The 57,671-nt window shown below is 68.9% G+C and carries 45 protein-coding genes (1 of these 45 only partly in view); 26 read left to right on the plus strand and 19 right to left on the minus strand.

What is annotated here, in order from left to right:
* The 4 genes in view from nadC to HBK84_RS00260 are tightly spaced (at most 3 nt apart) and all read right to left on the minus strand, a layout consistent with a single transcriptional unit that may run on beyond the window.
* Positions 1-774 carry the 5' portion of a carboxylating nicotinate-nucleotide diphosphorylase gene (gene nadC / locus HBK84_RS00245; RefSeq protein ID WP_167317881.1) on the minus strand. Its footprint begins 126 nt before the window's first position, so 774 of the gene's 900 nt are visible here — the first part of the coding sequence; the start codon lies at positions 772-774; its stop codon lies off the left edge, out of view.
* Positions 752-2,530: an L-aspartate oxidase gene (locus tag HBK84_RS00250; protein ID WP_167317882.1), complete on the minus strand. Its 1,779-nt coding sequence runs from the start codon at positions 2,528-2,530 to the stop codon at positions 752-754. The genes nadC and HBK84_RS00250 overlap by 23 nt, the downstream gene beginning before the upstream one ends.
* 3 nt (positions 2,531-2,533) lie before the next feature.
* Positions 2,534-3,865: a quinolinate synthase NadA gene (nadA, locus tag HBK84_RS00255; protein ID WP_167317883.1), complete on the minus strand. Its 1,332-nt coding sequence runs from the start codon at positions 3,863-3,865 to the stop codon at positions 2,534-2,536.
* Positions 3,862-4,569 (minus strand): NUDIX domain-containing protein, encoded by a 708-nt coding sequence (locus HBK84_RS00260; RefSeq protein ID WP_144997529.1) that lies wholly within the window; start codon positions 4,567-4,569, stop codon positions 3,862-3,864. Before HBK84_RS00260 ends, nadA begins: the two co-directional genes overlap by 4 nt.
* A gap of 673 nt (positions 4,570-5,242) precedes the next feature.
* Between HBK84_RS00260 and HBK84_RS00265 the strand changes: the two genes are divergently transcribed.
* Positions 5,243-7,600, plus strand: a complete 2,358-nt coding sequence (locus HBK84_RS00265) for an AAA family ATPase (RefSeq protein ID WP_206069168.1) — start codon at positions 5,243-5,245, stop codon at positions 7,598-7,600.
* A 6-nt stretch (positions 7,601-7,606) separates the two neighbouring features.
* Here HBK84_RS00265 and HBK84_RS00270 read toward each other — a convergent pair whose 3' ends face one another.
* On the minus strand, positions 7,607-9,037 hold the full coding sequence (locus tag HBK84_RS00270) for an amino acid permease (protein WP_167317884.1): 1,431 nt from the start codon (positions 9,035-9,037) through the stop codon (positions 7,607-7,609).
* Between the two features lie 288 nt (positions 9,038-9,325).
* Between HBK84_RS00270 and HBK84_RS00275 the strand changes: the two genes are divergently transcribed.
* Positions 9,326-10,885: an AbgT family transporter gene (locus HBK84_RS00275; protein ID WP_167317885.1), complete on the plus strand. Its 1,560-nt coding sequence runs from the start codon at positions 9,326-9,328 to the stop codon at positions 10,883-10,885.
* A gap of 92 nt (positions 10,886-10,977) precedes the next feature.
* Here HBK84_RS00275 and HBK84_RS00280 read toward each other — a convergent pair whose 3' ends face one another.
* Positions 10,978-13,773: a hypothetical protein gene (locus HBK84_RS00280; RefSeq protein ID WP_167317886.1), complete on the minus strand. Its 2,796-nt coding sequence runs from the start codon at positions 13,771-13,773 to the stop codon at positions 10,978-10,980.
* Positions 13,774-14,033: 260 nt separating this feature from the next.
* On the opposite strand from HBK84_RS00280, the gene HBK84_RS00285 reads away from it, so the two are divergent.
* Positions 14,034-16,109, plus strand: coding sequence for a glycoside hydrolase family 15 protein (locus tag HBK84_RS00285; protein WP_167317887.1), 2,076 nt, complete (start codon positions 14,034-14,036; stop codon positions 16,107-16,109).
* Positions 16,110-16,230: 121 nt separating this feature from the next.
* Here the strand turns inward: HBK84_RS00285 and HBK84_RS00290 are convergent, their stop codons facing one another.
* Positions 16,231-17,496: a S8 family peptidase gene (locus HBK84_RS00290; protein WP_167317888.1), complete on the minus strand. Its 1,266-nt coding sequence runs from the start codon at positions 17,494-17,496 to the stop codon at positions 16,231-16,233.
* A gap of 442 nt (positions 17,497-17,938) precedes the next feature.
* Here HBK84_RS00290 and HBK84_RS00295 point away from each other — a divergent pair, with 442 nt between their 5' ends.
* Genes HBK84_RS00295 through HBK84_RS00325 form a run of 7 tightly spaced genes read left to right on the plus strand, consistent with a single transcriptional unit; the run spans position 17,939 to position 24,650 of the window.
* A complete protein-coding gene (locus HBK84_RS00295; protein ID WP_167317889.1) occupies positions 17,939-19,315 on the plus strand; it encodes an L-serine ammonia-lyase in 1,377 nt (458 codons plus the stop codon).
* 16 nt (positions 19,316-19,331) lie between these two features.
* The gene (locus HBK84_RS00300; protein ID WP_144931892.1) at positions 19,332-19,844 is read left to right on the plus strand and encodes a metallophosphoesterase; all 513 of its coding nucleotides are present in this window, start codon (positions 19,332-19,334) and stop codon (positions 19,842-19,844) included.
* A 9-nt stretch (positions 19,845-19,853) separates the two neighbouring features.
* Entirely contained in the window at positions 19,854-20,495 is a 642-nt protein-coding gene (thpR, locus tag HBK84_RS00305) for an RNA 2',3'-cyclic phosphodiesterase (RefSeq protein ID WP_167317890.1), read from the plus strand.
* Complete coding sequence (locus HBK84_RS00310; protein ID WP_144997506.1) at positions 20,492-21,739, plus strand: MFS transporter; 1,248 nt, start codon at positions 20,492-20,494, stop codon at positions 21,737-21,739. The genes thpR and HBK84_RS00310 overlap by 4 nt, the downstream gene beginning before the upstream one ends.
* A 50-nt stretch (positions 21,740-21,789) precedes the next feature.
* Positions 21,790-22,269, plus strand: a complete 480-nt coding sequence (locus HBK84_RS00315) for a hypothetical protein (RefSeq protein WP_240919031.1) — start codon at positions 21,790-21,792, stop codon at positions 22,267-22,269.
* Between the two features lie 33 nt (positions 22,270-22,302).
* Entirely contained in the window at positions 22,303-23,478 is a 1,176-nt protein-coding gene (locus tag HBK84_RS00320) for a CaiB/BaiF CoA-transferase family protein (protein WP_167317891.1), read from the plus strand.
* Positions 23,475-24,650, plus strand: coding sequence for an acyl-CoA dehydrogenase family protein (locus HBK84_RS00325; protein ID WP_167317892.1), 1,176 nt, complete (start codon positions 23,475-23,477; stop codon positions 24,648-24,650). Before HBK84_RS00320 ends, HBK84_RS00325 begins: the two co-directional genes overlap by 4 nt.
* Positions 24,651-24,662: 12 nt before the next feature.
* Here HBK84_RS00325 and HBK84_RS00330 read toward each other — a convergent pair whose 3' ends face one another.
* Entirely contained in the window at positions 24,663-25,664 is a 1,002-nt protein-coding gene (locus HBK84_RS00330) for an N-acetylglucosamine kinase (RefSeq protein WP_231885441.1), read from the minus strand.
* A 30-nt stretch (positions 25,665-25,694) separates the two neighbouring features.
* The gene (locus HBK84_RS00335) at positions 25,695-26,018 is read right to left on the minus strand and encodes a putative quinol monooxygenase (protein ID WP_064845396.1); all 324 of its coding nucleotides are present in this window, start codon (positions 26,016-26,018) and stop codon (positions 25,695-25,697) included.
* Between the two features lie 134 nt (positions 26,019-26,152).
* Between HBK84_RS00335 and HBK84_RS00340 the strand changes: the two genes are divergently transcribed.
* Complete coding sequence (locus HBK84_RS00340) at positions 26,153-27,511, plus strand: MFS transporter (RefSeq protein WP_085106734.1); 1,359 nt, start codon at positions 26,153-26,155, stop codon at positions 27,509-27,511.
* An 87-nt stretch (positions 27,512-27,598) separates the two neighbouring features.
* Here HBK84_RS00340 and HBK84_RS00345 read toward each other — a convergent pair whose 3' ends face one another.
* The 3 genes from HBK84_RS00345 to HBK84_RS00355 form a co-directional block, all read right to left on the minus strand.
* Positions 27,599-27,790, minus strand: coding sequence for a CsbD family protein (locus HBK84_RS00345; RefSeq protein ID WP_035965533.1), 192 nt, complete (start codon positions 27,788-27,790; stop codon positions 27,599-27,601).
* A gap of 193 nt (positions 27,791-27,983) precedes the next feature.
* Positions 27,984-28,946, minus strand: a complete 963-nt coding sequence (locus tag HBK84_RS00350; RefSeq protein WP_167317893.1) for a hypothetical protein — start codon at positions 28,944-28,946, stop codon at positions 27,984-27,986.
* 121 nt (positions 28,947-29,067) lie between these two features.
* The gene (locus HBK84_RS00355; protein WP_144931903.1) at positions 29,068-29,535 is read right to left on the minus strand and encodes a MarR family winged helix-turn-helix transcriptional regulator; all 468 of its coding nucleotides are present in this window, start codon (positions 29,533-29,535) and stop codon (positions 29,068-29,070) included.
* 183 nt (positions 29,536-29,718) lie between these two features.
* On the opposite strand from HBK84_RS00355, the gene HBK84_RS00360 reads away from it, so the two are divergent.
* Positions 29,719-30,180 carry a MaoC family dehydratase gene (locus HBK84_RS00360; protein ID WP_167317894.1) on the plus strand — a complete coding sequence of 154 codons (462 nt, stop codon included), beginning with the start codon at positions 29,719-29,721 and terminating at the stop codon, positions 30,178-30,180.
* Positions 30,181-30,283: 103 nt separating this feature from the next.
* On the opposite strand, the gene HBK84_RS00365 is transcribed toward HBK84_RS00360, so the two are convergent.
* On the minus strand, positions 30,284-31,156 hold the full coding sequence (locus tag HBK84_RS00365; protein WP_167317895.1) for an NAD(P)-dependent oxidoreductase: 873 nt from the start codon (positions 31,154-31,156) through the stop codon (positions 30,284-30,286).
* 792 nt (positions 31,157-31,948) lie between these two features.
* Here HBK84_RS00365 and HBK84_RS00370 point away from each other — a divergent pair.
* Both HBK84_RS00370 and HBK84_RS00375 read left to right on the plus strand, forming a co-directional pair.
* A complete protein-coding gene (locus HBK84_RS00370; RefSeq protein ID WP_240919032.1) occupies positions 31,949-33,418 on the plus strand; it encodes a hypothetical protein in 1,470 nt (489 codons plus the stop codon).
* A gap of 198 nt (positions 33,419-33,616) precedes the next feature.
* Positions 33,617-35,050 (plus strand): gamma-aminobutyraldehyde dehydrogenase, encoded by a 1,434-nt coding sequence (locus tag HBK84_RS00375; protein ID WP_144931905.1) that lies wholly within the window; start codon positions 33,617-33,619, stop codon positions 35,048-35,050.
* Here HBK84_RS00375 and HBK84_RS00380 read toward each other — a convergent pair.
* Positions 35,036-35,785, minus strand: coding sequence for a TetR/AcrR family transcriptional regulator (locus HBK84_RS00380; protein ID WP_240919033.1), 750 nt, complete (start codon positions 35,783-35,785; stop codon positions 35,036-35,038). The two genes, HBK84_RS00375 and HBK84_RS00380, sit on opposite strands and share 15 nt — an antisense overlap.
* Before the next feature lie 137 nt (positions 35,786-35,922).
* Here HBK84_RS00380 and HBK84_RS00385 point away from each other — a divergent pair, with 137 nt between their 5' ends.
* The 6 genes from HBK84_RS00385 to HBK84_RS00410 all read left to right on the plus strand — a co-directional run bounded on the left by HBK84_RS00385 (position 35,923) and on the right by HBK84_RS00410 (position 43,246).
* On the plus strand, positions 35,923-37,383 hold the full coding sequence (locus tag HBK84_RS00385; RefSeq protein WP_167317897.1) for an NAD(P)/FAD-dependent oxidoreductase: 1,461 nt from the start codon (positions 35,923-35,925) through the stop codon (positions 37,381-37,383).
* Positions 37,380-38,324 (plus strand): universal stress protein, encoded by a 945-nt coding sequence (locus HBK84_RS00390; RefSeq protein WP_167317898.1) that lies wholly within the window; start codon positions 37,380-37,382, stop codon positions 38,322-38,324. The genes HBK84_RS00385 and HBK84_RS00390 overlap by 4 nt, the downstream gene beginning before the upstream one ends.
* Positions 38,321-39,886, plus strand: coding sequence for an APC family permease (locus HBK84_RS00395; protein ID WP_144931911.1), 1,566 nt, complete (start codon positions 38,321-38,323; stop codon positions 39,884-39,886). The genes HBK84_RS00390 and HBK84_RS00395 overlap by 4 nt, the downstream gene beginning before the upstream one ends.
* Positions 39,887-39,990: 104 nt before the next feature.
* The gene (locus HBK84_RS00400) at positions 39,991-41,034 is read left to right on the plus strand and encodes an agmatine/peptidylarginine deiminase (protein ID WP_167319071.1); all 1,044 of its coding nucleotides are present in this window, start codon (positions 39,991-39,993) and stop codon (positions 41,032-41,034) included.
* Positions 41,031-42,758 carry an amidase gene (locus HBK84_RS00405; protein WP_167317899.1) on the plus strand — a complete coding sequence of 576 codons (1,728 nt, stop codon included), beginning with the start codon at positions 41,031-41,033 and terminating at the stop codon, positions 42,756-42,758. Before HBK84_RS00400 ends, HBK84_RS00405 begins: the two co-directional genes overlap by 4 nt.
* A gap of 104 nt (positions 42,759-42,862) precedes the next feature.
* On the plus strand, positions 42,863-43,246 hold the full coding sequence (locus tag HBK84_RS00410) for an RNA-binding S4 domain-containing protein (protein WP_035960951.1): 384 nt from the start codon (positions 42,863-42,865) through the stop codon (positions 43,244-43,246).
* On the opposite strand, the gene mptB is transcribed toward HBK84_RS00410, so the two are convergent.
* Positions 43,243-44,805: a polyprenol phosphomannose-dependent alpha 1,6 mannosyltransferase MptB gene (mptB, locus tag HBK84_RS00415; RefSeq protein WP_167317900.1), complete on the minus strand. Its 1,563-nt coding sequence runs from the start codon at positions 44,803-44,805 to the stop codon at positions 43,243-43,245. The two genes, HBK84_RS00410 and mptB, sit on opposite strands and share 4 nt — an antisense overlap.
* A gap of 294 nt (positions 44,806-45,099) precedes the next feature.
* On the opposite strand from mptB, the gene HBK84_RS00420 reads away from it, so the two are divergent.
* Positions 45,100-46,425 (plus strand): glycosyltransferase family 87 protein, encoded by a 1,326-nt coding sequence (locus HBK84_RS00420; protein ID WP_240505632.1) that lies wholly within the window; start codon positions 45,100-45,102, stop codon positions 46,423-46,425.
* A 130-nt stretch (positions 46,426-46,555) separates the two neighbouring features.
* The gene (locus tag HBK84_RS00425; protein ID WP_167319072.1) at positions 46,556-47,866 is read left to right on the plus strand and encodes a glycosyltransferase 87 family protein; all 1,311 of its coding nucleotides are present in this window, start codon (positions 46,556-46,558) and stop codon (positions 47,864-47,866) included.
* A gap of 39 nt (positions 47,867-47,905) precedes the next feature.
* Here HBK84_RS00425 and HBK84_RS00430 read toward each other — a convergent pair whose 3' ends face one another.
* Entirely contained in the window at positions 47,906-49,144 is a 1,239-nt protein-coding gene (locus tag HBK84_RS00430) for a hypothetical protein (protein WP_167317901.1), read from the minus strand.
* Positions 49,145-49,291: 147 nt separating this feature from the next.
* Here HBK84_RS00430 and HBK84_RS00435 point away from each other — a divergent pair, with 147 nt between their 5' ends.
* Complete coding sequence (locus HBK84_RS00435; RefSeq protein WP_167317902.1) at positions 49,292-50,575, plus strand: MFS transporter; 1,284 nt, start codon at positions 49,292-49,294, stop codon at positions 50,573-50,575.
* 184 nt (positions 50,576-50,759) lie between these two features.
* The gene (locus HBK84_RS00440; RefSeq protein WP_167317903.1) at positions 50,760-52,217 is read left to right on the plus strand and encodes a benzaldehyde dehydrogenase; all 1,458 of its coding nucleotides are present in this window, start codon (positions 50,760-50,762) and stop codon (positions 52,215-52,217) included.
* Positions 52,218-52,377: 160 nt separating this feature from the next.
* On the opposite strand, the gene HBK84_RS00445 is transcribed toward HBK84_RS00440, so the two are convergent.
* The 3 genes from HBK84_RS00445 to HBK84_RS00455 are packed head-to-tail and all read right to left on the minus strand — an operon-like array spanning position 52,378 to position 55,532.
* On the minus strand, positions 52,378-53,883 hold the full coding sequence (locus HBK84_RS00445; protein WP_064846417.1) for a tripartite tricarboxylate transporter permease: 1,506 nt from the start codon (positions 53,881-53,883) through the stop codon (positions 52,378-52,380).
* On the minus strand, positions 53,884-54,534 hold the full coding sequence (locus tag HBK84_RS00450; protein WP_240919034.1) for a tripartite tricarboxylate transporter TctB family protein: 651 nt from the start codon (positions 54,532-54,534) through the stop codon (positions 53,884-53,886).
* Entirely contained in the window at positions 54,531-55,532 is a 1,002-nt protein-coding gene (locus tag HBK84_RS00455; RefSeq protein WP_085106747.1) for a tripartite tricarboxylate transporter substrate binding protein, read from the minus strand. The genes HBK84_RS00450 and HBK84_RS00455 overlap by 4 nt, the downstream gene beginning before the upstream one ends.
* A gap of 210 nt (positions 55,533-55,742) precedes the next feature.
* Here HBK84_RS00455 and HBK84_RS00460 point away from each other — a divergent pair, with 210 nt between their 5' ends.
* Both HBK84_RS00460 and HBK84_RS00465 read left to right on the plus strand, forming a co-directional pair.
* Complete coding sequence (locus HBK84_RS00460; protein ID WP_167317904.1) at positions 55,743-56,099, plus strand: universal stress protein; 357 nt, start codon at positions 55,743-55,745, stop codon at positions 56,097-56,099.
* Between the two features lie 155 nt (positions 56,100-56,254).
* Positions 56,255-57,646, plus strand: coding sequence for an MATE family efflux transporter (locus HBK84_RS00465; protein WP_370520554.1), 1,392 nt, complete (start codon positions 56,255-56,257; stop codon positions 57,644-57,646).
* The last annotated feature ends 25 nt before the right edge of the window (positions 57,647-57,671 follow it).

Consider the following 57,671-nt stretch of genomic DNA (forward strand, 5'->3'; position numbering starts at 1 on the left):
CGCCTCCACGATGGCGCGACCGTCCACCACGGCCACGCCGCTGATCAGGTCCGAGTGGGCGAAGTTGTCCAGCATGATGGTGTCCACCCCGCCGGCCAGGACGTCCTCGATCTGATCGAGCCGGTCCACCTCCACCTCAATGTGCGTGGTGTGCGGCAGCTTCTTGCGCAGTTCGCGCAGCGCGTGGGTCACGGAGGTACCGTCCGCGGTGAGCACGGCCAGGTGGTTGTCCTTGAGCATCACGGCGTCCGAGAGGCCGAATCGATGATTGTGGCCGCCGCCGCACGTCACCGCGTGCTTCTCCAGCGCTCGTAGTCCGGGGGTGGTCTTGCGGGTGTCGGTCACGCGGGTGCGCGTGATGGTCCCGGCGGGCAGGTTGTTGGCGCGTTCGACCTCCGCCACGGCCTTCTCGACCTCGGCCACATACCGGGCGGTGAGCGTCGCGATCCCGGACATCCGCTGCACGAGGTTCAGCACGCTGCGTTCGGCGCTCAGCAGTGGTCGCGCCGGGCCGGTGATGGTCGCGATGGCGGTTCCGGGGGTCAGCGGGTCACCATCGCATACGTGGAGCGTGACCTCCAGGCCCGGGTCCGCCGTGGCGAAGCCGGTCCGGATGATCTCTTCTCCCGCGAAAATTCCTGCTTCCCGCGAGGTGATCGTGGTGGTGGCGGTCGCCGCGGCAGGGATCACGAGCTCGGAGGTGATGTCACCCCACGGCGCATCCTCGGCCAGGCTCGCACGCATCACGACTTCAACGGCTGAGCGAGTCAGCATGGTCTGTCCTTTCGGGGGTGGGTGCTGCGGATCCGGAGGCGATCCATGCGGTGCTCGTGGCCAGGCGGGGGTCGGTGGCCGGATGGTCCACGCGCTGATGGGCCCCGCGGGATTCGGTGCGAGCCAACGAGGCGCATACGAGCGCGTGCCCCACGGTCAGGAGGTTCCGGTCCTCCGCTTCAGCCAGGGTTCCAGGGGCCGCCGCCGTATCCTCCTCGTCCGACGACGACGCCGCGAGCCAGCCTTCCAGCCGCGCCTTCGCCCGTTCAAGGCCCTCGGCGGCGCGGAACACCCCGGCGCCCTGCCACATGGCTTGCTGCAGGCCAGCGCGGGAGAACGGTTCGGCGCCGGCCGAGTCCGTCGAGGACGGTTCCCTTCCCGTGGAATACGGCCTGGTGCTGAGCAGCGGGTCGTTTCGGTCTGCCAGGCGGGGCCGGACGTGGGCCGTTGCCTCATCGAGCACGCACGGCTCCGGTTCGCTGCAGAGGGCCACGGGCGACGCGTCCGCGGGTTCCCCCGGACCGGCGAGCAGTTCGCCGATCCTGCGGCCGAGGACCGTAGCTTCCAGCAGGGAATTCGAGGCCAGGCGGTTGGCCCCGTGCATGCCGGTGCGGGCACATTCCCCGGCGGCCCACAGTCCGGGAACAGTGGTGCGGCCCAGCGCATCGGTGGCGATGCCACCCATGAGGTAGTGCGCGGCGGGGCTCACGGGGACCCACTCGGTGGACCAGTCGATGCCTCGCCTCGTGAGTTCGGCGTGGATGGAGGGGAACCGGCGGGCCAGGAACTCGGCGCGGGTCAGCCCGGGCGGGACGGGGATCGTGGAGCAGTCCAGGTATGCGGCGCCGTCGTCGGATGCCGTGCGCGCCGCGAAGACCGCGCGCGCCACCACGTCCCGGGGAGCGAGTTCCGCGCGGGGGTCCACATCGGTCATGAAGCGGTGGCCGTGCTGATCGCGCAGTACCGCTCCCTCACCGCGGACCGCCTCGGAGATCAGGAACGAACCCGGAGCGGCCATTGCGGTGGGGTGGAATTGGAAGAACTCCAGGTCACGCACCTGGGCACCAGCGCGCAGGGCCAGTGCGATGCCGTCCCCGGTGGCCACCTGGGGATTGGTCGTCCACGGATACAGCTGACCCGCGCCGCCCGTGGCGAGCACCACGTGGTCCGCGGGGAGGAACTCCTCGTCGCCCAGCTCTCCGCCGCGGAGAACCGGGCGGACGGTGCAGCCCACGACCCGGTCACCGACCACGATGACGTCCGTGACCAGGGTGTATTCGCGCAGACGGATATGTCCCCCGTGGGCCATCTCGCGTGACCGAGCGGACAGGGCATCCTGGATCGCGTGCCCCGTGGCGTCGCCCCCGGCATGCAGGATGCGCGAGATGCTGTGCGCAGCCTCCAGGCCCTGCACCCACGGGGAGTCGGGGCCGGCCACGTGGTCGAAGGCGACGCCGTGGTCTGTGAGGTCGCGAACAGCCGCGGCGGAGTCCCGGACGACCCCGTGCACCACCAGCGGATCACACAAGCCCGCACCGGCCACCAGGGTGTCCTGGACGTGCAGCCGTACCGAATCCGCGGGGTTTCCGCCGGGGAGGGAGCCGGTCATCGCGGCCATCCCACCTTGGGCGCGATCGGTCGCGGTGTGGGTGAGGGCGGCCTTGGTGACCACGGTGACGCGGGCACCGGCCTCCGCCGCGGACAAGGCCGCGCTGAGACCGGCGACCCCGGTGCCGATGACCAGGACGTCAGTCATGACTCACGCCCTCGGGACGGCGGCGAGCATGCGTTCGAGAGCCACGGACGCCTCCCGTGCGACGTCCTCGGCCACGGACACCTGATTGATCACGCGACCGGCCACGAGTTCCTCCAGGACCCACGCGAGGTAGCCCGGGTGGATGCGGTACATCGTGGAGCACGGGCAGATCACGGGATCCAGGCAGAAGATCGTGTGCTCGGGATGCTCCGCGGCCAAACGGTTGACCATGTTGATCTCGGTACCGATCGCGAACGTCTGCCCCGGCTCCGCGGCCTCCACGGCCTTGCGGATGTGGTCGGTGGAGCCCGAGGAATCGGCGGCGTCCACGACCTCCATGGGGGACTCGGGGTGCACGATCACGGTGCAGCCGGGGTATTCCGCGCGGGCCTTCTCGATCTGGCCCACCGTGAAGCGCTTGTGGACGGAGCAGAAGCCGTGCCACAGGATCACGCGGGAATCCTGGAGGACCTGCGCGGTGTTGCCGCCCAGCTCCCTGCGGGGATCCCACAGGGGCATGTGCTCCAGCGGCACACCCATGGCCTTGGCGGTGTTGCGACCCAGGTGCTGGTCCGGGAAGAACAGCACGCGCTGGCCGCGGCCGAAGGCCCAGTCCAGCACGGTCCGCGCGTTCGAGGACGTGCACACGATTCCGCCGTTGCGACCGCAGAACGCCTTGAGCGCGGCGGACGAGTTCATGTAGGTCACGGGGATCACGGAGGCGAGCGGCTCGCCGTCCTCGCCCATGATCGTCCGGCCGTGGGCGTCCGTGGCGTGGGGGCCGAACACGTCCATGAGATCCGCCCAGCACTCCTCCACGGAATCCGCGTCCGCCATGTCCGCCATGGAGCACCCCGCAGCGGGATTGGGAAGGATCACGGACTGGCCGCCCCGGGAGAGGATGTCCGCCGTCTCGGCCATGAAGTGCACACCGCAGAACACGATGGCTTCCGCCTCCGGGTGCGCCTTGGCCTGCTGCGCGAGCTGGAACGAATCACCGATGAAGTCCGCGTGCTTGACCACTTCGTCCCGCTGGTAGAAGTGCCCCATGACGACGGCGCGCTCACCCAGAGTCTTCTTGGCCGCCGTGATCATGGCGTCCAGTTCCTCGGGGGAGGCATCCCGGTAGCGCTGCGGAATAGTGGGCTGCGCGGGGGAGCCGGCCGGAGCGGCGTCGTCCTGGGAAGCACCCGGGCCGTAACCCGCCGAGAGCGGGGCGGGGAACTCCCACGGGTCCTGGGTGAGAGCGGCGTTGCACGAACCGCCCTCAAGGGTCGCCGCGGTGCCGGATGGGCGGGTGGGTAGCAGCGTGAGTCGGGTGGCCACGGAGGTCATGGGGTCTCCTCGGTACGGTCTGACGGGGATGGGCGGAAGAGTCCGGGCGGTTCGGCCGCCGCGAAGCGGTACAGCGTGGGAGGGCGGTGCCGGGCGCCGGCGAGGCGCTCGCCGGTGTCTCGGAGCTGGCCGGAGGACAGGACGTGGCGCCGGAAATTGGAGGGATCCAGGGCTTTGCTGATGATGGCTTCGTGCACCTCGCGCAGGGCCGCGATCGTGAACGTCTCCGGCAGGAACGCCCGGGCCACGGTTGGCTCGGCGATGCGACCGCGCAGGTGTTCCAGGGCGTGGGCCACGATGAGTGAGTGGTCGAACGCGAGGTCCGGCAGGTCGGTGACGCGCAGCCACGTGACGTTGAGGTCGTTCTCGCCCATCGCGGCCTCGTGCGGCGGGAGGGAGGCCCAGTAGACCACGGTGACCTGGCGTTCTTCGGCCCCGGCGGAGCGGGTCAGCCCGCCGAACGTGGCCAGTTGTTCCAGGTGGGTGGGGGCCAACCCGGTGGTCAGGGTGAGGCTGCGCAGGGCGGAGTCCTCGAGATCTTCAGTGGATCGCAATGGACCGCCCGGCAAAGCCCACATGCCGCGGTAGGGATCGCGAATCCGGCGGACCAGGGGTAACCACAGCTCGTGGGCACTGTTCTCGCCCGTGGGGCGGACCGTGAAGATCACCGTGGACACGGCCAGCAGCACGCGCTGATCGGTCATGGCGGCTCCCCGGTCTTCGACGCCCCGCGGGGCCGGATCGTTAGTGTCAAGATGACTCTAACTTGCTAAAGTCGTTATGACCATAAGTACGACGGGATACTTCACCCAGCAGGGAGCAGGTCGGTCCACCGAGCGGGGGTCCCGTTCCCCGGGGATGCCAGGAGACCATCGGGGTGCGGGAGCGTGTCGGCGGGCCCGGCTTGCCGCGCGCCGTCGCCGACGCCGTCGGGGCGAGGGGTCGAACGCTCGGGATGCCTGCTACCGTGTGCCGTCGCGGTTGCCGTCGTCCCCCACGGCCGTCGAGTCCGTCGCATTGGAGGTGGCCCCGCCGCGGCGTAGCTAACGTCCAGGTCCGAGTGTTCGACGCCGGCCCGGGAGAGGATCTCGCGACCGCAGCGGACTGCTTCGGCAACCGTTCCGCCGTTGGCCACCACGGCGGCGGTGATCCGTGCCGCGAAATCCACGGCGAGCACGTCCGTCCCGGGGCCGTGGGACTGGGATGTGTGCTGGGTGCTCACGGGTGGACCGTCGTCGGGCTCGCGGGTGGTGGATGTGGTGGGTGTTGCTGATGGTGGGGGCCGCTGGTCAGCCTCATTCAGGGCGGGGAGGCCGGACCCCGCGGTGGGCGCGGTAGGGTCACACGTGCACCGCCGCATGGAAAGGATATGCCCGGGTGAACGCGACCAATCCCTCCGAGCTGGTTCTCACCGGCGAGTTCCGGGAGGCCCTGCAGCGGCTGCACCACGGGGAGAGCGTGTTCCTCACGGGCAAGGCCGGGACCGGTAAGTCCACCCTGATCCGGGAGTTCATGGCCCACACCCGGCGCAACGTGGTGGTCGTGGCACCCACGGGTATCGCGGCGTTGAACGTGGGCGGGTACACGATCCACCGGTTGCTCTCGTTGGCCCCGGGGATGTCCCCGGAGGAGGTGCGGCGCGGGCGGTACTACCCCGGCCGGTTCGCGGCCACCCTGCGCGAGTTGCACACGCTGATCGTGGACGAGGCGTCCATGGTCCGGGCGGATCTTTTCGACTGCCTCGTGGCCGCCTTGGAACATTTCGGCCCCAAACCCGGGCGCAAGTACGGCGGTGTGCAGCTGGTGTTGGTGGGGGACCTCTACCAGTTGCCGCCCGTGGTCACCGATCACGAACGCGAGTACTTCGCGACCCGCTACTCCACCCCGTACTTCTTCTCCGCGGACACCTACCACCGGGACGACTTCGCCACGGTGGAACTGACCACAGTGTTCCGTCAGCTCGGGGACGACCGTCTCATGGACATCCTCAATGCCGTGCGGGAGGGTGCGCTGCTCGAGGAGGCCCGCCGGGAGCTCAACGCCCGCACCGACCCGGACTTCACCCCGCCCATCGACGAGTTCTGGCTGACCCTGACCACGACCAACCGGATGGCCACGTCCCGCAACCGCGGGATGCTCGAGCAGATCCCCGAGCCGGCTGTGCACCACTCCGCGATCCTCACGGGGCAGCTGGACGGGTTCGAGATCCCCGTGGACCGGGAGCTCGTGTTCAAACGCGGCGCGCAGGTCATGATGCTCACTAACGATCCCTCCGACCGGTGGGTCAACGGCACGATCGCCAAGGTGGCCGACCACTTCTGGGAGGACGGCGAACTCATCGTGTACATCGAGCTCCCCGACGGTCACCTGGCCAAGGTCGAACCCAACCTGTGGGAGGTGACGCGGCCCGCCGTCGAACACGGAACGCTGCGCCACGACGTGATCGGGACGTACACGCAGCTGCCGTTCCGCCTTGCGTGGGCGGTGACCATCCACAAGAGCCAGGGGCAGACGCTCGACAATGTGGTGGTGGACCTGACCGGGGGCACGTTCGCCGACGGCCAGTTGTACGTGGCGCTGAGTCGCTGCACGTCCTTCGAGGGGCTCGTGCTGCGGCGCAACGTGTTGCCGCGCGATCTCAAGGTCGATCAGCGCATTCGCCGCTTCCTGCGCTCGGGGTCCCGGGACGCGGACACGAGCAAGGGCAACGTGTACCTGGGCATCTGCAGCGTGGGGGACGTGGGCGAGCGCTGGAGGCCCCGGCCCGTGGAGCTCGCCCTGGTCACGGACGACGGCCTGGAGCTGAGCACCCTGGTCAACCCCACGCGGGACATGGGGGACGCGCGCAGCGCATACGGGATCACCGCGGGCCAGGTCCAGCTCGCGCCCCTGCTCACGGACGCGTGGGCCGCGCTCGCCCCGCACCTCGCGGGTCGCGTCCCCGTGGGCGCGGACATCGACCGCCAGCTCGGGTACCTCGATCACGAGCTCAAACGCACGGGGTACGTCACGCACATGCCCCTGGGGTACGACGTCGCCGCGGGGCGGGTCTCCGCCCAGCAGCGCCGCGGTCTCGAGGCGGCGACGGCGCTCGAACGGGCCCGCGCGGTGCGTGAGATCGCGGCTTCGTCGGGCGTCACGGAGGGGCTGGCCGATCCGTTCCCCGAAGCTCAGGACCGGTCGGGCTATCTCATGCCCCGGCCGGACGGCGTCACCGGGTTCACGGTGCGGTGCAGTGCGGACACCGCGGGGCACCCGGGTGCGGTACTCGCCGAGAAGTTGCGGGAGGCCGGGGAGCGTGGGCGGCTCTCTGCGCAGAGCCTCGCGGTGGTGCGCGCCGTGGAGGAGCACACGGGTGAGTACATCCTGGGCGGGTCGGCCGATGCGGCTCAGGGGATCGAGGCCGTCCTGGTGCCGGGTGCGCGGATCTGTTTCACCGGAACGGTGATCGGCCCCGACGGGCGGGAGGTCTACCGGGAGGACCTCGAGGACATGGCCGTGGAGCGCGGGCTGCAGCCGGTGGCCAACGTGACCAAGACCCGCTGCGACGTCCTGGTCACCGCGGAGGACGGCTCGCAGTCGAACAAGGCCAAGAACGCCGCGAAGTGGGGCAAGCCGGTGTTCACCGCCCGGGAGTTCACGGCGTGGTGGCGGGGTGAGCCCGCCTCCGCCGGACCGGAGTCGGCCGCGGAAGCGGACGTGGTGATCCGCCCACTGATCGACCCGGCCGGCTGAACCGGGTTACCTGGAACCGGTGGCCACGGCATCCGTGGTGACCGCAGCGGCGTCGTCGGGCAGGACCGTGCGCTCGCGGCCCTTGCCGCGCACGAACGCGAAGAACACCGCCGTCATGATGACGAGCCACGCGAAGCCTGCGATCAGGGCGATGCGGGTGTCCGGGGTGAAGGCGAGCAGCACGATCACGAACGCCATGAACGCGAGGGCCGCGTACGTGCTCACGCGACCGCCGGGCAGGGGGTAGGAACTGCGCGGGGCGCCGGCGCGGGCGCGCTCGCGGGACATGCCCAGGTGGGAGACCAGGATCATGATCCACACCCACACGGTCGCGAACGTGGCCAGGGACGCGATGATCAGGAACACGTTCTCCGGGATCACCGCGTTGAGCACCACACCGATCAACAGCACCACGGCCATGAGCGCCACGGTGAGGGTGGGCACGCCGCTGCGGCCCACGTGGGTGAACGCGCGCGGCGCGTGACCCTGCTGCGCGAGCCCGTAGACCATGCGCCCGGAACCGAAGATGTCCGAGTTGATCGCGGAGATCGCCGCGGTGATGATCACCGCGTTGAGGATGTGGGGTGCGAACGGGATGCCCAGGGAGTCGAAGATCTGCACGAAGGGGCTGACCTCGCCGGTGACCTCGTTCCACGGGAAGAGGCTCATGAGCACGAACAGGGTCAGCACGTAGAACAGCAGGATCCGCACGGGCACCGTGTTGATCGCGGCGGGGATGGTCTTGGCGGGGATCCGGGCCTCACCGGCGGTGATGCCGATGGTCTCGATCCCGCCGAACGCGAACATCACCACGGAGAAGGACAGCAGCAGACTGGTGAACCCGTTGGGGAAGAGACCGCCGTGATCCACCAGGTTGTGCAGCCCGGGCGGGGTGTCGGAGGGGACGGCGAAGCCGAAGAGCAGGATCGCGAAACCGCCCACGATCATGAGGATGATGGCCGTGACCTTCACGACCGAGAGCCAGAACTCCAGCTCACCGAAGACCTTGACGTTGAGAAGGTTCAGCCCGGTGATCAGCAGCACGATGGCCAGCACCCAGATCCACTGGGGTGTGTCCGGGAACCAGAACTGCATGTAGATGCCGAACGCCGTGACGTCCGCGAGGGCCACGATCGCCATCTCGAACACGAACGTCCACCCTGTGATGAAACCGGCCAGGGGACCCAGGTAGCGGCCGGCGTACTGACCGAAGGACCCCGAGACGGGGTGGAGCACGGCCATCTCACCGAGCGCACGCATCACCAGGAACACCACGGCCCCGCCCACGATGTACGCGAACAGCACCGCGGGGCCCGCGGTCTGGATGGCCGAGGCCGAGCCGTAGAACAGCCCCGTCCCGATCGCCGAGCCGAGGGCCATGAAGCGGACGTGGCGCACGGTCAGTCCGCGTTTGAGGGCGGCGGGGAATTCGCTCACGGGCGGTCCTTCTCGAGGGTTACCAGGTGGTGGCCGGGGCACCGCGCACCAGGGGCGGCCGGATCCGGGCCTCTAGGAGATTACACCGGGCGCGTACCCGCCCCGGCTCGTGGGGCGGGGATGAACGGGGTGCGCGCCAGGATGCAGGTGCGCCGGCGGAACAGGACGCCGGTGTATCGGTGACAAAGGTGCGCCACGTCACCACCACTGCGCCGTAATCACGTGTCATGGCCCCGCGGTTGCGTACGTTGGGCACAGCACGACTCCGCCGGCAGAACGGAACCAGAGATGTCCTCGTCCACGCCCCGTGCCCGCTCGCACGGCACACAGAAGGGGACCGGTGGCCTGCTCCGGGCCCTGAACTGGATCGAGTGGGTGGGCAACAAGCTTCCCGACCCGTTCTGGCTGTTCCTCCTGCTCGCGGGGGTCGTGATCCTGCTCAGCTGGATCCTCTCCGCCGTGGGACTCAGCGCGGTCAACCCCGCCACGGGCGAGACGGTGGCGGTCACCAACCTGTTGGCCCCGGACGGGCTGCGCAAGATGGTCGCGGAAGCGGTCACGAACTTCGTGGAGTTCCCGCCCCTGGGGCTCGTGGTCGTGATCCTGTTGGGCGTGGCCGTGGCCGAACAGTCCGGAATGCTCTCCGCGGCGCTGCGCGGCTCGGTGTCCCGCGTGGGTCCCAAGTGGCTGACCTTCGTCCTGGCACTCACGGGCATCACGGGGTCCATCGCCTCGGACGCGATGTACGTGGTGCTGATCCCCCTGGGTGCGCTCGCGTTCAAGGCCGCCGGCCGGTCCCCGGTCGTGGGGCTCGTGGTGGCGTTCTGCTCGGTCGCGGCGGGCTTCAACGCGTCCCTGTTGCCGACGGCGTCGGACGCCCTCCTGGGTGGCATCACCACGGCCGCCGCGGGGCTGATCGACGACAGCGTGATCGTCACCCCGGTCTCCAATTACTTCTTCACCTTCGTGTCGTCGCTCGTGCTCGCGGCGATCATCACCCTGGTCACGGAGACCGTGCTCGCCAAACGCGGTGCGGCGCTCGAGGAGGACACGGATACCAAGCAGCAGAACATGGGGGACTTCGAGGACATGCGCCTGAAGCCCCGCGAGAAACGGGGTTTGCGCAACGCCGGCATCGCGTTCGCGATCATGCTCGTGATCTATCTCGCGGTCCTGCTGATCCCCGGCTCACCCCTGCGCGCGGAGGACGGTTCCGTGCTGATGTCCCCGCTGCTGCTCAACGTGGGCATCGTGATCGCGGTGATGTTCGCCGTCGTCGGCTGGATCTACGGACGGGCCGCCGGGACCATGACCGAGGCGCGACAGATCCCCGAGGCCATGGCCACGGGACTGACCACCGTGACCCCCGTGCTGGTGCTGTTCTTCGCCGCGGCCCAGTTCACCGCGTACTTCCAGTGGTCCGGGATCGGTCCCGTCCTGGCGATCTACGGCGCCGACTTCATCGGCTCGCTGGGACTGCACCCCATCCTCACGTTCACCGGGATCGTGGCGATCGTGGCCGTGATGAACCTGCTCATCACCTCGGGCTCGGCACAGTGGACCCTGCTGGCCCCGGTGATGGTGCCCATGCTCATGCTGCTCGACGTCTCACCGGAGATGACCCAGGCGTTGTTCCGGATCGGGGATTCCCCCACCAATGTGATCAGCCCCGTGAGCCCGTACTTCGCCCTGGTCCTCGGGTACCTGCGCCGTTACCAGAAGGAAGCGGGCGTGGGCACGCTCATCTCCCTGGTACTGCCGGTCTCGATCGCCATGCTCATCGGCTGGTTCCTGCTGTTCATCGGCTGGTACCTGCTGGGTCTGCCGCTGGGCCCGCAGGACCTGTGAGGCCCGGCATATCGGCCCGTACGTGAACGGCGCCCCTTCCCAACGTGTGGAAACACGTGGGAAGGGGGCACCGTTCCAGTGGAGGTCACTGCTCAGTCGTTGGCGTTGATCGTGAGCTCGTTCCCGGACACGCTCACGGTCCCGTAACCGGAGACGCTCGAGGTGGTGTCCCGGTCAGTCCAGTCGGCGGGCTCGTCGTCGTACTCCTCGTTGTACTGGTAGTCCAGCCGCACCTCGCCGGAGCGGTCGGTCGTGAAGGTCGCCTGGTTCCCGTACGAGGACACCGAGTAGGTGGGGTAGCGCTGGATGCTCCACCGGGGATTGCGGTAGTCCTCGTCGTCACCGTAGATCGAGTACCCGAACGGGCAGCCCTCGGGCTCGAACTCCGTGCTCTGGGCGCACCTGTCCAGGGTCGCGTTGAGCTGCTTGGTCAGGTCCTCCTCCAGGGCGGGCGTGAAGGACGGCTGGAAGGACATCACGGGCGCGGAGGACGGCGAACCGGCGCGGATCTCCGCCACCTGGTTCCCGCCGTACGTCACGTACTTGCTCGAGGAGCTCACACCCACGGCGTAGTCACCGGGCAGCACCGTGTACTCCACGGTGTGGGGCTGGCCCTGCGTGTCCACGGACACCTTCTTCCCGTTGACGTCGAGCTCACCGACTCCCGCGGGCACCTCCACGGTGAGCGCCTGGTAGAGAGGCACCCCCGCGCTCTCGTCCACGCGCCACGACTTGAACAGGCCGTCCCGGGAGTCACTGACCATGGGCAGAGCCACGGGCGTGGTGACGCCGTCCTGGGTCACGGTCGCGTTGACCGTGGCGCGGTCCCCGTCGATGGTCGTGTCCTTGATCTCGTACGAGGAGATCCGGTTCTGCGTCGCGCCGTAGACGTCGTCGGTGAGCAGGGCGCGCTGGCCGCTGCTGACGTTGGGATTCGCGATCTCCGCGGCGTGGGTGGCGTTGCCATCCGTAACGGAGCGCAGCAGGTCCTCGGCTTGGTTGTCCGGGCCGAACACGGTGCGGCTCAGCACGGAGAACACCACGGTCGCGAGCACGGCCAGCAGGATCAGGGTGCCCACGATGATCGCGATCAACCGGATCCGCTTCTTGGTCGCGGGGTCCATGGGGGCGCGCTGCGCTGGCATGCGCGTGGTCGCCCCGGGATCGTCGTAGCTCGGCAGCACCCGGGTCTCGTCGCCGCTCCCGGCGTGCGGTCCGGAGTAGGCCGCAGTCGCGTCCTGCGGGGCCGTCGTCGCCGTCGGTTCGGCGCTCGGGTGCTGCGCTGACGACGTCGCTACGGGGGCTTCCGGAGCGGGCGTCGCCCGGGTGCCGACCCCGGCGAGTCCCGCACCCGCGAGTCCCGCGCCACCCATGGCGGCCGCGGAGGCCACCACGGCCGCCCGGCCCCGGGAGCGCTCCGAACCGCGCAGTCCGCGGGTCACCCGGCGCGGCAGGGTGTGCATGAACGCGGGCACCACCAAGCGGGCGAGCAGTTCGATAATCACGCCCCACACCAAGAACACGAGACACGTCCAGCCGGCCGGCCGCAGGCTGAACACCGCGTTGCTCGAGCCGACCATGCCCCCGGAGGCATATCCGCCCACGCGCAGCAACCACAGGGCCAGCAGGCCCAGCAGAAAGTAGGTGACGGGCAGCACCGTCCATGCCAGCGGGGTGCGCGCCACACGCGCGTCCAGGGGACGCACGTGCGCCCACGTGATGGCCGCACACACCGCGGACACGAGGGCCAGCAGGATGCACAGCACCACGGCCCACACGGGGACGGTACCTTCCGACCACAGGTAGAACGCGTCGGAGCGCCCGGTCAGTCCGGTGAGCGACGTCGCCGCCCCGCCCGCCTTGAGCGCGGACAGCAGCGAGAGGACGAACAGCCAGCCCACCGCGATCGGCAACCAGAACAGGGCGGAGAAGCCGGCGGGGGCGCCACCCTCGACGAACGCGTAGATCAGCAGCCCGAGTCCGGCCACGGTGCCGAACACCGAGAACTGGACGGCGATGGGCCGCAGCACCTGCAGCACGCCGGGGGTCGAACGTTCGGCGCCGACCACGATGCGCCCCGGGGAGACTTGGGTGGAGCGCACGTTCAGGGCGGCCGCCACGCTCAGCAGGCCCACGAGGAACAGGACCGGGAAGAGGCCCCCGCCCAGGGCCGTGAGGCGCACGCGGATGTCCGAGGCGAAGAACGGTACGTCCAGGCGCAGCACCGTGAGGGCGGTGACGACCAGCGCCAGCGCGGCCCACGTCAGTCCGCTCACGGCGGCCATGAGCCACTGCACCCCGCGGGTCTCCACGCGCATCCGGGTGGAGAGCTTGCGTGCGATGAGCCACGCGGTGAGGATCCCGCACGCCAGGGCGAAGTACTGGGGGACGGTGATCCCTGCGGAGGCTCCCTCGCCCCCGAAGCTGAGGATGAGCCGCAGCGGGACCAGGGCCGCCATGGCCGCGAGCTGGAACGGGACGGACAGGATCCAGCGCAGCCCGGAGGTGTCGGTGTCCAGGCCCGTGGCGTTGCTGATCTCGCCGTTAAGGCGGTCGGTCGTGGATCCCTCGTCCGAGTCCCCCTGGAGGGCGAGCCCCAGGATGCTCAACACCAGGGCGATCACGACGCCCACCACGGTTCCCACGTAGCCGCCCACGCCCGCGAGCACGGGAACCCACCAGTGTCGCGCGGTCATCGTGGGCAGCGCCGCCGGGGGCCGGTGGCCCGCACCCCGGGCAGCAGCGGCGTCGTGCTGTGCGTCGAGGTCATGCTGGACTCCGGGGTCATGCCGCGCGGTTCCCGGTGATGTGGTTGCGGACAATTCTTCGGTGTCGTCGGGACCCGGTTCGCGGGCCTTGCCCGCCGGGTCGTGCGCCGATGAAGGCATTCGTTTCTCCCCAGAATCACGCGATGAAAGCCCAAGAACCCACCTGGGCAATTCCTGAATACCAGAAGAATGCGTACGGAAAGCGCCAGGCTATTCGATCGGGGGACAGGTTCGTGAATAAGTCAGTATTTGACGTGTGCGCACGGGGTTCCGGCGAGGAGTACCGGGACGGCGGCGGGGCGTGTCCGGTGCGCCGTCATCATCCGGCCCCGCACGTCACCGAAGGACGGGGCCCGTGACCGTAATGATGGAATGGGCCCATGAGTACCCCTCTGGAGGACTACGCACTGCTCGCGGACCTGCAGACCGGGCCGTTGGTGTCCCGGGACGGCAGCGTGGACTGGTTGTGCTTCCCGCGCTTTGATTCACCCGCCGTGTTCTGCGCCCTGCTGGGGGACGAGAGCAACGGGCGCTGGAAACTCAGCGCCGTGGACGGACACGTGGTCTCCCGCCGCTACGTCCCGGACACCTTCGTGCTGGAGACCGAGTGGCGGACGCCCACCGGACGGGTGCGCGTGACCGACTTCCTGCCGCCCAGTGACGATCACGCGGATCTGGTGCGGCGCGTGAAGTGCCTCGAGGGAACCGCGGGGGTGGAGCACGATCTGCGGTTCCGCTTCGACTACGGCAAGGTCATCCCGTGGGTGCGCCGTGTGCAGCTGGGCAACCAACGCCCCCAGCACCCGGACGAGGCGCGGTTGGGGGATTCCGCCACCGAACCCCACCCGGTGGGCACGTCCGAGGAACCCGGCCGTGCGGCGTCCAACCCGGAAACGGTGACAGCCGGCGAGCGGCACGGCCGGCACCCGGACTTCAAAAAGCTGCTACGGGAGATCTCCGCGCGCATCGCGCTCAGTACGTCTCGCGCGGACCACGGGCTGCTGGCCGTGGCCGGCCCGGACGCCCTGCTGCTCACGGGCCCGGACCTGGAGCCGTACGAGGAAGACGCGGAGGGCAATCCCGTGGAGGTGCTGCACCGTGAGCACGATCCCGGCAGCGACATCCGGGTGATGGAGGGGATCCGCCGGGGACACCGTGGCCGGTTCACGCTGCACGAGGACGAGGGCATGGACTGGGTGCTCACGTGGAGCCACTCGTACGAAGAGCTGCCCGTCCCCGCGGACCCGGACAGCGCCCAGCGGGCCACGGAGGACTTCTGGCGCGGCTGGGCCTCGGACGTGGAGTCCCGCGGCGAGTTCGACGGCGCGGTCTCTCGTTCCCTGCTCGTGTTGCGCGGACTCACCCACGCCCGCACCGGCGGGATCGTGGCGGCGGCGACCGCGGCGTTGCCCGAGGACTTCGGGGGCGAGCGCAACTGGGACTACCGCTTCACGTGGTTGCGGGACGCCGCCCTGACCATTGAGGTCCTTGTGGAACACCGGCACACGCACGGTGCGCTGCTGTGGCGTGACTGGTTGCTGCGCGCCGTGGCCGGGGACCCGCAACAACTGCAGATCATGTACGGCGTGGACGGGCGCCGGGACCTCGCTGAACGGGAGCTGGATCACCTCAGCGGCTACGAGAATTCGCGGCCCGTGCGGATCGGTAACGGCGCGGTGGAGCAGTACCAGGCGGATGTTGCGGGCGAGGTCATGATGGCCCTGGCCACCCTGCGGGACAACGGGGTGGAGGAGAACGACTACTCGTGGGGTCTGCAGTGCAACCTGTTGGGCTTCTGTGAGCTGCGCATGGACGAGCCGGACAACGGGATCTGGGAGATGCGCGGGGACACGCATTTCTTCACGCACGGCCGCGTGATGATGTGGGCCGCGTTCAACGAGGGCATCCGGGCCGTGACCGAACACGGGCTCACGGGGGACGTGGCGCACTGGAAAGAGATGCGCGATCGTCTGCACCGCGAGATCTGGGATAAGGGGTACAACCGGGACCTCGGGTACTTCACCCAGACCTACGACAACACGGAGGTGGACGCCTCCCTCCTGCAACTTCCGCAGACCGGGTTCATCGCGCCCGACCACCCCGCGATGCTGCGCACCGTGGGGCGGATCGAGCACGAGTTGCAGGGCGAGGAGGGGCAGGTGTGGCGCTACCGCACCACCGACGCGGGTACGTCCATGGACGGGCTGTCCGGGCGGGAGTACCCGTTCCTGATCTGCACGTTCTGGCTCGTGGAGCAGTACGCGCGCTCCGGGCGCATTGAGGACGCCCAGCGGTTGATGCGCACCACCGTGGGTTTCGCCTCGGACCTGGGTCTGCTCTCCGAGGAGTACGACGTCGCTCAGCACCGTCTGGCGGGCAACTTCCCCCAGGCGTTCAGTCACCTGGGACTGATCCGCGCCGCGGACGCGCTGGAGGCCGCTCAGCGCGACTCCTGAGGGGAGTCGGGCCGAGCGGCCTCGGGCGGAGCTGCCTACCAGGGGTGGCTCAGGGTCGAGCGGCCCGGAACGATCGGCTCAGGTTCGGAGCCGGCTCACGCCGAGCGGCTCGGGCTGAGGGTCAGCGAGCCCCGGTGAGCAGCGAGGTGTTCAGCATGAGGTTCGCCGAACCCCGCACGTAGTCGATTGTGCCGGGGGTCGCGCTGGACTTGAGCGCGCGCTCCACCTCCGCCACGCCGGCGTTCGGATGCTGCTCGAGGTACAGCGCCGCCGTGCCCGCCACGTGCGGGGTGGCCATAGAGGTCCCGGAGATCGTATTGGTCGCGGAGTCACTGGACGGCCAGGCCGAGGTGATGTCCGTGCCCGGGGCCAGGATGTCCACACAGGAGCCCCAGTTCGAGAAGCTCGAGAGCTGGTCGCGGCGATCCGTGGAGCCCACCGTGATGGCGGCGCTCGCGCGGGCCGGGGAGTAGTTGCACGCGTTGTTCGCGTCATTGCCCGCGGCCACGACGGGCACCACGCCGGCGTTGATCATCCGGTTGATCGCGCTGTCCATGGCGGTGGAGACCCCACCGCCCAGGCTCATGTTGGCCACGGCCGGACCGTTGACGTTGGAGGAGACCCAGTCCATGCCCGCCACGATGCCGGCGGTGGAGCCGATGCCGTCACAGCCCAGCACGCGCACGGGCATGATGTTCGTGGACTTGGCCACGCCGTAGGTGGACCCACCCACGGTGCCGGCCACGTGGGTGCCGTGACCGTTGCAGTCGCCGCTGCCGTAACCGTCGTCGATCGCGGTCACACCGGGGGAGACCCGGCCGCGGAACTGGGAGTGGGTGGCGCGCACGCCCGTGTCGATCACGTAGGTCGTGACACCTGCGCCTGTGGCCGAGTAGTTGTAGGTCCCGTTGAGCGGCAGGTCCTTCTGGTCGGAACGGTCCAGGCCCCACGTGGCGTTGGACTGGGACGCGGTGGCCTTGACGGTCTTGTTCTTCTCCACGACCGCCACGCCCGGGTCCGCGTTGAGGTTCTTGACCTGGGCGGGGCTCAGGTCAGCGGTGAAACCACCGATGGTGTTGAACTGCTGCTTGACCTTGACGCCCTTGGACTGCCACTTGTCCACCTGCTTCTGGGTGGCCTCGGCCACGGCCGTGCGGGCCGCCCTGCTCGCCGGACCGGCGGGCGCCTTGCTGGCGGCCGGCAGTTCCAACATGACCACGTACTCACCGCCGGACACGTCCAGGACCTTGGCCCCCTGGTTGATGGAGTTCTGCGCGGACGCGTTTTCCGCCGGGGTGTTGGCGGGTGTCGCGATGCCCGGGGAGACCGTGCCCAGGACGACAGCGGCCGCGGCGGCCGTGGCGAGGAATGCGTTTTTCTTGCTCATGGAGGGAATCCTTCATTCGGTGGTCAACCGAGATCCGAGGAAACGAGCCCGTGGATTTCGTGAACGACCAGAGTGACGAGAAAGTGCCGTTTCCCGTGCACAAGAAACGGGGGCGGCGGGTCAGAGGGCGCATTCCAGTACCGCATGAACGACCGTTTCCGCACGTCCAGGCCAGGTTCTCGAATGCGATTTCACCGTAATCGGATCGTTATCAAGTGAACAATGGCCAAACGGCCAGACTCTCAAAAACATGTGTCACCTATTTATTCGGCGGCTCGGCCGCGCTCCTCATGGCCTCCTCACGCCTTCGACAGTTGCCCACTATGTGAGACCCACGTACCTTGGGTGTGTTCCGCGCGACCCATCCGCGTCGCGCGGCCGCCCGGCTCCGCACGGCCCCACCAGGCCGCTTCCCGGAGCCCGACAGTGGGGAGACCGCGACGTGGCACTCAGTGCTCTGGATTTGTTCTCGGTGGGTATCGGACCGTCGTCCTCCCACACGGTGGGGCCCATGCGGGCCGCACGGCTCTTCGTGGCCGGGCTCGCCGCCGACGCCCTGCTGGAGTCCGTGACCCGGGTCCACTCCCAGCTCTTCGGCTCCTTGGGGGCCACCGGGTGGGGCCACGGATCGGACAAGGCCGTGGTGCTGGGGCTCATGGGCGAGGACCCCGAGACCGTGGACACGGACCTCGCGGACCAGAAGGTCGCGCTCGCGGGGGAGAAAGGGCAACTGCTGCTCGGGGGCACACACCCCGTGGCCTTCGACCGTTCCCGTGACGTGATCATGCACCGCAGGAAGTCCCTGCCCACCCACCCCAACGGGATGAGCTTCACCGCCTACGACGCCGCCGGCGAGGTCATCCGCGAACGGATCTACTACTCCGTGGGCGGTGGCTTCGTGGTGGACGAGTCCGCGAGCGGTGCGGACAAGGTGGTCGCGGACAGCACCCCCGTGGCCTACCCGTTCAGCACGGGTGATGAATTGCTGGCCATCTGCGAGACCGAGGGTCTGAACATCGCCCAGATCATGGCCGCGAACGAGCTGTCGTGGCGGCCCGCGGAACAGACCCGGGAGCAGCTGCTGCACATCTGGTCCGTGATGCAGGAATGTGTGGAGAATGGGTGCACGCGCGAGGAGAAGACCCTGCCCGGGGGGCTGAAGGTGCGCCGTCGTGCGCCGGAGATGCGCAAGCGGCTGCTCGCCAAGGAACCCGGCAACGATCCCTTCTACGGCATGGACTGGGTCAACCTGTACGCGCTCGCGGTCAACGAGGAGAATGCGTCCGGCGGGCGGATCGTCACGGCCCCCACGAACGGTGCGGCGGGGATCATCCCGGCGGTGCTGCACTTCTACACGCGGTTCATGGCGGACGCGTGCGATGACAAGATCGTGGACTTCCTGCTCACCGCCGCGGCGATCGGGATCGTGATCAAGGAGAACGCCTCGATCTCCGGCGCCGAGGTGGGTTGCCAGGGCGAGGTGGGATCGGCGTGTTCCATGGCGGCCGCCGGCCTGTGTGCGGTGCTGGGCGGGAGCCCGCGGCAGGTGGAGTGTGCGGCGGAAATGGGGATCGAGCACAACCTGGGGCTCACGTGCGACCCTGTGGGCGGGCTCGTGCAGATTCCGTGCATCGAGCGCAATGCGATCGCGAGCGTCAAGGCCATCAACTCCGCCCGGCTGTCCATGCAGGGGGACGGGACCCACAAGGTCTCCCTGGATCAAGTGGTCAAGACCATGCGGGAGACCGGCGCGGACATGAAGATCAAGTACAAGGAGACCTCGCGCGGCGGCCTCGCGGTCAATGTGATCGAATGCTGACGGGCACAATGGGGGCGTGAGCACCTCGATCCTCCTCCTCGCGGACACCCACCTGCCCAAGCGGGCCAAGGCCCTCCCGGACCAGGTGTGGCGCGAGGTCGACGCCGCGGACGTGGTGCTCCACGCCGGTGACTGGGTGGACCTGGCCACGTTCGAGGCCCTCGAGCAGCGCTCCCGGAAGCTGATCGCGGTGTGGGGCAACAACGACGGCCCCGAGTTACGCGAACGCATGCCTGAAACCGCATACTGGGAGCTCGAGGGGGTGCGGTTCGCCATGACGCACGAGACCGGCGCCTCAAGCGGGCGGGAGCGGCGTATGGACCGGGCGTTCCCGGACATCGACGTCCTGGTCTTCGGCCATAGCCACATCCCGTGGGACACCGTGGCGCCCTCCGGGATGCGCCTGCTCAACCCCGGCAGCCCCACCGACCGGCGGCGCCAACCACACTGCACGTACATGCGCGCGGTCGCTGACGCGGGTGCCCTCACGAGCGTGGAGCTGATCCGGTTACCGCCGCGCACCGTCTAGGGTGGGCGCATGAGGCTGTTCGCGGCTGTTCACCCCACCCGGGCCGCACGTGAGCACCTGATCGGTGCATTGCGTGAGGTCCGTGAACTCACCGGCACCGCACTGCGCTGGGGCGACCCCGAGCAGTGGCACGTCACCCTTGCGTTCTACGGCGAGCAACCCGAGGCTGCGGTGCCGGAGCTCGGGGAGCTGCTGAGCGACGTCGCCCGGAACCACGCACCGCTCACCGTGTGCTTGCGAGGCGCGGGATCCTTCTCCGGCACAACCCTGTGGATGGGCGTGGGTAGTGCCTCGGACGCGCTCGTGGAGCTCATGCACGCGTGCTCGCTGGACCCCGAGGAGCGCGCAAGACAGCGCGCCCATCTCACGGTCGCGCGCATGTCCCGTGCCGAGCGCACGCGCAAGGCTCGCGAACGACGCCGCAGCTCACGCACCGTGGCGCGCCCCGGGCCCGAGCTCGCGCATGTAGTGCACGCGCTGTCCGTGTACGAGGGGCCCGCGTGGACCGTCAGCGAGCTCTCCCTGGTGTCCTCAGAGCTCGGCGAGGGCCGCGGCGGTGGCGCCCTGCACCGCACCGTGCAACGATTCCGGCTGTCGGAGCGCGTCGCCTCGGACGCCCCTGGGCGTATGCCTGAGGAAGGCTGCCGGTGACTGATTCGGTTCGTGGGGCACGCGCCGGCGCGTGGTTGTGGCTGCTCGTGGCATGCGGGGTGTTGACCCAGGCCACCGTGAACCTGTTGCGACCGGTCACGTCCTACAAACTGCTCGCGCTGCACGCGGACTCGATCACGATCGGGTTGACCACGGCCGCGTACGCCCTGGTCCCGCTGCTCACCGCGGTGTGGCTCGGGCGGTACTCGGACCGCACCCGGCAATTGCGCGTGCTGACCCTTTCCGGGGTGTTTCTGCTGGTCGCCGGTGGGGCGCTGCTGGCGCTGTCACCCACGGTGTGGGCGGTCGTGGCCGCGAGCGCCGTGCTGGGCATGGGGCACCTGAGCTTCACGATCGGGGGTCAGACGGCGATCGCCCGTTACGCCGCGGACCGGGACCTGGACAAGGGGTTCGGGTGGTTCACCGCAGCGTTCTCCGCGGGGCAGATGATCGGCCCCGCCCTGGGCGGTTGGCTCGTGGGGCACAGCTCGTCCGCGACCTCCCCGGAGCGCCTCGCGGACGTGAACCAGGCACTGTGGATCGGTGCCGCGATCTCGCTCGCGGCCGTTCCGCTGTTGCTCCTGCGCGCCGGGACACCCGCGGCGGACGCGGCCCCGTCCCGCGCGACCTCCGGTACTGCGGCGCGTTCCGAATCAGCCGACAAACCCACCATCGCACGGGTGCTCAGGGTGCCCCGGGTGGCGTCCCACATGCTCGCCGCACTGTCCCTGCTCGCGATGCTCGATATCCTCACCGCCTTCCTGCCGGTCATCGGGGAGGAGGCCGGTGTGGCTCCCGCGGTCGTGGGTCTGTTGCTCGGCGTCCGGGGTTTCGCGTCCATTGCCTCCCGGTTGCTCCTGCCGTGGTTGTCCCAGCGGTTCTCGCGGCGGGGTCTGCTGCTGACATGTTTGTTCGGGGCCGGCATCACGCTGGTCATCCCACCGCTCGTGCTGGGGAACTTCTGGGCCGCGGCGTTCTTCCTGGCCGTGGGTGGATTCCTGTTGGGTTTGGGTCAGCCACTCACCATGACCATGATCACCACGTCCGTCCCGGGCAACTGGCGCGGCTCCGCCCTGGCGGTCCGGTTGACGGGTAATCGCCTGGGGCAGGTGATCCTCCCCCTGGTTGCGGGTGTCTTCGCGGCACCCCTGGGCCCGGCCGCCGCGGTGTGGATGTGCTGCGGGGTGCTCTTGGCCAGCGGTGCGGAGAAGGCGTGGGGGGACCGCCGCGCGGACCGTTCGTGATGTGACCGTGCCTACCGTGGCCGCAACTGGTTCATGGCTCAGGAGGGTTCATGTCCGCACTGCATCAGGCGCTCCCGCGGGATTTCCGGCGGATGTCCCGCAACGCCGGGCTCGAGTCCGAGGGAGTGGAGTGCCAAGCGGCGACCACCGCGGACGGGCTCAATCGGCAGTGGTTCGTCGGGTGGTTGATCGCGCGCGGTGCCACGGTGTACTACGACGCGATCGGTAACGAGTTCGGCCTCTTCGAGCTGTGTCCGGGCGCCCCGTACGTGATGGTCGGCTCGCATCTGGACTCCCAGCCCAGGGCCGTCCGGTTCAACGGCGCCTACGGTGTGCTTGCCGGGGCGACCGTGTGCGCGGAGCTGTACCGAGCGGCGCCGTCCGGGGAGACGGAACTGACGTACAACCTGTGCGTGGTGAACTGGACGGGTAGCGCGCCCGGCCGAGCGTCGTCGCCCGCGGACGTGCGGCGGGCGGCGACCCGGAGGCGTAGCGACGTCGTCGGGCCGCAGCCGCGGCGGCGCACCTAGAGTGGAGGACATCGTCGATCCGAGGAGGACCCCGTGACCGAAGCGCTGCCCCTGGACGGTGTGCTCGTGGCCGATTTCTCGCGCGTGCTCGCGGGGCCGCTGTGCACCATGACGCTCGCGGACCTCGGTGCCCGCGTGATCAAGGTCGAGCGCCCGGATACCGGTGACGACACGCGCGCGTGGGGTCCGCCCTATTCCGAGACCGGTGCCACGTACTTCGAGTCCGTGAACCGCAACAAGGAATCCGTGTGCCTGGACCTGCGGGACGAGGACGGGCGGGAACTCGCGCGCGAACTCGCCCTGCGCGCGGACGTGGTCGTGGAGAATTTCAAGCCCGGCGGGATGGCCAAGCTCGGCCTGGGCTACGAGGAGATCTCGCGCGAGAACCCCGGCGTGGTCTACGTGTCCGTGTCCGGTTTCGGTACCGCCGAGGGCGCCCACCTGGCCGGTTACGACTTCCTGGTCCAGGCCGTGGGTGGGCTCATGAGCATCACGGGCGCCGCGGACGGCGAGCCCACCAAGGTGGGTGTGGCCCTGGTGGACGTCCTGACCGCCAAGGACGCCACGATCGGCGCGCTCGCGGCCCTCGAAGCGCGACGCCGCACGGGCCGCGGCGCGCACATCGACGTCAGTTTGCTCTCGAGTCTGCAGGGTGCCCTCGTCAACCAGGGCCAGGCATACCTGGGTGCCGGTAAGGTCCCCGAGCGCATGGGCAATGCCCACCCGTCCATCGTCCCCTACCAGTTGTTGCACTGCGCGGACGCGCCCCTCGCGGTGACCGTGGGCAACGACGGGCAGTTCCGCAGGTTCACGGCCGTGCTGGGCATTCCTGAGGTCGCAGACGACGAACGGTTCGCCACGAACTCGGCGCGCGTGGCCCACCGCGAGGATCTCGTCCCGCTGCTGGAGGATGCGTTGTCCGCCCGGACCGCCCGCGAGTGGCAGGAAGAACTGACCGAGGAAGGGGTCCCTGCGGGCAAGGTCGCCGGGATCGGCGAGGGCGTCACGCTGGCCGAGGACCTCGGACTGGAACCCACGGTGGACGTCCAGGATCGGGAGGGCAGGACCGTGGGACGGCAGTTCCGTCATCCGGCCCGCTGGACCCCACCCCTGGAATCCCCCACGGTCGCCCCGCCGCAGCTCGGGCAGGACACGGAAATGATTGTGGCGTGGCTCCGTGAGCCCCGTCACCGTACAGTGAGGACATGAGCCAACAGAACACCGTCAACGTCATGGACCTGGTGGGCTTCGACTCCCTGCTGAACGAGGAAGAGATCGCTCTGCGATCCACCGTGCGGGAGTTCGTGGACGCCACCATCCGCCCCAACATCGCCGAGTGGTACGAGAAAGCGGTCTTCCCCCTGGAGATCGTCCCGGAGATGGCCAAGCTGGGCCTGCTGGGTATGCACCTGAAGGGATACGGCTGCGCGGGCCGTTCCGCCGTGGAATACGGCCTGGCCGGCGCCGAGCTGGAAGCCGGGGATTCCGGTCTGCGCACGTTCGTCTCCGTGCAGGGCTCCCTGGCCATGAGCGCCATCTACAAGTGGGGCTCCGAGGAGCAGAAGCAGGAGTGGCTCCCGCGCATGGCCGCCGGTGAGGCCATCGGGTGCTTCGGGCTCACCGAGCCCACCGCGGGTTCCGACCCCGGTTCCATGAAGACGTTCGCGCGCCGCGACGGCGAGGACTGGGTCATCTCCGGCGCCAAGCGGTGGATCGGCCTGGCGACCGTGGCCAAGGTGGCCGTCATCTGGGCCCAGACGGACGAGGGCATACGCGGTTTCGTGGTGCCCACCGACACCCCGGGCTTCAAGGCCACGCCCATCCAGCCCAAGCTGTCCATGCGGGCCTCGATCCAGTGCGAGATCGAACTCACGGACGTGCGACTTCCCGCATCCGCTCTGCTACCCGAGGCCAAGGGGCTACGCGGCCCGTTCTCGTGCCTCAACGAAGCCCGGTACGGGATCATCTGGGGTGCCATGGGCGCCGCCCGCGACTCGTTCGAGGTGGCCCTGAAGTATTCCCAGGAGCGCATGCAATTCGATCGCCCGCTGGCCGGGTACCAGCTCACGCAGCAGAAGTTCGCGGACATGGCCCTCGAGATCGACAAGGGCTTCCTGCTCGCACTGCAGATCGGCCGCCTCAAGGACGCCGGCATACTGCAGCACCACCAGATCTCGGTGGGCAAGCTCAACAACTGCCGCGAGGCCATCAAGATCGCCCGCGAGGCCCGCACGATCCTGGGGGGCAACGGCGTCACCCTCGACTACTCCCCGCTGCGCCACGCCAACAACCTGGAATCCGTGCGCACATACGAGGGCACGGATGAGGTGCACGCCCTCATCCTGGGCCAGCAGCTCACCGGGGAGGCGGCCTTCCGCTGATCCTGTGGGTGTTCAGCCCGCCCGACCCGCTCGCCCGTCCCACAGCCCCGTGGCGCGGGCGAGCAGGGGCGCTCCCAGCACGGGTTCCCGGTCCAACAGCGTGACCCGCAGTCCATGATCGCCCAGGCGTTCCCTGAGCTCCACGCCCACCGAGGTGGTTGCGAGCCCGCCTCCCATCACTACGGGGAGGGGCTCGCCCAGGTTCCTGGCCACGGTGATGATCAGCTCCACGAGGTGCGCGGCGGCCGCCGAGACCAACTCGCGAGCGGCGTCGTCGTGCGGGGCCAGCTCGATCACCGTGCGGGCCAGACCGGCCCAGTGGGTGCGGTCGGGGCGGTCGTGGAACGCCGCGATCAGCTCGGTGGGCGTGTCGACCCCGGCGTGTCCCAACACGGCCCGAGCGAACCGGTCGTCCTCTGCGGGGGTCACGTCGCTCGCTCCCCGGTGCTGCGCGTCCCGCAGCACATGGCGCACCGCTTCCCGGCCGAGCCAGTACCCGCTGCCCTCGTCGCCGAGCAGGTAGCCCCAGCCCCCGGCGCGGGTCCCGTGGCCGGAAGCGTTCACACCCCACGCCACGGAACCGGTTCCCGCGATCACCGCGATGCCCTCGGTGTGTCCGCCCGCGGCGAGGATCAGGCGGGTGTCGTGCACCGCGATCACGGGCGTCTCCGACGCCGGGTAGGCGTCCGGTGCCGGGTGACCGTCCGCCGCCGAAAAAACGCCCGGCGCCGGGCCAGCGCCCGCTGCGGCCTCAGCCACGGAGCGAATGAGCTGCGTCAGCGCAGCGGCGTCGTGCGGGGTGTCCACACCGCCGGCGCCGGCGAGAACCGTGGTGCCGGGTGGCGGTTCCAAGCGGGCGAAGATCTCCCGCAGTGACTGGGCGGCCCGCTCCCGGCTGACGTTCTGCACGTTCGCGCTGCCGGAACGAGCTTCGCGCACCGGGGAGTCCCCGCGAAACAGTACGCCGCGGGTGTGGGATCCGCCGATGTCCAGGCCCACGAGGAACCGGTTCACGGGTTCACGGGTTCCCCGGTCATCAATGCCTCAGCCCTCGACGGTGACTTCACCCATCTCATCCCAGCCGTCACCGTCGATCTGGCGGGAGATGATGCGCGGGGTACGGACGAGGTACGGCGGGAACTTCTCGGTCATGGCGGTGAAGTGCTCGGACTTCACGTGGGCCTCGGCGGCGTCGTCCTCGAAGGCCTCCACGAGCACGTACTCGTTGGGGTTGTCCAGGCTGCGGGACCAGTCGAACCACTTGTTGCCCGGCTCCTGGCGGGTCGCGGCAGTGAAGTCCGCGACGATCTCGGGCCAGCGCTCGGCGTACTCGTCCTTGACCTCGAACTTGACCACGATGAAGATCATTGCACTGCTCCTGTCCTGGGGTGTGACACGTCCCGTGCCGGTTCCATGCCGTGCCCCAGTATAAGTCGGCGGCTCGCCGTCATGCGGCGTCACGGCGGCCGCGGGAGGAGCGAACCGTGGGCTAGTGTGCAGACATGAGTAGCGCACCTACCCATCTGCCCGTCACGCACGAGCAGCGTGTCACCGCTCGCCGCGCCGTGGTCGCGTCCTCGATCGGTAACGCGCTCGAGTGGTTCGACATCATCGTCTACTCGTCCCTCGCGGTCGTGATTTCCGCGCTGTTCTTCGAGTCGGATTCGATCGGACAGGTCACGGGCACCCTGCTGACGTTCGGTACGTTCGCACTGTCGTACCTGATTCGCCCGCTCGGTGCCCTGGTGCTGGGCTCCTACGCGGACCGCCACGGTCGCCGCCCGGCCCTGACCATCACGATTGCCCTGATGATGCTCGGCACGCTCATCATGCTGCTCGCCCCCACGGCGGCGGTCATCGGCCCCGCGGCAGCGCTGCTCATCCTGCTCGCCCGCCTGATCCAGGGCTTCTCCGCCGGTGGCGAGTTCGGCACGGCCACCGCGTTCCTGATCGAGAACGCCCCCGACAAGCGCGCCTTCTACGGGTCGTGGCAAGTGGCGACCCAGGGCCTTGCGATCCTGATGGCCTCCGGTTTCGGGTTCGCGCTGCACACCCTGCTGAGCCACGACGCGCTGTACTCGTGGGGCTGGCGCATCCCCTACCTCTTCGGCCTGCTCATCGGCCCCGTGGGCCTCTACATCCGCTTGCGCATGGACGAGACCCCGGACTTCCGGGCGTTGCAGGACGAGCGTGCGCGAGCGGCGTCGTCGCCCTCGGAGAGCACGGGTACAACGACGCCGCCCCGCCCGTCCCTCGGGCGCGGTCCCCTCGCGCAGACCATCGTCCACTCCGCCGGCCGGTGGCTCACGGCCGCAGGTGTGGTGGGCCTGGCGTCCATGTCCGTGTACACGATCCTGTTCATGCCCACGTACTCGATCCAGAACTTTGACCTGCCCTCGTGGGCCGCGTACCTGGGCGGTGTGGTGGCCGGCGCGGTGACCCTGGTGGGCTCCCCGTTCGTGGGGCACCTCGCGGACCGCGTGGGACCTGCCCGGGTCATGCTCGTGGCCTCCGCGGTGGGCATCGTGGTGGTGTACCCGCTGTTCCTGTGGTTGGTCGCGGCCCCGACGGTGGCCACCCTAACCGTGGTGCAAGCGGTGCTGGGCGTGATCATGGCCCTGTACTTCGGCCCCATGCCTGCGCTGCTCACCGACATGTTCCCCACGCAGATCCGCACCACGGGGATGTCCGTGGCCTACAACCTGGGCGTCACGGTGTTCGGGGGATTCGCACCCCTCGTGCTCGCGTGGCTCGTGAGCTCCACCGGCTCTCTGACCTCACCGAGCATCTACTACGCGGCGGTGGCGGCCCTATCCCTGGTGTGCCTGCTGATCGCGCGCAAGCGGTTCGCGGTGCGGTGATCCGGACCGCGGTGGGGCGGGCAGACGAAAGGCCCCCGTCGTGTTCACGACGAGGGCCTTCCGGTCGAAAGGTGGCGGGTGCGGATCTCAGCCCAGCCCGTCCTTGAGATTCTTGCCGGCGTCTTTGATGTTCTCCACGGACTGCTTGGCGCCACCGGAAGCTTTCTCCCCGGCACCCTCAGCTTGCAGATCTGCGTTGTCCGTGGCGTCACCAAGCTTTTCCTTGGCGGAACCGGAAGCCTTCTCCGCAGCATTACTGATCTTGTCACCGAGTCCCATAGGCACTTCCTTCCGTGGAGCGAACAGGTCCTCATAATCTAGACCCGACGTCCCGGCCGGGGGAAGACATGCGCGGAACAATTTCCTGGGAGCACCCGCTTCAAAACCTCGGGAGTGGCGGGTCTTCCGGCCCGGGCGACTCCCCGGAACCGCGGTGTCTGCCGAACCAAAAGACTCCGCCAGCCCGAGCGGCTCACTGGTAGGACACGAACCACGGCTTGGGCGTCAGCTCGAAGGTCTGCTTGGGGGTGAACGTGGGGGTGTCCTCGTCGTAGAAGTTCTTCCACGCCATGCGGATCCCCCGGGGCAGCTCGTGCTGCAGAGCGTCCCACGTGGACATCTTCAGATCCGGGGTGCCGTGCCCGTCCGCGTGCAGGAGGAACGCGAGCTCGGGGTGGTCCGTCGTGATGGCCTCACGGTTCTGGATCATGGGCATGGAGAACTGGTGCAGGATCAGGGTCTTCTGGGGCAGGCCGTTCTCGGCCGTGAGCCGGGCGAGCCACTGCGTGGTCTCGTTGATCTCCTGAGCGCTCACGGACCCGATCTGCTGCAGCGGGTACTGCCCTGGCCCCAGCCGCCACTCGGGGTCCAGGGCCAGGCCCACGTTGGGCCGCTTGAGCAGTTCCTCGTACCGCTTGGCCTGGGACAGGAAGTCCGAGCGGCCGGGCTGCAGGTCCAGGACCACGTAGATCCCGTGCTTCTGCGCGGCCTCGATGTACGGCATGAGGCGCTCCACGGGAGCCTCGCTGGAGAAGTCGCCGTCCGGCCCCGGGTCGGAGGAGGCGGTGGTCGCGATGATCTCGAACGCCGGGATCATTTTCTCCTGGCTGTAGGGCTCGTACTGCTTGGCCAGCTCGATCGCCCGCTCGGCGGATTCCTCCGGCCCCTGCTCACCCAGCGCGCCCAGCCCCGGGGTGCCCGGGTGTCCGTAGAGCGCCACGAACCGGCGCTCGGGGAACAGGGTGGTGCCCCCGCCGATCAGCTCTGGCGGCTGGGTGGGCGTGGGTGTCGCGCTGGGCTGTTCGGTCGCGGTGGACGACGTCGCTGCGGTACCGTTCGCGGCGTCGTCGCCCCCCGCGTCGCCGCCGGAACCGCAGCCGGTGAGCAGCAGCATGGCGCAGAGGGCGGAAAGGGCGGCGGGGGCGGCGGAGCGCATGGTGCGTGACCTCGATCGGTAGGGGGAGCGCGGGGGAGTCGAGTGTGCTGGTTCCACGGTACGTGTTCGCGGGCGTGAACACCCGGAATCCCGGGGCGGGCGGGGCCGTATGACGGTGCGCTCAGCCCAGTGCCACGCGCTGCAGCAAGTCCAACAGGGTGGCCCGTTCGTCCTCGCTCAGGGGTGCCATTGTCCCGTCCGTGCAGCGGTCCACCGCGGCGCGCGCACGCCGGTAGAGCTCGCGGCCCTTGTCCGTGGGCTCGATCAACTTGGAGCGGCGATCATTGGGGTCGGTGCGCCGCACTACGGCCCCGCGACGCTCGAGGGAATCCACGATCAGCACGATCTGGCTGGGGTCCAGGACAAGGTACCTGCTCAGGTCCCGCTGGGACGGGTGCAGGTCCGAACACACGAGGGACAGGGCCGAGTAATGGCGCACCTTCAGGTCCAGTTCCCCCAGGGCCCGGTTGGCGGACGCGGAAGCCAGGGAACTCGCCCGGGCCATGAGGAACACCGGCTCGCTCGCGAGATCACTCGTCCTCAGGTCCGGCGCTGGGTCAAGGGCGTCCTGCGGAAGGGGGGTGGTCATGTCGCTGCTCCTGGGTGTCGTGTCGTGACGTGCTCCGTGCGGTGGGCGGGGGGTGGGACCGTCCGCCGAAGGATCATCGTGGATAATCTTAACCGTTGGTAATCTCAATTAAATACGGTCCCATGAAAGAAACATGCGGTGACGCCCATCACCGCCGGAGCAGAACCCCAGAGGGAGCATGTCATGACCGCCAAGACCGTTGTTCTGTTCGACGAGGTGGCCGAGCTCGCGGGGAAGGATTTGGGCTACTCCGAGCGGCGCGAGATCACCCAGGACCAGGTGAACCTGTTTGCGGACGCCACCGATGACCACCAGTGGATCCACACCGATCCGGAGAAGGCCGCGGACGGTCCGTTCGGTGGGCCCATCGCACACGGGTTCTTGACCCTGTCGCTGCTGATCCCCATGTGGTCCGAGCTCTTCGACGTGTCCGACGTGAAGACCAAGGTCAGCTACGGCGTGGACAAGGTCCGTTTCACCTCACCGGTGAAGGTGGGCGCACGCATCCGGATGACCGTGACCATCGCGGAGGTCGCGGAGGTCAAGGGCAACGGCCTGCACCAGGTGGCGGATGCGACGATCGAGATCGAGGGGGAGGAGCGCCCCGCGGTGGTGGCGCGCTTCCTGAACCGGTTCTACAAGTAGGGTTCAGGGCCCTCACTACATTCCTGCCCCGATAATGCACGCTACGACGCTGTGGTGTGCATTATCGGGGCACAGGTGTTCTCAGGGGTGGGTCCCAGGTCGTTCACTTCTCGGTTCTGTCCGCGATCCACTTCTGGAACACCGCGGAGTCCTGCTCGCCCAGTCCCGCGTCGATGAGCTGTTGCGCCGCGGCCGCGATGGGCCCGCCCAGCACCGACGTGGTTCCGGTGGCGCGGGCGGCATCGAGGTACGCGGAGACGTCCTTGTGAACGAAGGCCGCCTGCGCGGACACCGAGTAGTCGTGGGCCACGAGCTTGGGAGTCTTGTCCGCCAGGATGGTGGATCCCGCGTAGCCGCCCTGGAGCAGGTCCAGCAGTGTGGCCAGGTCCAGTCCGGCCCGTTCGGCCACAACGCTGGCCTCGGAGATCGCCACGATCTCCGCCGCGCAGATCAGCTGGTTGCACGCCTTCGCTACCTGCCCGGCCCCCAGCGGCCCCAGGTGGACGGGGCGACCGCACGAGGACAGGACGTCCGAGACCAGGCCTGCGGCGGCGTCGTCGCCACCCACCATGACGGACAGGTCCCCGCGGATCGCCCCGGCCTCCCCGCCGCTGATGGGCGCGTCCACGAACTCGACACCCGAGGTGTCCCGGTGCCAGCGGGTGATGTCCACGGGGGAGACGGTGGAGCTGATCGCCAGGACCAGGCGGTCGTGGTCGGCGTCGCGCTCGCGGGCGCCCTCAGCGAGTTCTTCCAGCACGCCGTCGATTTCCGGGGCGCCGGGCACCAACAGGATCACGACGTCGCACTGGCGCGCCATGTGCCGCGGCGTGTCCACCGCGCGGGCCCCCGGGGCCTTGTGGAGGCTGCGATGCAGAACCACCACGTCGTGCCCGGCGCTGATGATGTGCCCGGCCATGGGCTTGCCCATGGATCCGAGACCGATGATTCCCACGGTGTGCGGTGACGGGCTCATGCTGCGGCTCCTCGCGACGGTGACGGGTGGTCCCATCATGCCCCGAATGCTGGCGCCGGCGTCCAGGGGTGGGGGTGAATGACCTCGAACAGAAATACCGAAGCGGGAATGGCGGTTGTACTGCCGGGAAAATTTTGTGCACTCTTGAATTCGGTGGATCCGAGTGACAATGGGTTATCGCCATGGGAGGTGCCGAGGACACATTTCAGCCCTTATGGGCGGGATAATTGTGACTGAATTGATGACTGCATTACGTGCATTGCGGGGCCGCGCCCCAATACCCGGCGTCTCGAGCGCTTGGTCATCGGCGCCGGCGCGGATCATCCGGGTCGGATGGCTGGTTAGAGCCGCCGAACAGTGCGGATTTAAGGACGCTTCCGAAAAAGTAAATGAGGCCAGTAACCAGAAGGATAAGCAATATCGAACCGATAAGAATGGCTAGGTGATCCATTGTTCACTCCTCGCACGTCGTGAAGTCCATTGTCGTACGTAGTTATAAGGCTTCAGTCTAGCAGGATCACCCTCATGAAAATAGTGTGGCATTCCATTCGTATTTCTTCTTCGAAGCGGACGGGGAATGCCGGCCATTGATTGGGTGATGCACGGGGGTAGGTCATGGAGCCTCCCCCAGTCATGCTCACCACCCGCGCCCGGGGTGTAATGACATCTCACGGAGGGGCGGTCTGGGGCTGGAACCGCCGGGCCCACCCGGAGGGACGAGGGAACCGGTGGGGCCGATGACATAACAGGCGGTTAGATAAGAATGATTCTCACTTAGGCTACAGTGCTCGCATGCACACCATCGAACACACCGCCCCTGGCGGGGCTCGCTCGTCCATGCTCGGATTCATCACCATGCATCGCCGGGGGCCCGTCCCCCTGGCCGCGCTGGCCGTCGGCGTCCTGGCCCTCACCGCGTGCGGGGCGGGTGGCGCGGGGCAGGCGGGAGAAGCGTCGTCGTCCCCGCGCGCCGAGGAGACCACGAAGGCCGCGACCAAGGAGGTCTCGCGACTCACCCCGCGCGCGGTGGTGGCGTACGACGGCGGTCTGCTCACCGCGGACACCGCGTCCGGCGAGGTCCTGGATAAGACTGAGAAGGACGGGTTCCTGCGCCTCAGCAACGCCGGGGACGGCAGGCACGTGATGGTCAGCGACGGCGACGTGTTCCGCGTGCACGACACCGGCTTGGACGCGCATAAGCACGGCGACCACTACCACTACCGCGAATCCGCACCCGAGCTGACCGACGTGACCTTCGGCGCCCCGCATGCCGGGCACGTGGTGGTTCACCACGGCAAGACCACGTTGTTCGGCGACGGGGACGGTTCCATCACGACCTTCGAGTCCGAGACGCTGAAGGACGGCGCGCCGGACACAACCGAACGGAAGACCGAGCACCCGCACCACGGTGTGGCGCTCGAGCTGACCGACGGCACGCTGTTCACGACCCAGGGCACGGAGGATGAACGGCACACCGTGCGTGTGCTTGGCAAGGACGGCGCCGTCAAGGCCGAGACGACGGACTGCCCGGGCGTGCACGGTGAGGCGGCGGCCGCGCCGGGAGCGAGCACCGACACCGTGATGGCGGGTTGCGAGAACGGGCCCGTGATCTATCGGGACGGGACGTTCCACAAGGTGGCCGTGGCGGACGCCTACGCGCGCTCGGGCAACCTCGCAGGTTCGGAGAGGTCGCCGATCGTGCTGGGCGACTACAAGGTGGACGAGGATGCCGAGCAGGAGCGCCCCACGCGAGTGGCACTCTTCGACACCCGGGACGGGTCGCGCCGGCTGGTGGACCTGGGCTCGTCCTACTGGTTCCGTTCGCTAGCCCGCGGGCCGGAGGGTGAGGCTTTGGTGCTCACGTACGACGGCAAGCTCAACGTGATCGACGTGGAGTCCGGAAAGGTGGTCCGGAAGATCGACGTGATCCAGCGATGGGAGGAGAAGGCGGACTGGCAGGAGGCGGGTCCCGCGATCAAGGTGGCCGGCTCGAGCGCCTACGTGACCGACGCGCAGAACAAGAAACTGCACGCGGTGGATCTGACCAAGGGTGAAGTGGCCAAGACCATCGACCTGCCGCAGACGCCGGTGGAACTCGCGGTGGTGACGGGCAAACCGGAGGCTCCGGCGCGGGAGGAGAAGGCGCACGGACACGTTTCCCACGGGCACGGTTCCCACGAGGGTCACGACCATGCCCACGACGACGCCGCTCCCTCAGCGGGTGCCGAGGGGCACGGTGGGCACGGGGGTCACGGCCACTGAGCATCGAGGTGGTCCCCCGCCACGAGTGCGCGGTCGGCACACATGTGTGCCGACCGCGCACTTTCCTTTGTCAGGGGGTTCAAAAATGAATGACGATCATTTAAAGTGATCCACGCAACCATCATCGGGGCGCCATGACCGAGCGATCACCGCCGGCGGAGCCGCCACCCGAGAAGCACTCACACCAGGGAGGTCTCCATGAGCGAAGTGCTGCAGAACTTCATCAACGGCCGGTTCGTGCCGGCCCAGGGCCGGGACACCGTCGACATCGTCAACCCCGGCACCGGGGAGACGGTGGCGGTCTCACCCGTCAGTGGCCAGGAGGACGTGGAGGCGGCTTTCCGTGCCGCCACGGATGCGGCCCGGACCTGGAAGCGCACCACCCCCGCAGAACGCCAAGAAGCCCTGCTGCGTATTGCGGATGGGCTCGTGGAGCACCGGGACGAGCTGATCGAGGCCCAGCACCGCAACACCGGTCAGCCCAGGGTGCTGATCGGTGAGGAGGAGGTCGACGCCGGAGCGGACAACCTGCGCTTCTTCGCCGGGGCCGCTCGCACGCTCGAGGGCAGGGCCGCCACCGAGTACATGTCGGAACACACGTCCTACGTGCGCCGCGAGCCCTTGGGCGTGGTGGCTCAGGTGACGCCGTGGAACTACCCGCTCATGATGGCCCTGTGGAAGATCGGCCCGGCGCTCGCGGCGGGCAACACGATCGTGCTCAAGCCCAGCGACACCACCCCGGAGTCCACCCTGGTCCTGGCCCGGATCGCGGGTGAGGTGCTTCCCCCGGGCGTGCTCAACGTGGTCCTGGGTGACGGTGGCACGGGTGCCCTGCTCACCGAACACCCCGCTCCCGCCATGGTCTCCATCACCGGTTCGGTGCGTGCCGGTCGGGCGGTCGCGCGCAGTGCGGCGGACGGGCTCAAGCGATCCCACCTGGAACTCGGCGGCAAGGCGCCGGCCGTGGTCTTCGCGGACGCGGACCTGCCGCGCACGGCACAGCAGCTCGTCCAGTACGGCACGTTCAACGCCGGCCAGGACTGCACTGCGGTCACCCGCATCCTCGTGGCGGACGGCGTCCACGACGAGCTCGTGCGTCTGCTGGTTGCGGAGGCCGAGAAGCTCACGACCGGTAACGCGGACGAATCGCGCAACGACTACGGGCCGCTGAACAACGAGCGCCACTTCGCGGATGTGCGCGCCAAGCTGGAGAGCGTCCCGGAACACGCCACGGTGGTCACGGGCGGCAAACCCGTGGCGGGCACGGAGGGTTTCTTCATCGAACCGACCATCATCACGGGTGTGCGTCAGGACGACACCCTGGTGCAGGAGGAGACGTTCGGCCCCGTGCTCACGGTGCAGCGGTTCTCCTCGGAGGAGGAGGCTGTGGAGCTCGCCAACGACGTCCCCTACGCTCTGGCCTCCAGCCTGTGGACCTCCGACCACGGCACTGCGATGCGCGTGAGCCGGGACCTGGACTTCGGGTGCGTGTGGGTCAACACCCACATGCTGCTGATCTCCGAAATGCCCCACGGCGGGTTCAAGAATTCCGGCTACGGCAAGGACCTGTCCCTGTACTCGGTCGAGGAATACACGCGCGTCAAGCACGTGATGCACTCACTCGAGGTCTGATCCGCCACTCGTGATTCCGGGCTCCTGGGCCCGCAAGGCGTCCAGGTGCACCCGGAACCCGGACAGCAGACTACGCAGCCCCACGTCGAACGCCACATCGGCGGGCGACGCCGCTGTCTCGGCCCCCGCACCATGGGGCCCGGGCGAGCGGCGTCGTGAATCCAGGGAGAGGTCACGATGCGCAACGGCCGCGGAGAACATGGGGGCTACCTCGCTGAGTTCGCCGGGATCGAAGATGTTATCCGGTGCCACGGCGTCGTAGGCGGAGCCGAAGACCAGGGATTCCACCGCCACGATCGTGTTGACTACCCAGGACCGCGGCCAACCGGCGCGCGTGAGTCCCGCGGCCACCTTCTCGTACATGGCCAGGGTGTGCGGGGAATTGGCGACCGGCAGGACGGCCATGACGGGGATCAGGGGGATGTTGCGGGCGTAGACCTCACGGTAGGAACGCGCCCACCGCTCCAGGGCCACATCCCAGTCCTGCGCGTCGAAGGCCGAGCAGTCGATCTCCTGGTTGACTCGGTCCTGGACCAGGATCATGATGTCCCGCTTGGACCCCACGTGGTTGTACAGGGCGGAGGCGGAGACGCCGAGCTGGCGGGCGAGCGCGGCCATGGTCAGGGCGCGGTAGCCACCGGACTGGATGAGGGACACCGCGGCGCTGGCGATCTTGCGTTGCGTGAGCACCGGATTCAGTGGGCGGCCCCGGCCGCGCGTGGAACTGTCCTTCACCACTGATCCTCCCGGAGGCGTCGCTCGCGCAACCACTGCACGGCGTCCCACCCCACCCTCACGATCCCATGCGGAGCGTGCATCCGCGCATCACCCATAAATGAATGTTCTTCATTATATCTGGAGAGGAAAACACCATGTCAGAGCAACGAATCATCGGATCCCGAGAGGCCATCGAGCGGGACGTCGTGATCGTGGGCGCCGGCCCGGCCGGGCTCATGGCGGCGCGCCGGTTGTCGCAGGCCGGTAAGTCCGTGGCTGTCCTGGAAGCCCGTGACCGCGTGGGTGGACGGACCTGGTCCAGGACCATCGATGACGCGTTCCTGGAGATCGGCGGCCAGTGGATCTCCCCGGACCAGACCGAGTTGCTGTCCCTCGTGGATGAGCTGGGACTCGAGACCTTCGAGCGCTACCGCGAGGGCGATTCGGTCTACATCGCCCCGGACGGCACCCGGCACGCCTACACCGGTCACATGTTCCCGGCCTCCCCGGAGACGGAGGCGGAGATGGAGAAGTTGATCGGGAAGCTGGACGAGCTGGCCTCGGAGATCGGCGCCACGGAACCCTGGGCCCATCCCAAGGCCCGGGAACTGGACACCGTGTCCTTCCACGACTGGCTGCGTCGCAACAGCTCGGACGAGGAAGCCTGCAACAACATCGGTATCTTCATCGCAGGGGGCATGCTGACCAAGCCGTCCCACGCGTTCTCCGCGCTGCAGGCCGTGCTCATGGCGGCCTCCGCCGGTTCCTTCTCCAACCTCGTGGACGAGGACTTCATCCTGGACCGCCGCGTGGTGGGCGGGATGCAGTCGGTGTCCGTCACGATGGCCGGTGAGCTGGGCGTGGACGAGGGCGCCAAGGAGGTCGCCAGTGATCCCGGAACGGTGGTGTTCCTGAACTCCCCCGTGCGCACGATCACCTGGGCCGGGGAGGGCCAGACCTACGAGGAGCACGACCCCAACGCCACGGTCACGGTCTATTCGGACCGGGTGACCGTCCACGCCAAGGACGTGGTGGTCGCGGTCCCCCCGAACCTCTACTCCCGGATCTCGTTCGAACCCCCGCTGCCCCGGATGCAGCACCAGATGCACCAGCACCAGTCCCTGGGGATCGTCATCAAGGTCCACGCGGTGTACGAGACCCCGTTCTGGCGGGAGAAGGGCCTGTCCGGCACGGGCTTCGGGGCGTACGAGCTCTCGCAGGAGGTCTACGACAACACCAACCACGAGGACACCCGGGGCACCCTGGTGGGCTTCGTCTCGGACGAGAAGGCGGACGAGGTCTTCCGGCTGCCCGCCGAGGAGCGCAAGCGCCGGATCCTCGAGTCCTTGTCCCACTACCTGGGCGAGGAAGCGCTGACCCCGGTGGTCTACTACGAGTCCGACTTCGGCTCCGAGGAGTGGACGCGCGGTGCCTACGCCGCGTCCTTCGACCTAGGCGGGCTGTCCCGCTACGGGGCCATCCAGTCGGAGCCCGTGGGCCCCATCCGCTGGGCGTGTTCCGATCTCGCGGCGGAGGGTTATCAGCACGTCGACGGCGCTCTGCGCCAGGGCGCACTGGCCGCCTCCCGGATCCTCGAGGCGAGGGGACAGCGGTGAGTGCCTCCGTCACCCACGCTCCGGGTGCGCAGGGCGACGGCGCGGGACGGTCCGCCTTCCGCTACGTCGTGGCGTACGGCGGGGACAAGCGCAGCAAGGAGGCGCTGCGCCTGGCCGTGGTGATGGCCCGGGCCTACCACGCCGAGCTGGAGCTGGTGTGCGTGGTGCGCACCGACGACCCGTACAGCCACGTGTACCCGCCCGTGGGCAACGTCGTCCCGATGATCACCCGCCAGGCCGCCGAGTGGCTGGACGAGGGGCTCGCACTGGTTCCCGAGGACGTCGTCGCGCGCGCTCACGTGCGCAGCTCACCGTCCGTGGCGGACGGTCTGATCCGGGCCGTGGAGGAGTTCGGCGCCGGGCTCATGGTGGTCGGCGCGGCGAGCGGGAAGTACACCGCCAAGTTCTCGGTGGGTCCGGTCGCGGACGCCCTGCTGCACCGGGCGACCGTGCCCGTGGCACTGGCCCCGCGGCGCTACAAGGGCGAGGAAGCGATCACGCGCTTGTACGCCGGGGTGGGGACCCGCCCCGGTGCGCAGCGGATCATCTCCGAGACGCGCCGCGCCGTGAGTCGGACCGGTCTGGAGCTCGTGCTCGTGAACTTCCTGCCGTTGGACCAGGTCCACGGCGCACCCGAGGCCGCCGTGGACCTCGCGCAGCGAACCCTCGAGGACGCGGCCGCCGAGATCGGCGCGCAAAACCCCGTGAGCGTGCGCGTGGCCCAGGGCAAGAACCTCAAGCAGACGGTGGACGACATCTCCTGGGAGCCCGGTTCCGTGCTCTTCGTGGGGTCCTCGCGCCTCGCCGGGAACCGCCAGATCTTCCTGGGGACCACCACCGCCCGCATCCTGCGTCACCTTCCCATCCCCATGATCGTGCTGCCCCGTGCAGCCGACGACGACGCCGCGCGCAAGGGCGCGACCGAGGAGACACTGACATGAGTCACGACGCTCCCGGGAAACTACCCGGAACCACGCCCTCCGCTACATCCGGCACCGCGTCCCCCGGGGCGGAGGAGACCCAGGGCAAGGGCCTCAACGCCGGATCGGTGGGATTGCTCGGATCACTCGTCATCGGCGTGTCCACGATCGCCCCGGCCTACACCCTCTCCGGGGCCCTGGGTCCCACGGCCGCGGCGGTCGGCACCCACTTACCGGCCATCCTCCTGGTGGGATTCCTTCCCATGCTGCTCGTGGCCCTGGGCTACCGGCAGTTGAACCGGGCCATGCCGGACTCCGGCACCACGTTCACGTGGGTCTCCAAGGCCTTTGGGCCGTGGGTCGGATGGATGGGTAGCTGGGGCCTGCTGGCCGCGACCATCCTGGTGCTGTCCAACCTGGCCGGGATCGCCGTGGACTTCCTGTACCTGGCCATAGCGCAGGTCACCGGCCGGGAGGAGATCGCCGAGCTGACCCGCAATGTGCCGCTCAACGTGGCCACGTGTCTCGTGTTCGTGGCATTGGCGTCCTGGATCTCCTACCGGGGCATGGAGGCCACCAAGGTGGTCCAGTACCTGCTCGTGGGGTTCCAGGTGATCGTGCTGGTGTGGTTCTCGGTCGCCGCGTATCTGCACGTGGCGGATGGCACGGCCTTCGAGGGGCTGCACATGGACCCCGACTGGTTCAACCCACTCAGTGTCGACTCGTTCTCGACCTTCGCGGCGGGCGTGTCCCTGTCCGTGTTCATCTATTGGGGCTGGGACGTGGTGCTCACCCTCAACGAGGAGAGCACCGACGGGGCCAACACCCCCGGGAGATCCGCCCTGGCCACCATCCTGGTGATCGTCGCCCTGTACCTCATGGTCGCCCTGGCCGTGCTCATGTACTCCGGGGTGTCCTCGGAGGGAGTGGGCCTGGGTAACCCGGAGATCCAGGAGAACGTGTTCGCCGCGCTCGCCGGACCGATCATGGGCCCCACCGCGGTCCTGATGTCCATCGCCGTCCTCTCGTCCTCCGCCGCGTCCCTGCAGTCCACCATGATCTCGCCGGCGCGCACGATGCTGGCCATGGGCTACTACGGGGCCCTGCCGCGCAAGTACGCCCGGGTCAACGCACGGTTCCAGACCCCGGGATACGCGACCATGGCCGCGGCCGTCATCGCGTCCGTGTTCTACGCCGTGATGCGCGTGATCTCCGAGAACGTCCTGTGGGACACCATCACCACCCTGGGCATGATGGTGTGCTTCTACTACGGCGTCACCGCCCTCGCGTGCGTGTGGTACTTCCGCCGGGACGCGTTCAAGAGCGTGCGCGGTTTCCTGGGGAAGTTCGCGGCTCCCCTGGTGGGCGGGATCCTGCTGCTGGTGTTCTTCGTCCAGACCTCCTACGACTCCATGGACCCGGACTACGGGTCCGGTTCCGAGATCGGGGGCGTGGGTCTCGTGTTCATCCTGGGGGTGGGGATCCTGCTGCTCGGACTGCTCATGATGTTCGTGCAGTACCGCCGCAACCCCGCGTTCTTCAGGCAGCGCTTCGAGACCACGGAACTGCCCGTCATCGACTAGGGCGTGCGCTGATCCAGACCGACCCGAACCCGTCCGAGAGACCGAAAAGGAACACCGTGCCTTCTTCGCACACGATCACCGACACGACCGCCAGGGATACCGTGATGCCCGCCGAGTGGGAGCCGCACGAACGCACGTGGCTCGCGTTCCCCCCGCCCAACGCCACGTTCGGGCAGCGGGGGGACGAAACCCTTGACCGGGCCCGTCGCGCGTGGTCCCGGGTAGCACGCACCATCGCACGCTACGAGAAGGTCACCGTGGTGGCGCACCCGGGCGACGTCGACGCCGCCCGGGACGCGCTGGGCGACGTCGCGGACCTCGCCGTGGCCCCGCTCGACGATGCCTGGATCCGGGACTCCGGCCCCACGTTCGTGCACGACCCCGAGGGCCGGGTGGCGGCCGTGGATTGGGTGTTCAACGGCTGGGGCGCGCAGGAGTGGGCCTCGTGGGAGAACGACCGGAAGGTGGGGGCGTTCGTCGCGGACACGGCGGGTGTCCCGCTGGCCTCGAGCGAGCTGGTCAACGAGGGTGGTGGGTTCCACGTGGATGGGCGGGGGACCGTATTGCTCACCGAGACCGTGCAACTGGATCCGGGCCGTAATCCGGGGGCTACCAGGGAACGGGTGGAGGCCTTGATCCACGAGCAGCTGGGCACCACCAAGGCGATCTGGCTGCCCCGGGGGCTGAGCCGGGACTACGACCAGTTCGGTACGCGCGGCCACGTGGACATCGTCGCGGCGTTCGCGGGGCCCGGTACGGTCCTGATGCACGAGCAGACCGATCCGCGCCACCCCGATCACGCGGTGTCGCAAGAGATCCGGCGGTGCCTGGAGGCTGCCGTGGATGCCACGGGACAGCCGCTGCGCGTGGTGGGTGTGCCCGCGCCGACCGTGCTCACCGACGAGGAGGGGTACGTGGACTGGTCCTACATCAACCACTACGTGGGCAACGGCGTGGTGGTGCTGTGCGCCTTCGACGATCCCCGTGACGCGGAGGCGGCGCGAATCCTGCAGGAGGTCTACCCGGACCGGACCATCGAACTGGTGGACGCCCGGGACATCTTCGCTTTCGGCGGCGGGATCCATTGCATCACCCAGCAGCAACCGGCGCCGCGGGCGGCGTCGCCGTCGGGGGAGGAGCGGGCATGAGCGGCGTCGACGTCGTGGAGGCCTCGATCGCACAGCTGCGCGCTGCGCTCGAGGCGGGGGAGGTGACCAGCGAGGAACTGGTCCTGGCGTACCAGCGGCGCATCGCGACATACGACCGTGACGGCATCCGCTTGAACTCCGTGGTCGTGGACGCTCCCGACGCCCTCGAGCAGGCGCGGGCATCGGACCGACGCCGCGAGCGCGGCGAGACCCTGGGCCCGCTGGACGGTATCCCGTACACCGCGAAGGACAGCTACTGCGCGCGGGGGCTCACGGTCGCCGCGGGATCTCCGGCGTTCCGGGACCTCGTGGCGCAGCGGGACGCCTTCACGATCGAGCGGTTGCGCGCGGGCGGGGCCGTTCTGCTGGGTCTGACCAACATGCCGCCCATGGCCAACGGTGGTATGCAGCGCGGGGCGTACGGGCGCGCCGAGAGCCCGTACAACGAGCACTACCTCACGGCGGCCTTCGGATCGGGGTCCTCCAACGGCTCCGGGACGGCCACGGCGGCGTCGTTCGCGAGCTTCGGGCTCGGAGAGGAGACGTGGTCCTCCGGGCGCGCGCCCGCGTCGAACAACGGGCTGTGCGCCTACACGCCGTCGCGCGGGGTCATCTCCGTGCGGGGCAACTGGCCGCTGGTGCCCACCATGGACGTGGTGGTGCCCCACACCCGCTCGATGGCGGACATGCTCGAGGTCCTGGACGTCATCGTCGCCGACGACGCCCACGTCCGCGGTGACTTCTGGCGCGTCCAACCCTGGGTTGCGATCCCCAAGGCCTCGGCGGTGCGTCCGGAGTCCTACCGCTCCCTGGCGGCGGGCGACGTCACCGCCGGGGCGCAGCCGCTGCGCGGTACACGGCTGGGGGTGCCGCGCATGTACGTCAATGCCGACCCCCTGGCCGGTACCGCGGAGGACCCCGGGATCGGCGGGCCCACCGGGCAGCGGATCGTCACGCGGGACTCGGTCATGGCCGTGTGGCAGCACGCCCGTGTCGCCCTGGAGGCCGCGGGCGCGGAGGTCGTGGAGGTGGACTTCCCGGTCGTGAGCAACTACGAGGGGGACCGCCCCGGCGCCCCCACCATCGCGACCCGCGGATTCGTGAGCCCCGAGTACCTGAAGCGGGAGATCGTGGATCTCTCCGCGTGGGCGTGGGACGACTTCCTGGACGCGAACGGGGACCCTGCGCTGCATCGGTTGGCGGACGTGGCCGGGGAGGAGATCTTCCCGCACCCGCCCGGCGCACTGCCGGACCGCTACGACGGGTTCGAGGACGACATCGCCGACTACCCCCAGTTCATGCGCGACCACGGCCGCGTGGAGCTGACCCGGATCCCCGAGTTGGCCGAGGGCGTGCGCGGACTCGAGCGCACCCGGCAGGTGGATCTCGAAGCGTGGCTGGACGAGCTCGGTCTGGACGGGGTGGTCTTCCCCGCGGTCGCGGACGTGGGCCCGGCGGACGCGGACGTGAATCCGGATTCTGCGGACCTGGCCTGGCGCAATGGGACGTGGGTGGCCAACGGGAACCTGGTGCCACGGCATCTGGGGATCCCCACGGTCACGGTGCCGATGGGTGTCATGGTGGACATCGGGATGCCCGTGGGCCTCACGCTCGCGGGCCGGGCATATGACGATACCGAGCTGTTGCGCCTGGCCACGATTTTCGAGGCGCTGCTTCCCGCTCGCACCGCGCCGCCGAGGACGCCGCCGCTGCCACGGGGGTGAGACGGCGCTCGGGCGCGTCGTCACGCTGGCTCCCTATCGCGCGCGGGGCCGGCGGCGAGGGGTGGGCGGGAACCGCGTCGTCACCCCCGAGTACCGTGGACCCCATGAACGCCCCAGCCAACGAACCCGGTAGCGCCCGCCTGGACGTGTGGTTGTGGTCGGTGCGGTTGTTCAAGACCCGCTCCGCCGCCACGACCGCGTGCCGCGCGGGACACGTGCGGCTCAACGGCGCCCCCGTGAAGGCCGCCCAGCCGGTGCGGGTGGGGGATCGGGTGAGTGTGCGCCGCCCGGGGTGGCAGCAGGAGTTCCAGGTCACCAAGCTCATCGTCAAGCGTGTGGGCGCCCCTGTGGCGGCCCAGTGCTACATCGACCACTCCCCGCCGCGGCCCGCGGAACTCAGCGTGCCGGTGGCCCGCCGGGACCGTGGGGCGGGGCGGCCCACCAAGAAGGACCGCCGCGAGCTCGAAAGGCTCAGGGGCCTGCGTTAGTCCTTGTGCGCCGTCGTACCCGCGGCCACCTGAGGGGGGCCGGGATCCACCCAGCCCCGGAACCCACCGTGGGTCAGCAGGGTGCGGGTGCGGGGATCGATCAGCGCCAGGTAGAGCGTGAAGGCCACCGTGATCATGAACGCCACCTGGGACACGCTCACGCTGAGGTCGATGAACGGCCACACGGACAGCTGGTCCTGGGCCCCGAAGACCACGAAGAACGTGATCACGATGTACAGGATGCGGATCTGCCAGTTGTCCTTGATGCCGGCCGCGGCCAGCAGTGGGATGAGCCACAGGATGTACCAGGGCTGGATGATGGGGGACAGCAGCACCACGGCGGAGAACGCGAGGGCCATTCGCCGCACGATCCTGCGGTCCCCGCCCACGAACATCAGCACGAGGACCAGGGCGATGGCCGCGTACTGCAGCACCTGACGGAACACCGATGCGAGGGCGTCCCCCGGTTGGCCGAAGAAGTTTCCCACGCGCTCCACCTGTTGTCCCAGGAACCCGGACGGCGAGTACCCCGTGTACCCCGGGGTGGGGTCCAACAGGGCCCAGGCCCAGCCCAGACCGAGGTTATCCGCGTAACCGCTCACCGCGAGGATCCCGAAACTGAGGAGCGCGGTGGCCGCCCAGATGACGAACCGCCGCGGCCACGAGGCACCCTTGCCCGCCCAGAGCAGACCGATGAACGGCAGCAGCAGGATGGTGATGGGTTTGATCCCGATGGACCCCGTGACCAGAAGTATGCCCAGCAGGGGATATTTTGTGGCCGCGGCGTATACGCCGGCCACGGCGAGGCCCACCATGAGTGCGTCGTTGTGGGCGCTGGCCACGAAGCTGATGAGGAACAGCGGGTTGGCCACGGCGATCCAGAGAGCCCGGGCACCGTTGATCCCGTGCAGGCGCGCGAGCTTGGGCACGTAGATCATGCACAGCACCACTCCCACGTACGCCACCGCCCGGAACAGCATCACGGAGGCGTCCGGCTGGGCGTTGGTCAACCGGACGACCCCGGCGGCGATCCACAGGAAATAGGGGCCGTACGGGGTGCGGGCCTCCGCCCATTCCGGATCCGCGCCCAGCATGAACCAGTTGTCGAGCGAGGAGATCCCCTCCACGTACGGGTCCTTGCCGGCCAGCATCAACCGGCCCTGACCGATGTACGCGTACACGTCCCGCGAGTAGATGGGAACGGCGAGGAACAGGGGCAGGGACCATGCGATCACGGCGATCATCACGGTGCGCAACGACCCGTGCGGCCATCCCCGCAGGCGTTGACCGAGGCGCAACCACGATCGGATGAGCAGCATGGCGCCCACGGTGAGCAGCACGGTGCACCCGTACACGCCCCACACGTTCACGCGCAGTTCGATGACCAGGGGGTGCCGGACCATGGGGGAGCCGTTGGCGATCCACCCGGTCCCCACGGACCCCACGAGCATCATGAGCGAACCAATGACGCCCTGGATGATCGCCATGTGGGCGCGCGAATCATTCTTGGCGGTGGAGCCGGTGTGCGCGGGAGAGGGGCGAGAACCGGTCGCGGTCATGGATTCCAGCCCCCTCAGCCAACCAGTGGTGGGCGAGCCGAGGTGTCCAGCGGCTCCGACCCCTGACTTTACAGGACGGTTTGCACTCGAACAGTGCGCGTTCTGGGGGTTCCTTGGGGGCGGGGTGAGCGCATCATGGTGCCGTATGCGGTCCCCGGAGTGGTTCCCCATAGAATCGGAACCGGTATGTCCGAGGCGCCGGGACCCTCGGGCGCCGCACGCCCCCGAACAGGACCAGTGCACACCCCCGGACCAGAACAGAATCCCGCGCGCATTCGGACAAGGACCTCATCCGTGCCCACAGAGAGATATTTCACGGCCGTTACCCGGGCACGGGACGCCGTGCTCCCCCGCGCCGCGCAGGATCGTCTGATGACACCGGGCGCGCTGCTCGTGGGGTTCCTGCTGGTGCACGTGGGCTTCCTGATTTTTGCCCTGATCGTCTCGCTGCAGGGCAATGCCTTCAGCGACACCAACATCTACCGCGCGTGGGCGGAAGCGGGTTTCGACGACCGCAACATCGCGTACGGTCCCAGCCCCTGGGTGTACCCCGTGCTCGCGCAGATCCCCATGGGACTCGCGGGCATCGCGGGACCGGGCCCGTACTTCTTCCTGTGGGTGCTCATCATCGCGGTGCTCAACGCCGTGGCCATGGGCAAGCTGACCGACTGGGGTCGTAACCGCGCCGCCCTGCCCGCTGGCTGGTGGTGGCTCGTGTTCATCCTGCTCATGGGCTGGCTGGGCTTTGCGCGCGTGGACGGTCTCACGGCCCCGCTCGTGCTGCTGGGCCTGGTCTACGGGGTGTCCCGCCCGTTCGTGGCCTCCGCGATCCTCAGCCTGGCCACGTGGATCAAGGTCTGGCCGGCCGCCGTCGTGATCGCCCTGTTGACCGCCGCACGACGTCGCGGCGCCGTGTTGCTCGCCGGGATCCTGGTCACGCTGTTCGCCGTGGCGGCCGCGTTCGTGTCCGGATCACCGCGCCAGATCGCGGACTTCATGACCCAGCAGGGCGACCGCGGCATGCAGCTCGAGGCCACGTTCAGCACCCCGTGGCTGTGGCTCTCGGTGCTGGGTGTGGGTGATTCCCGCATGTATATGAACACGGACATCAACTCGATGCAGGTCAGCGGCCCCGGTTCGGACGTGATGTCCCGGCTCATGCAGCCGCTGTTCGTGGTGGCCGCCGTGGTGGTCGTGGTGCTGATCGCCCGCGGGCTGCGTCGCGGCGTGCACGCCGGTGCCCTGGACCGCACGGCCCTGTTCCTCGCGGGTTCGCTGACCATGGTCACGGCCTTCATCGTGTTCAACAAGGTGGGCTCGCCCCAGTTCATGGTGTGGCTGGGCCCCGTGATCGCGGTGGGCCTGGTGCACAACTGGAAGGTGTGGCGCACCCCGGCGTTCCTCGCGGTGCTGATCGCGATCGCCACGTTCTTCGTCTACCCGCTCTTCTACACCGCGCTGAGCCACAACAACCCCGTCATGGCCGGCGTGCTGACCCTGCGCAACCTGCTGCTCGTGGTCCTGCTGTGGTGGTCCGCGCGCGGGCTGTACCGGCTGGGGTCCGCCGGGCCCGCCGGTTCCGCCGCGAAGGGAGGCCCGGTTGCCGGCCCGCACGCCTGACGACGACACGGCTCCCGCCCCCGGGGACGCCCACCGCACCTCGGTGCCGCGCACGGGTGCCCCCGCGGCACCCACTGGCGGAGCCACCGCGCACCCCGAGGCTGCCTCTGCCGACGACGCCGCTCACTCGGTGACGGGCGCGCGGCCCGGGCCGCAGCGTCGTCGTCCGCAGGAGTGGCTGAACCGCCCCGCCGCCGTGTGGGTGGGCTTCGCGGTGGTGCACGTGTACTTCCTGTGCTGGATGGCCACGTTCTTCCTGCACGGGTGGGCGTTCAGCGACACCGAGCAGTATCGCGAATGGGCGATGGCCGGGTACAACGCGCCCGACCAGGGTTCCGTCAGCCCGTGGGTCTACCCCGTGCTCGCCCAAGTGCCCATCATGTTCCCGAGGATCGCGGGCTACGACCTCTACCTTCTGGCGTGGACGCTCATGATCACCGCGTTGAACGCCGTGGCCATGTGGTTCCTCCTCCACCGCGCCCCGCGCAGCGGTGTGCTGGCCGGGTGGTGGTGGGTCGTCTTCACCGTGTTCCTGGGATACCTCAGCTTCGCGCGTGTGGAGGGTGTGGCGGCGCCGATCGTGTTCATCGGCCTGCTCTACGCCGTGCGCCATCCGGTGGTGGGATCGGCGCTGCTGAGCATCGCCACGTGGATCAAGGTGTGGCCGGCCGCGGTGCTGCTGGCCATGGTCATCGCGCTCAAACAGCGCGTGCGCATCATCACGGCGGGCGTGGTGGTCACGCTGTTCGTGGTGCTGGGCGTGCTGGTGCTCGGCGGGATCGAGCGGATCGCGGACTTCCTGCTCAACCAAGGCTCCCGCGGGATGCAGCTCGAGGCCACGTTCTCCACGCCGTGGGTGTGGGCCGCTGTCCTGGGGCTCGCCGACTCCCGGATCGCGGACAACACCGCGATCAACTCCACCGAGGTCTACGGTCCCGGTGTGGAGGTCATGGCCTCCCTCATGCAGCCGCTGCTGCTCATGGCCGTTCTCGTTGCCGTGGTGCTGCTCATCCGGGCACTGCGGCGCGGTGCGGACAGGGCGCGCCTGGTCCTCGCCGGATCCTTGCTGCTGACCATCGTGCTGATCGTGTTCAACAAGGTGGGCTCCCCGCAGTTCATGATCTGGCTGGCCCCGGTGATCATGGTGGGTCTGCTGCACGACCGCGTCCGGTGGCGCATCCCGGCCTTACTGACCCTGGGCATCGCGGCGACCACGTTCGTGATCTACCCGCTGTTCTACACGCCGCTGATCCACGCGAACCCGGTCATGGCCGGGGTGCTGACCCTGCGTAACGTGCTGCTCGTGATCCTCCTGGGTTGGACCGTGCGACGGATCTGGCAGCTGGGTGCGCCCGCGGCGGCCGGGGCCCGGCCCGGTGCCACTGTGTTGAATGCGGAGGAGCCAAGCGCCGAAGATAAGAAGTCATCCCCGCGACGATAGCCACACGCCGGAGAAGCTCCCCGTGGCGGTCGTTGAGCGTTAGGAGTCGTCCCCGCGCCTCGTGAGCCGGTTTTTGGCGTACCCCCACAGCGAGGGCGCCTCCTCGGGCTGCCGGGCCTCCGCATTACGCAACCGGTCCTCCCGCTTGTCGCGGTGGCGTTGCATGTGGTCCTCGTAGCGCTTCTGGTTGAGCCGCTGCTGGTCCTGCTCCGCGGCCTCCCCCTGCGGATCCGTCTCATAGCCGTCCCGCGGGTCGGTGCGCTGCGAATCATGTACCACCCGGGGGGCGGTGGCGTGCGTGTCCGCCCGTTCGGCCTCGACCACGCGCGGGAGCCTCCGCCGGATCGCCTCGCGCTCCGCCCGCTCCGCCAACCGTCGCTGCGACGCACTCATCCGGCGGGGCTCGGTATACCGGTCGCGGATCTTCTCGATCACGGGCAGCTCGTCGGTGGTCTCGTACGGCTCCTCCGGGTCGTCGACCTCGTACGACGACGGCGCCGCTCGCTCCCGTACGTGCGGCGCCGCGGCGGCGTCGTCCGTGACGTAGGAGACCCGGGTGACGGGGTGGTGTGCGGTGTCCTGGTCCCGCAGCGGGGTGACACGCGGGACGGAATCGGTGTCGACTTCCCGCGGCGCCTGCCACGGCGTGTCCGCGAAGACGCGGTGGCTGCGCCAACCCCGGAAGAGTTTCCAGCCGAGGTAGAGCACGCCCAGCAGCAGGACGGCGGCGGGTTCGGCGTAGCCCGTGGAGTAATAGATCGAGGCCGCGATGAGCGCCACGATCCCCGCCCCCAGGGGCACGAGGGCCGCGGGCGACTGAACGGGCAGCAAACCCAGGAGATCACGGGTGTAGCGGCTGTCGTGACGACGACCGTGCACCGTGTGGGCCCGGATCTTCACGCCCGGGGGAGTGTGCTGCGAGAGTCGGTGCGTGGTGACCGGGGGATCCTCCGGGTCCTCGGGCTCGAGCACCACGGTGCGGGCGCGCCCGGCGGCCAACGCCGCCCTATTGGTCGCCAGAAAGCCGGCGAGCAGTAGATACACGCCCATGGTCAGAAGCACGTAGGGCAGCATTACCGCCACGACCAGGGCGATCACACGCCAGACCCAGGCCACGTCCCCGGCCGGGAAGTTCTCGAAACGGAAGGGTCCGTGGGTTACCCACAGGAGAAGCGCCCCGAGGATCACGGCTCCCACCCCGTTGCGCACGGCGTGCACGCGCAACCGCGGCCAACCGCGGGCCGACCGCGCGGCCCGGCGCTGTTCGCGTGTGCGCATGAGGACTCCTGTGATCCCGGGGAAAAGGGTGCTCCCAGGGTATGTGGTGCGGGGGACACGCACGAGGACTCAGGGGTGGGACGCACGGGCCGTACTTGCATCGTGACGGGTGAGGTGCGCACCCCCGCCTGCCCCTAGGATCGACCCGTGGCCCGTTTCCTGCTCGACATCGCCCCCGTGCGGGACATCCCCGCCTTCCGGCGACTGTGGATCGGGTCCACGCTGTCGATGCTCGGAAGCCAGTTCACCGTGATCGCGATCAGCCTGGAAGTGTTCGAGCTGACCGGATCCACGTTCGCCGTGGGGATGGTGGGCTTCTTCGCGCTCGTGCCCCTGATCATCGCAGGTCTCTACGGGGGCAGCATCGGGGACGCCACCAACCGGCGTTCGGCGGGCCTGTGGACCACGTTCGGCCTGTTCATCATGACCGTGGCGTTGGCCGCGCACGCGTGGCTGGACATTGCGAGCGTCGCGGTGCTCTACGGCATCGTGGCCCTGCACTCCTTCGCGCAGGGACTGAACCAGCCCGTGCGCGGTGCGATCGTCCCGCGCCTGGTCCCCATGCGACAACTACCCGCCGCCAACGCCCTGTTCCAACTGACCATGGGCTCGTGCCTCATGGTGGGCCCGCTGCTGGGCGCGCTCACGGTGGCCGGACTGGGTTTCCGGTGGGCCTACACGGTGGACGCCCTGAGCTTCGCCGTGAGCCTGTGGGCCATGTACAAACTGCCACCCCTGCCGCCCATCCCCGGGGAGGACGGCGCCACGAGCAAGGCCGGTTTCCGTTCCGTCGTGGAGGGGTTCCGGTTCCTGGCCACCCGCCCCAACCTGCGCATGACGTTCCTGCTGGACCTGGCCGCCATGATCTTCGCGATGCCCCGCGCGCTGTTCCCCGTGCTGGGGGCGTCCGTGCTGGGCGGTGACCAGTTCACGGTGGGGCTGCTCACCGCGGCGCTCGCGGCGGGATCCGTCCTCGCGGGAGTCTTCTCGGGAACATTCATTCGCATCAATCACCACGGTCGCGGGTGTGCCGCCGCCGTGGCCGCGTGGGCCGTGTGCATCATGGCGTTCGGTGCGGTGATCCTGGTGGCCTCCGGCGGCTGGGGCCGGGACACCGCGTGGCCCCTCGTCATGTCCTGCCTGGTGCTCGTGGCCGCGGGGGTCATGGACTCGGTGTCCATGCTGTTCCGCACCACCATCCTGCAGGCGGCCACCCCCGACTCGCTGCGCGGCAGGCTCCAGGGCATTTTCATCGTGGTGGTTGCGGGCGGCCCTCGCCTGGGCGACGCCGTGATGGGCACCGGCGGCCAGTGGTTCGGTCCAGGGTTCGCCGCCCTGGTGGGTGCCGTGATCTGCTTCCTGCTCGTGCTGCTGCTCATGCGGATGTTCCCCGGGTTCATGCGCTACGACGCCCGCGACCCGCAACCCTGATCGCCTGCGCCTTCCTCGACGGGGCTCGTCTTCGGGGACGACGACGCCGCTCGCGCACCCTCGGGTCGCCCGCTCACTCCCATGCCGTTCGCGGGCCGCGGATATCACCCGGCCCCGTGGTCTGGATGGGGCCGGCTCCCGCACAATGGAGATCCATCACGTGGCACACCAGGAGGTAAGGGACATGGCGATTCTCGAGGACGGCCGATGGGATGGGAAGATCTTCGACGGGGAGTGGACGGAGGGTTCCGGTGAGCCCATCACGGTGCTGAACCCGGCCTCGGAAGCGGTCCTGGGTCACGTGGGTGCGGCCACGCCGGAGGACGTGTACCGGGCGGCGTCCGCGGCGTCGTCGGCCCAGCAGTCCTGGGCAGCGCTCAAGCCCACCGAGCGCGCGGCCGTGCTGCGCCGGGCGGGGCAGTTGTTCGAGGAGCACGCTGACGAGGTCGTGGACTGGGTCGTGCGCGAGACCGGCGCCATCCAGCCCAAGGCCGGGATGGAGGCCCACGTGGCCGCGCAGGAATGCTTCGAGGCGTCCGCGCTGCCCACGCACGCGAAGGGCCAGGTGCTGGCTTCGGACGACCCGCACTGGTCGCTCGCGCGGCGTCTGCCCGCCGGGGTGGTGTCGGTGATCTCCCCGTTCAACTTCCCCCTGATCCTCTCGATCCGTTCCGTGGCACCCGCGCTCGCGCTCGGTAATGCGGTGCTGCTCAAGCCGGACCCGCGCACGCCCGTGACCGGCGGAGTGCTGATCGCACGCATCTTCGAGGAGGCCGGGCTTCCCGAGGGCGTGCTGCACGTGCTGCCCGGCGGCGGGGACGCCGGTGCGGCCGCCGTGGACGCACCCGAGGTCCGGATCGTGTCCTTCACGGGTTCCACCGAGGCGGGGCGGCACGTGGGCGCGGCCGGTGCCCAGCATCTCAAGCGCACGCACCTGGAGCTCGGTGGCAACAACGCGATGATCGTGCTGCCCTCCGCGGACCTGGACCTGGCCGCGAGCGTGGGTGCCATGGGGACCTTCTTCCACCAGGGTCAGGTGTGCATGACCACGGGACGGCACATCGTGCACCGGGACGTCTACGAGGAATACGTCCAGCGACTCGCGGACAAGGCGGACGCCCTCGTGGTGGGCGACCCCTCCGAGGGACAGGTCCACCTGGGCCCGATCATCGACGAGAAGCAGCTGAAGTCCGTGGACTCCAAGGTCCAGGAATCGGTGATCGCCGGCGCCACGATCCGGGCGGGTGCCACCCACGACGGGTTGTTCTATCGCCCCACGGTGCTGACTGATCTCTCCCCTGAGATGCCGGCGTGGAACCAGGAGATCTTCGGCCCGGTGGCACCCGTAATCGCGGTGTCCTCCGTGGACGAGGCCGTGGCGCTGGCCAACGCCTCCGAGTATGCGCTGTCCCTGTCGATCCTGGGCGAGGTGGGGGAGGCCATGAAGGTCGCGGACCGCGTCACGGCCGGGAAGATCCACATCAACGAGATGACCGTGATGGACGAGGCCACCGCCCCCATGGGTGGGATGAAGGCCTCCGGCACGGGCGTGCACTTCGGTGGGGCGGACGCCAACGTCGAGGCGTTCACCGAGCTGCAATGGGTCACCCTCAGCCCGGACATCCCGCAGTACCCATTCTGATCGGGCAATCCCGCCCGGCCCCGAGGACCGCGACGGCGTGTGATTTTGCTGAGCTAAAGCAGCGAACCACCCTCTGAGAGGGGGTTTGCGTGCTTTAGCTCAGCAAAATCAGTGCACCCGCACGTGGGAGAGGGCGGGGTTTGCCCGGAGACGAGTCGGCTCAGACGTCCCTGCGGGTGCGGCTCGTGACTTTGCTGCGCAGTGTCAGGAGCAGGATGATCACCAGGACCCCGTAGAGCACGAGCACGATCGGACCGCTCACCAGGACCGAGGCGTCACCGTCCGCGCTGATCAGGGCGTCCCGCAGGCTCGTCTCCGCGAGCGGACCCAGGACCATCCCGATGATCAGCGGCGCGAGCGGGTAATCATGCATACGCATCAAGAAGCCGACGAGTCCCACGCCCAGGAGCATGAGCAGGTCGAAGGTGGAGCCGGACGTCGCGTAGATGCCCAGGCCGCAGAACACCGTGATGCCCGCGTACAGGTACGGGCGCGGGATGAGCAGGAGCTTGGCCCACACCATCGCGAACGGCAGGTTGATGATCAGCAGCACGATCATCGCGATGAAGAAGCTGGCCAACAGCGCCCACACGAGATCAGGGGCGCGCTCGAACAGCAGCGGTCCCGGTTGCAGCCCGTACTGCCGGAACGCGGCGAGCATGATGGCGGCGGTCGCGGAGATGGGCAGGCCCAGCGCGAGCAGCGCACCCATGGCCATACCGGTGGTGGCGTTGCCCGCGGCCTCGGGTGCGGCAAGACCTCGAATGGCGCCCTTGCCGAATTGCGGGTCGCGACGACGCCGATCCAGCTTGCGTTCCGCGCCGAATGCCAGGAACGTGGGGATCTCCGCGCCGCCGGCCGGGACCACGCCGAACGGCAAGCCGATGGCCGTGCCGCGCAACCATGCCGGGGTGGCCTCCCGCAGTTCCTTGCGGCTCAACCAGGGCCGCCCCTGGGCCTTCAGCATCCTTCCCTGGCTCTGGAACCGGGCGGTCGTGGCGAAATAGATCACCTCACCCAGCGCGAGCACCGCGACCGTGACGGTCACCAGGGAGATCCCGTCGAAGAGGTAGGGGGAGTTCATGGTGAACCGCGGGATGCCGGTCACGGAGTCGATACCCACCACGGCGATCCCCAGTCCCAGGGCGAGGGACAGCAAACCCTTGACCGCGGAGTCCGTCACCACGGAGGACGTGGCCACGAACGCGAACAGGGCCAGGGCGAAGAACTCCGCCGGACCGAACTGGGTGGAGAACTCGGCCAGGAAGGGTGCGAAGAACACGACCACCACGGACGCCACGAAACCACCGATGAACGCCCCGATGGCCGCCGTGGCGAGCGCTTGTGGGGCTCTGCCGGTGAGCGCCATCTTGTGGCCCTCGAACGTGGACGCGATGGCCGAGGCCTGCCCCGGGGTGTTCATGAGGATGCCCATGGTGGAATCCCCGAACAGCCCGCCGAAATACACGCCGGAGAACATGATGAACGCCGCGGTGGGATCCAGGGCGAACGTCACGGGCAGCAGCAGCGCCACGGCCATGGAGGACCCCAGGCCGGGCATGACACCCACGGCGGTGCCCAGGAAGCATCCGAGCACCACCCAGAAGAGGTTCTGCAGGGTGAGCGCCCCGGCGAAACCGTCCAGCAACAGCGAGAGGGTCTCCATCTAGAACCCACCCCCCAGGAGGCCGGAGGGCAGGGACAGCCCCAGGGCCATGTCGAAGGCGATGTACGCGAGGGAACTCACGGTCAGCCCCACGACCAGTGAGAACAGCGGGCGGGTGGAGCCGAAGCCGCGGGCCACGCACCAGAACAGTACGGCGGCGCCGATGATCCACCCCAGGAACTCGAGCAGTAGTGCAAACACCAGGAAACCGCCCACCACCCAGGCGAAGGACCGCCACGAGAATTGGGGCGTGGCGGGCTCGTAGGCACCTACGAACTCGTAGCCGGCATCGTCCGCCGAGGGTGCGGCGTCGTCATCGGCGGGGGAGGTGTGCGCGGTGCTGCCCGTCGACGTCGTCGGGTGGCCTCCAGGGAAACGGTCCGCGGACCGGCGGCGCAGGATCGAGAGCACCTCCACGATCACCAGGGCGTAGATCACGGCCGTCACCACGGCCGGGAAGAACCGGGGCCCGGGGAAGTCCACCGACTCCGGGACGGACATGCTGAGCATGCTCACCAGCAGGTACGTCGCGAAAGCCGCGAGCACCAAGGGCATGGTCAGCTCGGACAGCAGCGACCGGTGCGCGGAGGGCGGCGCCTCCTGCGGGGGTGGTGCGGACGCCGGGGTCGACCCGGTCACCTGTGATGTCACAGTCCCAACTCCTTGTAGAGGCCCTGGATGCGGGTCTTCTCGTCCGCGAGGAAACGGGTGAGCTCCTCGCCCGTGATCACGTTCTCGTTCCAGTTGAAGCGTTCGATGGCCTCCCGCCACTGCGGTGTGGCGATCGTTTCCCGCACAATGGTCTCGAGCTCGGTCTTCTCCTCCGGCGTGATCCCACCCGGTGCCACGAGCAAGCGCCAGTTGGCCAGGGTGACGTCGAAGCCCTGCTCCACGGTCGTGGGGATCTCCACCCCGGGCACGGGTTCGCGGGCCACGACGCCCAGGGCCCGCAACCGCCCGGACTCGATCTGGTCGATGGAATCCGGGTACCCGCTGGCCGCGGCGGCCGCCGTGCCGTTGAGCAGGGCCTGGGTGGATTCACCGCCGCCGTCCGAGGACACGTAGATCATGTCCTTGGGTGCCAACCCGGCACTGATCGCCATCTCGGTCACGACCAGCTGGTCGAAGGAACCGCCTCCGGTCCACGGGACCTTGCCGGGGGTCTTGGCCCACGCCGTCATGAGTTCCTTCAGGGACGTGTACGGGGAATCGCCGGGGACCACGATCACGTCGTACTCCTCCACCACCACGGCCAGGGGATTCACGTCCGCGTAGGTGGTGGCGGAATCGTACTGGATGGTGGCCGCCAACTGACCCGTGCCACCCACCATGAGGTTGTTGGCCTTGCCGGAGAGGATCTCCAGGTTCCCGAGCGCGATGGTCCCGCCGGCACCCGGGATGTTCACCACCTGGGTGTTGTTCACGATGCCGTTGGCCCGTTGGGCCTGCTGCATCTCCCGGGCCACGGTGTCCCACCCGCCGCCCGCGGCCGCCGGGGCGATAATGGTCAGCGACGAACGGAGGTCGTTGCCGCCGGAGGCCGATGCGATGGACCCCGCCGTCGCGGTTCCGATGGCCCCCAGGGCCACGAGTCCCCCGAGACCGTAGGTCAGGAACGTGCGGCGGTCGGGGGAGTGGGTGGAGCTCATGGATTCTCCCGGGATTCGCGGTAAGGAGGATTCCCGCCGCCCACGGGGCCGCGAGAAGTGTGACTTAGGATACACATACCCCCACGTGGGAGGCGGTACCGACGCGGACCCCGGGATTCACCGGGCCGGCACCGGTTCACCGCCCGGGGGCGATCTCGCCCCGCCCCGGAACCTGCCCCCCAGATGGATCGCGCACAGAGAAGAGGACCCATGGCCATCATCCTTGCCGCCGCCGAGACTCCGGCCGGTCACGCCGCCCGCGACTTCGCCGTCCAGGAAGCCCGGCGTCGCGACACGGACCTCGTGGTGTTCCCCGTGGACGGGAACGAGCCGGATCTGTCCGCGATCCCGTACGAGCGCGTGAGCGTGGAGCATGCCGCCGCCCGCAGCCGCAATGGCGTGGGGGATCTAGTGGACGCCACCAACCGCGCGGAGGTCGACGCCGTGGTGGTGGGGGTCCGACGGCGGTCCCCCGCGGGCAAGATCTTCCTGGGTTCTTCCGCGCAGCAGATCATCCTGGAATCCGCCGTCCCCGTGATCGCGGTGAAACCCGCCCCGGGACGCTGACCCTGCCCGCCTCGGCGGGTGACTGATCCCCTTACCCTGGTGCGGTGCCTTCCTTCCGCTCACGCCCGAACTCCCGCGCGCCCCAAAACGCCCGCCCCCCGGAGCCCAGTCCCGGAGGTCTCCACCGCGGGGGCCCCGCAGCTTCCGAGGAGCCCGTGACGCCCGAGGGCCCGGCAACGCCGTCGGATCCTGGGACCCCGTCCAAGAACGCGGGCGGGAAGAGCCTGAACCGCCAGATCCTCGCGCTCGCCGTCCCGGCGTTCGGAGCGCTGATCGCGGAGCCGCTGTTCCTGCTCGCGGACTCGGCGATCATCGGCCACCTGGGCACGGCGCAGCTCGCGGGGGTAGGGATCGCCGCGACCGTGGTGCAGACGGTCGTGGGACTCATGGTCTTCCTGGCCTACAGCACCACCCCCGCGGTGGCCCGGCACGTGGGTGGCGGCAGACTCGCCGATGCCCTGCGCGTGGGTCGGGACGGGCTGTGGACCGCCGCGGGTCTCGGGGTGCTGCTCGCCGCGGCGGGCGCCGTGGCCGTTCGTCCCCTGCTGCGCGCCCTGGGTGCGGAGGGCGAAGTGCTGGAGCACGCGACGTCGTACGCGCTGTGGTCCCTGCCCGGACTCGTGGCCATGCTGATCGTGCTGGCCGCCGTGGGTGTGCTGCGAGGTCTGCAGGACACGACCACCCCGCTCGTGATCGCGGGCGTGGGCGCCGCCGTGAACGCGGGGCTGAACGTGGCGCTCGTGTACGGCGCGCAGCTGGGCGTCGCGGGCGCGGCGATCGGCACGAGCATCACGCAGTGGGCCATGGCTGTGACGTACCTGATCATGCTCACTCGGCAGTTCCGACGGCGCGGCGTGAGCCTCGCGACGTCCTGGGCCGGGGTGCGCACGCACCTCACGGTGGGGACATGGCTCATGCTGCGCACCCTGTCCCTGCGCGCCGCGATCCTGGTGACCGTGGTGGTGGCCACGGCGCAGGGGGCCGAGAACCTCGCGGCCTACCAACTGACCATGACGATCTTCAACTTCCTGGCCTTCGCACTGGACGCCCTGGCCATTGCCGCCCAGGCGCTGCTGGGCAAGGAACTCGGCGCCCGGGACCTGCGACGGCGCTCGGAACGCGAACATGTCCGGAGGCTCATGCATCGACTGATCCGGTGGGGCCTGGGCTTCGGCGTGGTCACGGGCGTGATCGTGGGTCTGCTCGGGCCGCACCTGGGCTTCCTCTTCACCTCGTCGCGGGACGTCCAGGTGATCTTCGGGGTCGCGTTGATCGTCGTGGCCGTGGGTCAGCCCCTCGCGGCATTCGTGTTCGTGCTCGACGGCGTTCTGATCGGCGCCGGCGACGCTCGCTATCTCGCCCTGGCCGGGGTCATCAACCTGGTCGTGTACGCGCCCCTGTTGTGGCTCGTTCTCGAACGGGGTGGGAGCGGCACCGTGGGCGCGGCGTGGCTTTGGATTGCGTACGCGGGCGGGTACATGGGCGCCCGTGCCGTGACCCTGGGTCTGCGCATCCGCGGGGACCGGTGGATGTTCGTGATGGCGTGAGCGGCCCGCGGAGCCGGCCCGGCGC

The sequence above is a fragment of the Kocuria sp. KD4 genome (assembly GCF_011769905.1).
Classification (GTDB): Bacteria; Actinomycetota; Actinomycetes; order Actinomycetales; family Micrococcaceae; genus Kocuria; species Kocuria marina.

What these genes read in the sequence shown, in the direction of transcription:
- HBK84_RS00250 (WP_167317882.1), bottom strand. Translation starts at nt 2,530, where the DNA reads ATGACTGACGTCCTGGTCATCGGCACCGGGGTCGCCGGTCTCAGCGCG.
- nadA (WP_167317883.1), bottom strand. Translation starts at nt 3,865, where the DNA reads ATGACCTCCGTGGCCACCCGACTCACGCTGCTACCCACCCGCCCATCC.
- HBK84_RS00260 (WP_144997529.1), bottom strand. Translation starts at nt 4,569, where the DNA reads ATGACCGATCAGCGCGTGCTGCTGGCCGTGTCCACGGTGATCTTCACG.
- HBK84_RS00275 (WP_167317885.1), top strand. Translation starts at nt 9,326, where the DNA reads ATGTCCTCGTCCACGCCCCGTGCCCGCTCGCACGGCACACAGAAGGGG.
- HBK84_RS00280 (WP_167317886.1), bottom strand. Translation starts at nt 13,773, where the DNA reads ATGCCTTCATCGGCGCACGACCCGGCGGGCAAGGCCCGCGAACCGGGT.
- HBK84_RS00285 (WP_167317887.1), top strand. Translation starts at nt 14,034, where the DNA reads ATGAGTACCCCTCTGGAGGACTACGCACTGCTCGCGGACCTGCAGACC.
- HBK84_RS00290 (WP_167317888.1), bottom strand. Translation starts at nt 17,496, where the DNA reads ATGAGCAAGAAAAACGCATTCCTCGCCACGGCCGCCGCGGCCGCTGTC.
- thpR (WP_167317890.1), top strand. Translation starts at nt 19,854, where the DNA reads ATGAGGCTGTTCGCGGCTGTTCACCCCACCCGGGCCGCACGTGAGCAC.
- HBK84_RS00315 (WP_240919031.1), top strand. Translation starts at nt 21,790, where the DNA reads ATGTCCGCACTGCATCAGGCGCTCCCGCGGGATTTCCGGCGGATGTCC.
- HBK84_RS00325 (WP_167317892.1), top strand. Translation starts at nt 23,475, where the DNA reads ATGAGCCAACAGAACACCGTCAACGTCATGGACCTGGTGGGCTTCGAC.
- HBK84_RS00335 (WP_064845396.1), bottom strand. Translation starts at nt 26,018, where the DNA reads ATGATCTTCATCGTGGTCAAGTTCGAGGTCAAGGACGAGTACGCCGAG.
- HBK84_RS00340 (WP_085106734.1), top strand. Translation starts at nt 26,153, where the DNA reads ATGAGTAGCGCACCTACCCATCTGCCCGTCACGCACGAGCAGCGTGTC.
- HBK84_RS00345 (WP_035965533.1), bottom strand. Translation starts at nt 27,790, where the DNA reads ATGGGACTCGGTGACAAGATCAGTAATGCTGCGGAGAAGGCTTCCGGT.
- HBK84_RS00350 (WP_167317893.1), bottom strand. Translation starts at nt 28,946, where the DNA reads ATGCGCTCCGCCGCCCCCGCCGCCCTTTCCGCCCTCTGCGCCATGCTG.
- HBK84_RS00355 (WP_144931903.1), bottom strand. Translation starts at nt 29,535, where the DNA reads ATGACCACCCCCCTTCCGCAGGACGCCCTTGACCCAGCGCCGGACCTG.
- HBK84_RS00360 (WP_167317894.1), top strand. Translation starts at nt 29,719, where the DNA reads ATGACCGCCAAGACCGTTGTTCTGTTCGACGAGGTGGCCGAGCTCGCG.
- HBK84_RS00365 (WP_167317895.1), bottom strand. Translation starts at nt 31,156, where the DNA reads ATGAGCCCGTCACCGCACACCGTGGGAATCATCGGTCTCGGATCCATG.
- HBK84_RS00370 (WP_240919032.1), top strand. Translation starts at nt 31,949, where the DNA reads ATGCACACCATCGAACACACCGCCCCTGGCGGGGCTCGCTCGTCCATG.
- HBK84_RS00375 (WP_144931905.1), top strand. Translation starts at nt 33,617, where the DNA reads ATGAGCGAAGTGCTGCAGAACTTCATCAACGGCCGGTTCGTGCCGGCC.
- HBK84_RS00385 (WP_167317897.1), top strand. Translation starts at nt 35,923, where the DNA reads ATGTCAGAGCAACGAATCATCGGATCCCGAGAGGCCATCGAGCGGGAC.
- HBK84_RS00395 (WP_144931911.1), top strand. Translation starts at nt 38,321, where the DNA reads ATGAGTCACGACGCTCCCGGGAAACTACCCGGAACCACGCCCTCCGCT.
- HBK84_RS00400 (WP_167319071.1), top strand. Translation starts at nt 39,991, where the DNA reads ATGCCCGCCGAGTGGGAGCCGCACGAACGCACGTGGCTCGCGTTCCCC.
- HBK84_RS00405 (WP_167317899.1), top strand. Translation starts at nt 41,031, where the DNA reads ATGAGCGGCGTCGACGTCGTGGAGGCCTCGATCGCACAGCTGCGCGCT.
- HBK84_RS00410 (WP_035960951.1), top strand. Translation starts at nt 42,863, where the DNA reads ATGAACGCCCCAGCCAACGAACCCGGTAGCGCCCGCCTGGACGTGTGG.
- mptB (WP_167317900.1), bottom strand. Translation starts at nt 44,805, where the DNA reads ATGACCGCGACCGGTTCTCGCCCCTCTCCCGCGCACACCGGCTCCACC.
- HBK84_RS00430 (WP_167317901.1), bottom strand. Translation starts at nt 49,144, where the DNA reads ATGCGCACACGCGAACAGCGCCGGGCCGCGCGGTCGGCCCGCGGTTGG.
- HBK84_RS00440 (WP_167317903.1), top strand. Translation starts at nt 50,760, where the DNA reads ATGGCGATTCTCGAGGACGGCCGATGGGATGGGAAGATCTTCGACGGG.
- HBK84_RS00445 (WP_064846417.1), bottom strand. Translation starts at nt 53,883, where the DNA reads ATGGAGACCCTCTCGCTGTTGCTGGACGGTTTCGCCGGGGCGCTCACC.
- HBK84_RS00455 (WP_085106747.1), bottom strand. Translation starts at nt 55,532, where the DNA reads ATGAGCTCCACCCACTCCCCCGACCGCCGCACGTTCCTGACCTACGGT.
- HBK84_RS00460 (WP_167317904.1), top strand. Translation starts at nt 55,743, where the DNA reads ATGGCCATCATCCTTGCCGCCGCCGAGACTCCGGCCGGTCACGCCGCC.